General features: G+C 72.2%; 47 protein-coding genes. 31 read left to right on the plus strand and 16 right to left on the minus strand.

The genetic code is table 11. From position 1 onward, the window contains the following. The first annotated feature begins 407 nt into the window (after positions 1–407). From motA to dusA, 3 genes are all read left to right on the plus strand, one after another. Positions 408–1,271 carry a flagellar motor stator protein MotA gene (gene motA / locus MKK82_RS32945; RefSeq protein ID WP_238284753.1) on the plus strand — a complete coding sequence of 288 codons (864 nt, stop codon included), beginning with the start codon at positions 408–410 and terminating at the stop codon, positions 1,269–1,271. A gap of 22 nt (positions 1,272–1,293) precedes the next feature. After that, positions 1,294–2,166 (plus strand): flagellar motor protein MotB, encoded by an 873-nt coding sequence (locus MKK82_RS32950; RefSeq protein WP_238284754.1) that lies wholly within the window; start codon positions 1,294–1,296, stop codon positions 2,164–2,166. Between the two features lie 798 nt (positions 2,167–2,964). Next, positions 2,965–3,984, plus strand: coding sequence for a tRNA dihydrouridine(20/20a) synthase DusA (gene dusA / locus MKK82_RS32955; protein ID WP_283206416.1), 1,020 nt, complete (start codon positions 2,965–2,967; stop codon positions 3,982–3,984). Between the two features lie 10 nt (positions 3,985–3,994). Here the strand turns inward: dusA and MKK82_RS32960 are convergent, their stop codons facing one another. From MKK82_RS32960 to cobS, 3 genes are read right to left on the minus strand one after another with little or no spacing between them, the layout of a single operon-like run. Further along, on the minus strand, positions 3,995–4,687 hold the full coding sequence (locus tag MKK82_RS32960; RefSeq protein WP_238284755.1) for a TIGR02281 family clan AA aspartic protease: 693 nt from the start codon (positions 4,685–4,687) through the stop codon (positions 3,995–3,997). Then, entirely contained in the window at positions 4,684–4,896 is a 213-nt protein-coding gene (locus MKK82_RS32965) for a DUF1289 domain-containing protein (RefSeq protein ID WP_238284756.1), read from the minus strand. The genes MKK82_RS32960 and MKK82_RS32965 overlap by 4 nt, the downstream gene beginning before the upstream one ends. Before the next feature lie 52 nt (positions 4,897–4,948). Next, a complete protein-coding gene (gene cobS, locus MKK82_RS32970) occupies positions 4,949–5,773 on the minus strand; it encodes an adenosylcobinamide-GDP ribazoletransferase (protein ID WP_238284757.1) in 825 nt (274 codons plus the stop codon). Between the two features lie 118 nt (positions 5,774–5,891). On the opposite strand from cobS, the gene cobT reads away from it, so the two are divergent. Continuing rightward, positions 5,892–6,944 (plus strand): nicotinate-nucleotide--dimethylbenzimidazole phosphoribosyltransferase, encoded by a 1,053-nt coding sequence (gene cobT / locus MKK82_RS32975; RefSeq protein WP_238284758.1) that lies wholly within the window; start codon positions 5,892–5,894, stop codon positions 6,942–6,944. A 28-nt stretch (positions 6,945–6,972) separates the two neighbouring features. Here the strand turns inward: cobT and MKK82_RS32980 are convergent, their stop codons facing one another. Further along, positions 6,973–8,568, minus strand: coding sequence for an ABC transporter substrate-binding protein (locus MKK82_RS32980; protein ID WP_238284759.1), 1,596 nt, complete (start codon positions 8,566–8,568; stop codon positions 6,973–6,975). Positions 8,569–8,689: 121 nt separating this feature from the next. Between MKK82_RS32980 and MKK82_RS32985 the strand changes: the two genes are divergently transcribed. From MKK82_RS32985 to queC, 4 genes are all read left to right on the plus strand, one after another. Further along, positions 8,690–9,367, plus strand: a complete 678-nt coding sequence (locus tag MKK82_RS32985; protein WP_238284760.1) for a GntR family transcriptional regulator — start codon at positions 8,690–8,692, stop codon at positions 9,365–9,367. 103 nt (positions 9,368–9,470) lie between these two features. After that, entirely contained in the window at positions 9,471–10,424 is a 954-nt protein-coding gene (locus MKK82_RS32990; RefSeq protein WP_238284761.1) for a dihydrodipicolinate synthase family protein, read from the plus strand. Between the two features lie 101 nt (positions 10,425–10,525). Then, positions 10,526–10,882, plus strand: coding sequence for a 6-carboxytetrahydropterin synthase QueD (queD, locus tag MKK82_RS32995; RefSeq protein WP_238284762.1), 357 nt, complete (start codon positions 10,526–10,528; stop codon positions 10,880–10,882). Further along, positions 10,872–11,591 (plus strand): 7-cyano-7-deazaguanine synthase QueC, encoded by a 720-nt coding sequence (gene queC / locus MKK82_RS33000; protein WP_238284763.1) that lies wholly within the window; start codon positions 10,872–10,874, stop codon positions 11,589–11,591. The genes queD and queC overlap by 11 nt, the downstream gene beginning before the upstream one ends. On the opposite strand, the gene MKK82_RS33005 is transcribed toward queC, so the two are convergent. Next, positions 11,578–12,144, minus strand: coding sequence for a TetR/AcrR family transcriptional regulator (locus MKK82_RS33005; RefSeq protein WP_238284764.1), 567 nt, complete (start codon positions 12,142–12,144; stop codon positions 11,578–11,580). The genes queC and MKK82_RS33005 overlap by 14 nt on opposite strands. A gap of 126 nt (positions 12,145–12,270) precedes the next feature. Here MKK82_RS33005 and MKK82_RS33010 point away from each other — a divergent pair, with 126 nt between their 5' ends. From MKK82_RS33010 to MKK82_RS33030, 5 genes are all read left to right on the plus strand, one after another. Then, complete coding sequence (locus tag MKK82_RS33010; RefSeq protein WP_238284765.1) at positions 12,271–13,233, plus strand: quinoprotein relay system zinc metallohydrolase 2; 963 nt, start codon at positions 12,271–12,273, stop codon at positions 13,231–13,233. A 41-nt stretch (positions 13,234–13,274) separates the two neighbouring features. Then, on the plus strand, positions 13,275–14,114 hold the full coding sequence (locus MKK82_RS33015) for a quinoprotein dehydrogenase-associated SoxYZ-like carrier (protein WP_243988030.1): 840 nt from the start codon (positions 13,275–13,277) through the stop codon (positions 14,112–14,114). Positions 14,115–14,132: 18 nt separating this feature from the next. Next, entirely contained in the window at positions 14,133–14,714 is a 582-nt protein-coding gene (locus MKK82_RS33020; RefSeq protein ID WP_238284767.1) for a rhodanese-like domain-containing protein, read from the plus strand. A 130-nt stretch (positions 14,715–14,844) separates the two neighbouring features. After that, positions 14,845–15,663 (plus strand): 3-methyl-2-oxobutanoate hydroxymethyltransferase, encoded by an 819-nt coding sequence (gene panB / locus MKK82_RS33025; RefSeq protein WP_238284872.1) that lies wholly within the window; start codon positions 14,845–14,847, stop codon positions 15,661–15,663. A 277-nt stretch (positions 15,664–15,940) separates the two neighbouring features. Beyond that, the gene (locus tag MKK82_RS33030; RefSeq protein WP_238284768.1) at positions 15,941–17,080 is read left to right on the plus strand and encodes an HPP family protein; all 1,140 of its coding nucleotides are present in this window, start codon (positions 15,941–15,943) and stop codon (positions 17,078–17,080) included. Positions 17,081–17,383: 303 nt separating this feature from the next. Here MKK82_RS33030 and MKK82_RS33035 read toward each other — a convergent pair whose 3' ends face one another. Further along, complete coding sequence (locus MKK82_RS33035) at positions 17,384–18,379, minus strand: NUDIX hydrolase (protein WP_238284769.1); 996 nt, start codon at positions 18,377–18,379, stop codon at positions 17,384–17,386. Positions 18,380–18,581: 202 nt separating this feature from the next. Between MKK82_RS33035 and thiE the strand changes: the two genes are divergently transcribed. The 3 genes from thiE to MKK82_RS33050 all read left to right on the plus strand — a co-directional run bounded on the left by thiE (position 18,582) and on the right by MKK82_RS33050 (position 20,853). Then, positions 18,582–19,292: a thiamine phosphate synthase gene (gene thiE, locus MKK82_RS33040; protein ID WP_243988031.1), complete on the plus strand. Its 711-nt coding sequence runs from the start codon at positions 18,582–18,584 to the stop codon at positions 19,290–19,292. After that, the gene (gene thiD / locus MKK82_RS33045) at positions 19,289–20,104 is read left to right on the plus strand and encodes a bifunctional hydroxymethylpyrimidine kinase/phosphomethylpyrimidine kinase (protein ID WP_238284771.1); all 816 of its coding nucleotides are present in this window, start codon (positions 19,289–19,291) and stop codon (positions 20,102–20,104) included. Before thiE ends, thiD begins: the two co-directional genes overlap by 4 nt. 122 nt (positions 20,105–20,226) lie before the next feature. Then, positions 20,227–20,853: a helix-turn-helix domain-containing protein gene (locus tag MKK82_RS33050; RefSeq protein WP_238284772.1), complete on the plus strand. Its 627-nt coding sequence runs from the start codon at positions 20,227–20,229 to the stop codon at positions 20,851–20,853. Positions 20,854–20,860: 7 nt separating this feature from the next. Here MKK82_RS33050 and MKK82_RS33055 read toward each other — a convergent pair whose 3' ends face one another. The 5 genes from MKK82_RS33055 to MKK82_RS33075 all read right to left on the minus strand — a co-directional run bounded on the left by MKK82_RS33055 (position 20,861) and on the right by MKK82_RS33075 (position 26,025). Beyond that, positions 20,861–21,442, minus strand: a complete 582-nt coding sequence (locus tag MKK82_RS33055; RefSeq protein ID WP_238284773.1) for an ABC-type transport auxiliary lipoprotein family protein — start codon at positions 21,440–21,442, stop codon at positions 20,861–20,863. Between the two features lie 121 nt (positions 21,443–21,563). After that, positions 21,564–22,646, minus strand: coding sequence for an MlaD family protein (locus MKK82_RS33060; protein WP_238284774.1), 1,083 nt, complete (start codon positions 22,644–22,646; stop codon positions 21,564–21,566). A gap of 95 nt (positions 22,647–22,741) precedes the next feature. Further along, complete coding sequence (locus tag MKK82_RS33065) at positions 22,742–23,530, minus strand: ABC transporter ATP-binding protein (protein WP_238284775.1); 789 nt, start codon at positions 23,528–23,530, stop codon at positions 22,742–22,744. A gap of 130 nt (positions 23,531–23,660) precedes the next feature. Further along, positions 23,661–24,737, minus strand: a complete 1,077-nt coding sequence (locus tag MKK82_RS33070; protein WP_238284875.1) for an ABC transporter permease — start codon at positions 24,735–24,737, stop codon at positions 23,661–23,663. A gap of 115 nt (positions 24,738–24,852) precedes the next feature. After that, on the minus strand, positions 24,853–26,025 hold the full coding sequence (locus tag MKK82_RS33075; protein WP_238284776.1) for an MFS transporter: 1,173 nt from the start codon (positions 26,023–26,025) through the stop codon (positions 24,853–24,855). A 168-nt stretch (positions 26,026–26,193) separates the two neighbouring features. Between MKK82_RS33075 and MKK82_RS33080 the strand changes: the two genes are divergently transcribed. Beyond that, positions 26,194–27,195 carry a hypothetical protein gene (locus MKK82_RS33080; protein ID WP_238284777.1) on the plus strand — a complete coding sequence of 334 codons (1,002 nt, stop codon included), beginning with the start codon at positions 26,194–26,196 and terminating at the stop codon, positions 27,193–27,195. A gap of 108 nt (positions 27,196–27,303) precedes the next feature. Further along, positions 27,304–27,744, plus strand: a complete 441-nt coding sequence (locus tag MKK82_RS33085) for a DUF1489 family protein (protein WP_238284778.1) — start codon at positions 27,304–27,306, stop codon at positions 27,742–27,744. 182 nt (positions 27,745–27,926) lie between these two features. On the opposite strand, the gene MKK82_RS33090 is transcribed toward MKK82_RS33085, so the two are convergent. Continuing rightward, the gene (locus tag MKK82_RS33090) at positions 27,927–35,414 is read right to left on the minus strand and encodes a hypothetical protein (protein ID WP_279603397.1); all 7,488 of its coding nucleotides are present in this window, start codon (positions 35,412–35,414) and stop codon (positions 27,927–27,929) included. A 323-nt stretch (positions 35,415–35,737) separates the two neighbouring features. Between MKK82_RS33090 and MKK82_RS33095 the strand changes: the two genes are divergently transcribed. Further along, entirely contained in the window at positions 35,738–36,058 is a 321-nt protein-coding gene (locus tag MKK82_RS33095) for an Hpt domain-containing protein (protein WP_238284877.1), read from the plus strand. 147 nt (positions 36,059–36,205) lie between these two features. Further along, positions 36,206–36,526, plus strand: a complete 321-nt coding sequence (locus tag MKK82_RS33100) for a 2Fe-2S iron-sulfur cluster-binding protein (protein ID WP_010685602.1) — start codon at positions 36,206–36,208, stop codon at positions 36,524–36,526. Positions 36,527–36,667: 141 nt separating this feature from the next. Here the strand turns inward: MKK82_RS33100 and MKK82_RS33105 are convergent, their stop codons facing one another. After that, positions 36,668–37,843 carry a vWA domain-containing protein gene (locus MKK82_RS33105; protein ID WP_238284779.1) on the minus strand — a complete coding sequence of 392 codons (1,176 nt, stop codon included), beginning with the start codon at positions 37,841–37,843 and terminating at the stop codon, positions 36,668–36,670. 335 nt (positions 37,844–38,178) lie between these two features. Here MKK82_RS33105 and MKK82_RS33110 point away from each other — a divergent pair, with 335 nt between their 5' ends. Next, positions 38,179–38,586 (plus strand): hypothetical protein, encoded by a 408-nt coding sequence (locus tag MKK82_RS33110; RefSeq protein ID WP_238284780.1) that lies wholly within the window; start codon positions 38,179–38,181, stop codon positions 38,584–38,586. A gap of 16 nt (positions 38,587–38,602) precedes the next feature. Here MKK82_RS33110 and MKK82_RS33115 read toward each other — a convergent pair whose 3' ends face one another. Next, positions 38,603–40,447, minus strand: a complete 1,845-nt coding sequence (locus MKK82_RS33115) for a cation:proton antiporter (protein WP_238284781.1) — start codon at positions 40,445–40,447, stop codon at positions 38,603–38,605. Positions 40,448–40,760: 313 nt separating this feature from the next. Here MKK82_RS33115 and MKK82_RS33120 point away from each other — a divergent pair, with 313 nt between their 5' ends. The 4 genes from MKK82_RS33120 (at position 40,761) to MKK82_RS33135 (ending at position 44,548) form a co-directional block, all read left to right on the plus strand. Continuing rightward, on the plus strand, positions 40,761–42,020 hold the full coding sequence (locus MKK82_RS33120) for an ATPase (protein ID WP_238284782.1): 1,260 nt from the start codon (positions 40,761–40,763) through the stop codon (positions 42,018–42,020). Continuing rightward, positions 42,017–42,658 (plus strand): hypothetical protein, encoded by a 642-nt coding sequence (locus MKK82_RS33125; RefSeq protein WP_238284783.1) that lies wholly within the window; start codon positions 42,017–42,019, stop codon positions 42,656–42,658. The genes MKK82_RS33120 and MKK82_RS33125 overlap by 4 nt, the downstream gene beginning before the upstream one ends. A gap of 256 nt (positions 42,659–42,914) precedes the next feature. Beyond that, complete coding sequence (locus MKK82_RS33130) at positions 42,915–43,766, plus strand: AAA family ATPase (protein WP_238284878.1); 852 nt, start codon at positions 42,915–42,917, stop codon at positions 43,764–43,766. 257 nt (positions 43,767–44,023) lie between these two features. After that, on the plus strand, positions 44,024–44,548 hold the full coding sequence (locus tag MKK82_RS33135; protein ID WP_238284784.1) for a SixA phosphatase family protein: 525 nt from the start codon (positions 44,024–44,026) through the stop codon (positions 44,546–44,548). Positions 44,549–44,552: 4 nt separating this feature from the next. Here the strand turns inward: MKK82_RS33135 and MKK82_RS33140 are convergent, their stop codons facing one another. Beyond that, complete coding sequence (locus MKK82_RS33140) at positions 44,553–45,587, minus strand: alpha/beta fold hydrolase (RefSeq protein ID WP_238284785.1); 1,035 nt, start codon at positions 45,585–45,587, stop codon at positions 44,553–44,555. 194 nt (positions 45,588–45,781) lie between these two features. On the opposite strand from MKK82_RS33140, the gene MKK82_RS33145 reads away from it, so the two are divergent. Both MKK82_RS33145 and MKK82_RS33150 read left to right on the plus strand, forming a co-directional pair. After that, on the plus strand, positions 45,782–46,264 hold the full coding sequence (locus tag MKK82_RS33145) for an Hsp20 family protein (protein WP_238284786.1): 483 nt from the start codon (positions 45,782–45,784) through the stop codon (positions 46,262–46,264). A gap of 147 nt (positions 46,265–46,411) precedes the next feature. After that, entirely contained in the window at positions 46,412–47,413 is a 1,002-nt protein-coding gene (locus MKK82_RS33150; RefSeq protein ID WP_238284879.1) for a GNAT family N-acetyltransferase, read from the plus strand. Positions 47,414–47,582: 169 nt separating this feature from the next. On the opposite strand, the gene MKK82_RS33155 is transcribed toward MKK82_RS33150, so the two are convergent. Continuing rightward, positions 47,583–48,020 carry an RNA polymerase subunit sigma-70 gene (locus MKK82_RS33155; RefSeq protein WP_238284787.1) on the minus strand — a complete coding sequence of 146 codons (438 nt, stop codon included), beginning with the start codon at positions 48,018–48,020 and terminating at the stop codon, positions 47,583–47,585. Positions 48,021–48,225: 205 nt separating this feature from the next. Here MKK82_RS33155 and MKK82_RS33160 point away from each other — a divergent pair, with 205 nt between their 5' ends. The 4 genes from MKK82_RS33160 to MKK82_RS33175 all read left to right on the plus strand — a co-directional run bounded on the left by MKK82_RS33160 (position 48,226) and on the right by MKK82_RS33175 (position 56,104). Continuing rightward, positions 48,226–49,086, plus strand: a complete 861-nt coding sequence (locus tag MKK82_RS33160; RefSeq protein WP_238284788.1) for a Kdo hydroxylase family protein — start codon at positions 48,226–48,228, stop codon at positions 49,084–49,086. A 16-nt stretch (positions 49,087–49,102) separates the two neighbouring features. Then, positions 49,103–49,402 (plus strand): antibiotic biosynthesis monooxygenase family protein, encoded by a 300-nt coding sequence (locus MKK82_RS33165; protein ID WP_243988032.1) that lies wholly within the window; start codon positions 49,103–49,105, stop codon positions 49,400–49,402. 161 nt (positions 49,403–49,563) lie between these two features. After that, the gene (locus tag MKK82_RS33170; protein WP_243988033.1) at positions 49,564–54,852 is read left to right on the plus strand and encodes an alpha-2-macroglobulin family protein; all 5,289 of its coding nucleotides are present in this window, start codon (positions 49,564–49,566) and stop codon (positions 54,850–54,852) included. 127 nt (positions 54,853–54,979) lie between these two features. Next, positions 54,980–56,104 carry a mechanosensitive ion channel family protein gene (locus tag MKK82_RS33175; RefSeq protein ID WP_238284791.1) on the plus strand — a complete coding sequence of 375 codons (1,125 nt, stop codon included), beginning with the start codon at positions 54,980–54,982 and terminating at the stop codon, positions 56,102–56,104. The last annotated feature ends 9 nt before the right edge of the window (positions 56,105–56,113 follow it).

Here is a 56,113-nt window from a genome sequence, read left to right on the forward strand (position 1 = left end):
GGTCCGGGTTACGCGGTGGACCCGGTGATCTCCGGTGACGACGACCGGGCCGTGATACCCGTCGGCCCATCGTCCCGCGCGCCCGACGATAATCCCCACCTCGCCCCAAATGGTAACGTGTGGGGCGGAGCCGGTACAGCAAAGCTGTCCCGCAAGGGATCCGAGGCCGGGAGGCAGCGCGACGGGGTTCAGCACGGGAGCGACGACGAGGGGCCGGCGAGCCGGAAGAACCAGATGAGCGCTCCGGGTTTCTGCCGGTCCGTCCTCCTGCGGCAATCATCGGAGCAGACGCCGTCGACGCGCCCCGGCCGCGACTCTCAACTCGCCGTTAACCTTATTTAGTGATTTGCCAGTTCATTGGTAGCTTCGCGCGGGCTGTACCTGCCGCCGCGGAAGGATAGCAGATTATGCGGCTGATCGTCGGCACATTGATCGTCTTCGCCTGCGTCTTCGGCAGCTACGCGGCGATGGGTGGCCACCTGGAAGTTCTTTGGCAGCCGTTCGAGTTCGTCATCATCCTCGGTGCAGCGATCGGTGCCTTCATCATCGGCAACACCGGGCCGGTGCTCAAGGCCGTGCCCGCCATGTTGGCCACGCTGGTGAAGGGCCCCAAATACAACCAGCAATCTTATGTCGAACTGCTGGGGATGCAGTACTCATTGTTCAAGCTTGCGAAGCAGAAGGGTCTGATGGCGATCGAGCCGCACATCGAAGATCCGGGCCAGTCGACGCTGTTCAACGCCTTCCCGACCTTTGCGGCGAACCATCACGCGGTTGAGTTCGTCTGCGACTATATGCGGATGGTGACGCTGGGCGCCAACAATGTCCACGAGATCGACGCTCTCATGGATGAGGAACTGGAGACGCACCACCAGGAGCGGGAGCGTGTCGTCTCGGCCATGCAGTTGCTGGCCGACGGAACGCCGGCGCTCGGCATCGTCGCCGCCGTGCTTGGCGTGATCAAGACGATGGGGGCGATCAAAGAGCCGCCGGAGGTGCTGGGGCATCTGATCGGCGGCGCGCTCGTCGGCACCTTCTTCGGCGTCTTCGTCGCCTATGGCTTCTTCGGGCCCATGGCGCAGTCGCTCAAGAGCCTCTTCGAGGCAGAGTCCAAATACTACCTTTCACTCAAGGCGGGTCTCCTCGCCCACATCGGCGGCCAGCCGCCGGTGATGGCGGTCGAATTTGCCCGCAAATCCCTGATGAGCGACGTCCGCCCGACCTTCAACGAAGTGGAAGCGGCAACCGCCGCCCTGCCCGCCCAGCTCTGATCCAGCCACCAGCAGAAGCTCGATGACCAAGCCCGTCCAGCCGATCATCATCAAGAGGGTCAAGAAGGCCGCTCATGGACACCACGGCGGGGCCTGGAAGATCGCCTATGCGGATTTCGTGACCGCCATGATGGCGTTCTTCCTGCTGATGTGGCTGATCAGCATGACGACGCAGGAGCAGAAGGTCGGTTTGGCGGAATACTTCGCGCCGGCGGCTTTGAGCCCCGCAACCAGCGGCGCCGGCGGGATATTGTACGGCACCGCCCTCGACACGTCGGGCAACAAGGCGTCCACGCCCCGCGACGCGGCGAGGGGCGCTGCCGAGCAGGAGAACAAGGTGCGCCCGACCAGCCCGGGCCGCGCCAGCGATGTCGATGCCAGCCGCCCGGTGGCCGACGTGCAGGCCGACTACAGCGCCATAGCCAGCCTCCGGCAGGCGCTGCAGAAGATGCCCGACATTGCCGAGTTGTCGCGCAACATCGTGATCGAGCAGACCAAGGAGGGCGTGAACGTCTCCCTCGTGGACGAGGACGGCCGCTCCATGTTCCGCGAGGGCTCTGTCGACCCCTACGACCGCACCCGTCGCGTGCTGGAGGCGCTCGCGCCCGCCCTGCGCCGGCTGCCCAACCGGCTGTCCATAACCGGCTACACGGCCGCCGCGCGCCCGGGCTCTGCGCGGGTCGACGAACCCTGGACCCTCACCGCCGGGCGTGCGCTCGCCGTGCGCGAGATCCTCGGGGGTGCCGGTGTTCCCAAAGACAACTTCGCCTCCGTGGTGGGGCGCGCCGACACCGAGCCGGTTTTCCCCGACAATCCCTACCTCGCGCCGAACCGACGGGTGACGATCACCCTGCTCAACGCGAGCCCGCCAGTGCCGCCGAACCTTTTTCGCTGACGAGGCGGTGCCTCGCCGCCGGGGACCACAACGGCCCAATCGCCGTCGACGCCGCCCATCATCGTGGCGCGTCAGGCGCTGTGCGCAGGACCGCAAGCCGCCTCGTCGCTCCTGGCGCGCGTGGTTGAGGCGGAGCGGGCAGCCTACGGACGGGCCAAGCGTGTCCGCGCCGCGCCGCGCCGAGGCGGCCGGATCACGACGCGGCGACGCAAGCTGGTATCGCCAGCGCGCCGCACCTGGATGCATCAGGCCGCCGGACTCAGAGCCTTCGAGAAGGGCTCGGACCGGCGTGACCGGTTCAGCTCCGAATGTCGTCTTGCCCTGCTGCAAGAGTACCCTGCGGCAAGAGCAACAGGGCCTGCGTGTCGTACCCGCAGCCTGCCGGGTTATGAGCCTCGCCGACATGGGATGCGGAACTCACCATCTTGGCATTCGGCCGGCCTCGGCGTGGCCTCTCTGATCCCGACGCGGCGAGCGTCGGATCCTCGGGTTTCGCTTGGCCGAGGGTGCCGGGCGCGTGGCGTTCCTTCCCCCGCGTCCGGATCCAGGCCGCGGCCGCAGCGCGCCGGTCGAAGGTCCGGGTCTCGCGATGAATCGTCCCGTCCCTTTTGACGACGATCGAGGCGTGATACCCCGTCGATCCGTTTTGCCGCGCGCGTTCGACGATGGTCCCCCTCGCGCGCGCGCGCAACGGTACAGCAGGAAGCGGAGCCGGTACGGCGTTGCTGTACTTCCATCAATCCGAGGCCCGTTGAGTTCACCGAGGCCCGACGAGGTACAGCACGAGAGCGACGGCAAGTGACTGGCGGACCGAAAGAACCTGAGAACCTCAAGGGGTGGCGCTTCTCCGTCGCCCCGATGATGGACTGGACGGATCGGCACTGCCGAGCCTTTCATCGCGCCCTCTCGGCCCGCACCCGGCTGTACACCGAGATGGTGACCACGGGCGCGGTGCTGCATGGCCCGCGCGAACGCCTGCTCGGCTTCTCGGAGGTGGAGCACCCGGTGGCGGTCCAGCTCGGCGGGTCCGATCCGGCGGAGCTGGCCCAGGCCGCGCGGATCGCCGCCGCATTCGGCTACGATGAGGTCAACCTGAACGTCGGCTGCCCCTCGGATCGCGTGCAGGAGGGGCGCTTCGGCGCCTGCCTGATGCGCGAGCCGGCGCTGGTGGGCGACTGCGTGGCTGCCATGAAGGCGGCCGTCTCCGTGCCGGTGACGGTGAAGTGCCGGATCGGCGTCGATGACCAGGATCCCGAGGCGGCGCTGGACGCCCTCGCCGACGCGGTCGTGGCCGCGGGCGTCGACGGGCTGATCGTCCACGCCCGCAAGGCTTGGCTCCAGGGCTTGTCACCCAAGGAGAACCGCGACGTGCCGCCCCTCGATTACGGCCGGGCGGAAAGGTTGAAGCGGCGGCACCCGGGGCTGCCAGTCTCGGTCAACGGTGGGTTGCGCGATTTGGATGCCGTGCGGGCGCGGCTCGCCGGGGTGGACGGCGCGATGGTCGGCCGCGCCGCCTATAGCGAACCGGCGCTGCTCCTCGACGTGGATCCCGTGCTGTTCGGCGTGCCTGCGCCCGCCTCCGACGCCTTCGCGGCGGTGGCGGCGTTCGAGCCCTACGTGGCGGCCGTCCTCGCCCGGGGCGAGCGCCTGCACGCGGTCACCCGGCACATGCTCGGGCTGTTCAACGGCCGGCCCGGCGCCCGGGCCTATCGGCGCCATCTCTCGACGCACGGGATGGGACTGGATGCCGACCTCGCGACTCTGCATGCCGCGGTGGCGCTGGTCTCCCGCGCGGCGCCCGAGGCCCGGGCCGCCTGAGGTGCCAGCCTCAGGGGCGCCGCAGGATCAGGCGGTCGCCCCGGACCTCGTAGCCTGAGAGCCGCGTCAGGAAGGTCTGGCCGAGGAGGTTCGCGGAGAGCGCCCCGGGCTTGGCCACCATGGCGTTCACCCGGCGCTCGGTGATCGTGCCGACAGCGAGCGAATCGAGCTGGATCGGCGCCGCGTAGGTGATGCCGTTGGCGGTGGAGACGCGGGCGGTGAACGCGGACGGTGCCGGCGTGAGACCGAGGGTGGCGGCGTTCTCGGCGGTCAGCACCACGCTGCTTGCCCCGGTATCGAACAGGAAGGGCTGCACTCGGCCGTTGACCTCGGCCTCCACCCGGAAGTCGCCGTCCGCCCGCCGGGTGATAGTAACGGACCCGTCTCCGTCCGAGGTGGCTGTCCCGGGCCGCAGGTCACCGAGCACGCGGGCGCTCACGCCTTGGATCCGGTCCCGGTAGGTGTAGCCGATCACCAGCGTGAGGCCGATCAGCGCCCAGGCCAGGAGCGCCTGCAGGTTCGCGCCGAGCCGGGCCGTGAAGGACCGCCAGAACCCGGCCACCACCAGGAGCAGGATCGTGCCGGTCCAGGCGAGGTTGGCCAGCTGATCGGGCTCGATCACGCCGCCGATGCTGTCGCTGCCGTCGCTGAGGATCAGAGCGACGAGGACGAGGGCGATCGCGGCGAGCCCGAGATAGATCATGACGGCAGCGGTTCTTCGAGTGGCATGAGGCCGGCCTCGCGCATCCGGGCATCCAGCCCGGCCATGAGGGTGCGGCGCTGCGCCTCCGAGAGCGAGCCCCAGGCGGCGATCTCGTCTCGGGTCCGCCCGCAGCCGCAACACAGGCCGGTCGCCGCGTCGAGCACGCAGACCTTGGTACAGGGTGAGGAGGGCTTCGGAACGGGCGACATCGAAAAACCTTGGCCGGGGGATCGTGGCCGGGTCATGGCCTGGGACGCGTCCTCAACTCGCCACCGCCGCCACCAGGGCCAGCAGGGCGGCGATGTCGGCGACTTGCTGGCAGGCGCCGATCACATCCCCGGTCTGCCCGCCGATCTTCGCGCGCGCCAGCCAAGTCAGGACCAGCGCGGCGAGGCCCGCCCACAGGATCATCAGCGCGACGCCACCGAAGGGGAGGCCGAGGGGCAGGGCCGCCAGCGCCAGCGCCAGACCGAGGGCGCAGGCCGTGGCGAGGCTCGCCCGGTTCGGACGGCCCACCGCGGCGGACAGGCCACCCGGCCGCGCCGGCGGCAGCAGCACCATCGGCGCGAGGGCGGCGACCCGCGACAGCGCCGCGGCCAGGATCAGGCCGGTCAGGGCCGCGTAGCCGGTCCGGTCGAGGAGCGTCGCCAGGGCGCCGATCCGCAGGGCCAGCGCCAGCACCAGGGCCACGCCCCCGTAAGTGCCGATCCGGCTGTCGCGCATGATCTCCAGGCGGCGCTCCCGGGTCGCGCCGCCGCCGAAACCGTCCGCCACATCGGCGAGCCCGTCCTCGTGGAGCGCCCCGGTGGCCACCAACAGGGCCGCGACGGCGAGCGTCGCGGCCAGGAACGGTCCCAGGCCGATACGCCAGCCGCCTGCCAGCACCAGCGCGGCCGGGAGGGCCAGGATCAGGCCGGCCAGCGGCAGCATCCGCGGCAGGGTGGTGAAGTCGGGGCTGCGGTGCGGGTCCGGCTCGCCGGGCAGTTGCGGCACCGGCAGGCGGGAGTAGAAGCGCAGGCACCCGGCGAGGTCGTAGAGGGCGCCGCGCCCGGGCCAGTCGGCCTCCCCGCCGGTCTGCCTGTCCATCGCGGTCTCTCGCATCCGCCCGCCACCGCACATCGGTGGAGCGAGCCGGTGCAGTATAGTCGCTCCGATCCGGCCCCGTCTCCCCGACTGCGGGCGCCCACAGGAAATCATCGCCGCCATGACAGACCCGGTGACCGCCCCGATGACCCCTCCCGAACCCAGCCCCTTCGACGACATCCGCAACCTGCTGAAGGCGATGCCGGGTCCCGACGCGGAGGCGAAGGCGGCGGTCGCCGCCCGGGACGCCACCCTGACGAAGCCCGCCGGCTCCCTAGGGCGACTGGAAAGCCTCGTGACGTGGCTGGCGGCGTGGCAGGGCAAGGCGCCGCCGAGCTTCGACCGGCCGCTGGTCTGCGTCTTCGCCGGCAGCCACGGCGTCACGCGCCGCGGCGTCTCGGCCTTCCCGGACGCGGTCAACCGGCAGATGCTCGACAATTTCGCCGCCGGCGGCGGGGCGATCAATCAGATCTGCGCGGCCTACGGCCTCGGCTTCAAGGTGTTCGACCTCGCCCTCGACATGCCCACCGGCGACATCGCGGACGGGCCGGCCCTCGACGAGCGGGCCACCGTCGCGACCATGGCGTTCGGCATGGAGGCGGTGGCCGCCGGCACCGACTGCCTGGGCATCGGCGAGATGGGCATCGGCAACACCACGGTGGCGGCCGCCCTCTACGCCGCCCTGTTCGGCGGCGAGGCCGCCCAGTGGGTCGGGCGCGGCACCGGCGTGGACCGGGACGGCCTGTCCCGGAAGGTCGCGGCCGTGGAGGCGGCGCTCGCTCACCATGCCGGGCATCTCGACGACCCGCTCCAGGTGCTGGCGCGCCTCGGAGGCCGGGAGATCGCCGCCATGGCGGGGGCGATCCTGGCGGCCCGGCTGCAGCGCATCCCGGTGGTGATCGACGGCTACGTGGCGACCGCCGCGGCCGCCGTGCTGCACGCCGCCGATCCGAGCGCCCTCGACCATTGCCTGGCCGGCCACGTCTCGGCGGAGGGCGTCCACGCGGAGGTGCTGGAGCGGCTCGGCCTCGTGCCGCTGCTGGCGCTCGGCATGCGCCTCGGCGAGGCCTCGGGCGCCGGGATGGCGATGGGCCTGCTCAAGGGCGCGCTCGCCTGCCACACCGGCATGGCGACCTTCGCGCAGGCCGGCGTGTCCGAGAAGGGCGCGGGCTAGAGCGGCGGTCCCGTCCGGGCGCTGGAGATCAGCCGGTCTTCTCGATGTTCCAGAAGAACTGCACCGGCGCCATGACCATGCCCTTGAGCTTCGTGCTGACGGCCATCGGCTGCTGCACGAGGCCCGCGGGCGCGTAGGGTACGACCTCGAAGGCGCGCTCCTCGATGCGGGCGGCGAGAGCCTTCTGCTGGGCCTCGTCGCCGGTGGCGATCCACGCGCTGCGCAGCGTCTCCAGCGTCGGGTCGTCCGGCCAGCCGAACCACGCGGCCTGACCGTTGGCCCGGATCAGCGGGTGGAGGGCCGGGTTCAGCACGTCCGCCCCGGACCACAGCGTGTGGAACAGCGACCAGCCGCCGGCCTCGACCGGCCCGCGGTTGCCGCGGCGGGCGATGAAGCTGCCCCAGTCGGTGGAGACCAGATCGACGTTCATCCCGAGCTGCTTCAGCAGGTCCTGGGTCACCAGCGACTGATTGTAGGCGATCGGCTGGTCGGCCGGGGCCAGCAGCACCACGCGCTCGCCCTTGTAGCCGGCCTGGGCCAGCATCGCCTTGGCCTTGGCGAGGTCCCCCTGCAGAGCGGCGGCCCCGCCGGCGCCGGTCGACATCGGCGAGCCCGGCGTGAAAAAGGTCTTGGCCTCCCGGTAGTATTCGGGGCTGCCGACCACCGCCTGCATGTAGTCGTCCTGTTTCATGGCCATCATCACGGCCCGGCGGATCTCGGGATTGTTGAAGGGCGGCTGCGTGTGGTTGAACCGCATCAGCAGGATCAGCCCGAGCGGCACGTTGCGGATCTCGATCCCGGGCTTGCCCTTGAGGACGGGGATCAGGTCGATCGCGGGCTGCTCGTACCAGTCGACCGCCCCCTGGATCATCGCGCCCACCGCCGCCGAGGCCTCGGTGATGGCGAGCCACTCGATCCGGTCGACCTTGGCGACCTTGCCGCCGGCCGCCCAGGAGGGCGCCTCCTCGCGGGGACGGTAGCCGGCGTGGCGGGTGTAGATTGCGTTCTGGCCGGGGATCCATTCCCGCGCCTCGAAGCGCCAGGGCCCGGAGCCCATGGCGTCGGCGATCGGCTTGGAGGCGTCCTGCAGCGCGATGCGCTCCGGCATGATGAAGGGCACGTTGGAGGACAGCTTGCCGAGCGCCGCCGGGAGGAGGGGGAACGGCTTCTTCAACGCGATGGTGAAGGTCCGCGCGTCCTCCTGGCCGTACGCCTCCACGAAGCCCGCCAGGGTCTGGCCGAAGGCGTCCCGCTTGGACCAGCGCGCCACCGAGGCGATGCAGTCCTTGGCCTCGACGGGGGCGCCGTCGTGGAAGCTGAGGCCGTCGCGGAGGTGGAAGGTCCAGCGCAGGCCGTCGGGCGCGACCTGCCAGTCGCTGACCATCTGGGGCTGGATCCGGAAGTTCTCGTCGGTGGCGAACAACGTGTCGTAGACGAGATAGCCGTGGTTGCGGATGACGTAGCTCGTGGCGACGATGGGATCGAGGGACGGCAGGGGCGTCGACGGGATGAAGCGCAGCACGCTGCCGGCGCCGGGCTGGGCCCGGGCGAGGTACGGGCGGCCGATGCTGGCGGCGGCCGCGCAGGCGGTCCCGGCCAGAAGCTGGCGACGGTGAAGCGTCATCGCGGGCAACCCCTCTGCTATACAGGGCCCCCGAGGCCCGCTGGATTTTATACAATTTCAACACCGGGGCCTCCCCGTCAAGGGCCCCGACCACGACCGGGCCCGACGGTGGAGCGAGACGATGAAGAACCGGACCATCGCGGGTTCGATCGGATCCGAGATCCGGCGGCGCATCCTCGACGGGCGCTATCCGGCCGGGTCCCAGCTGCGCCAGGACGGCCTCGCGACGGAATTCGGCGCCAGCCGCATCCCGGTACGGGAAGCCCTGTTCCAGCTCGAAGCCGAGGGCCTGGTGCGAATCCACCCGCACCGCGGGGCGACGGTGGCGCCGCTCTCGCCGGCGGACGCGGCCGAGGCCCTCGAACTCAGGGGCACCCTGGAGCCCCGGCTCCTATCCCTGTCGGCCCCGCGCCTCACCGCCGAGGATTTCGCGCGGGCCGACGCTCTGCTGGAGGATTACGCCGCGGCATTGCGCGACGGCGCGACGGCGCGCTGGGGCGCCCTCAACACGGATCTGCACCTCCTCCTCTACGGCCAGGCCGAGCGCCCCCGAGCCCTCGCCCTCGTCGGCTCCCTCCTGGCCGAGTGCGACCGCTACACCCGCCTACAGCTGTCAACGGACAACGCCGAGTTGGAACGGGCCGACCGCGAGCACCGCGAGATCGTCCGGCTGTGCCGGAACGGCCACGTCTCGGCCGCCTGCGCCCTCCTGACCGACCATATCGACCACGTCGCCGCCGCGCTGATGGCCTTCCTCGGCGAGACTTCAGGGCTGACGAAATCGGCCGGGATTGTATAAAATCCTTGCCAGAATCGCACGTCGCAGCCATGGAGAGACACGCCGCCCGGCGCGACCTGCAAGGCCCGCCGGGACGATCCTCCTCCCAGCAGACGAGCCGGCGATGGCCTCCGACCGACACATCTTCTCCGGCACGATCCCCGCCCTGATGACGCCCTGCCGGCCGGATCGGACGCCCGATCTCGACGCCCTCGCGCGGAAGGGGAAGGACCTCGTCGCCGAAGGGATGTCGGCGGTCGTCTATTGCGGCTCGATGGGCGACTGGCCGCTCCTGAGCGACGAGGAGCGGATGGAAGGCGTCGAGCGGCTGCTCGCGGCCGGCGTCCCGGTCATCGTCGGGACCGGCGCGCAGAACCCGAAGCGGGCGGCGGCGCTCGCGGCCCACGCCAAGGCGGCCGGCGCCCACGGCCTGATGATCATCCCGCGGGTGCTGTCGCGCGGCAGCTCGGCGGCGGCGCAGGAGGCTCACTTCTCCGGCATCCTCGAGGCGGCCGTCGACCTGCCGTCGGTGATCTACAACAGCCCCTATTACGGTTTCGAGACCCGGGCGGAGCTGTTCTTCAGTCTGCGCGGCCGGTACCCGCACCTCGTCGGCTTCAAGGAGTTCGGGGGCGCGCAGTCGCTCACCTACGCGGCCGAGCACATCACCGGCCAGGCGCCGGACATCACCCTGATGGTCGGGGTGGATACCCAGGTGGTGCACGGCTACGTCAATTGCGGCGCCCGGGGCGCCATCACGGGCATCGGCAACGTCCTGCCGCGGGAGGTCCTCCACCTCGTGGCCCTCTGCGAGAAGGCGGCCGGCGGCGACGTCCCCGCCCGGCGGCGGGCGGAAGAACTCGACGCCGCCCTGGCGATCCTGTCGAGCTTCGACGAGGGGACCGACCTCGTCCTGTACTACAAGTACCTGATGGTGCTGGAGGGGAACCCGGAATACGCGCTTCACTTCAACGCCACCGACGCTCTGAGCGCCGGCCAGCGCCATTACGCGGAGAACCAGCTGCGCCTGTTCAAGGCGTGGTACGCGCGGTGGTCGAAGGAGGCCGCCGCGGCCTGATCCGCCGCCGCCGCGGCACGCAGGGCAGCCCGCCTTTGCGCGGGACGGCCCGTCGGCGCTATGGCGGGTGCGAGATCGGCCACATCCCGCGAATCCCGCCCATGAAGATCACCCAAGCCTTCACCTTCGAGGCGGCCCACCGGCTGCCGAACGTGCCCGAGACCCACCGCTGCCACCGGATGCACGGGCATTCCTACCGGGTCGAGCTGACGGTCGCCGGCCCGGTCGATCCCCACACCGGCTGGGTAATCGACTTCTACGACATCGAGTCGATCTTCGGCCCGCTGCTGGCGCGGCTCGACCATCACTGCCTCAACGAGATCGAGGGGCTGGAAAACCCGACCGCCGAGAACATCGCGGCCTGGATCTGGCAGCGCCTGCGGCCGGACCTGCCGGGCCTCGCGCGGGTGCGGATCGCCGAGACTCCGATGTCCTGGGCTGAGTACGATGGCGAGTGAGGCCGCGATCACCGGGGACCGCGCCGCGCTGGTGCTGTTCTCCGGGGGCCAGGATTCGGCCACCTGCCTCGCCTGGGCGCTCGACCGGTTCGAGCACGTCGAGACGCTCGGCTTCGATTACGGGCAGCGCCACCGGGTCGAGCTCGACCGCCGTGCGGCCCTGCGGGCGGGCACGACGAGTCTCAACCCCGCCTGGACCGGGCGGCTCGGCGAGGACCATACGGTCGCGCTCGACGCCCTGGGAAAAATCTCCGAGACGGCGCTGACCCGGGAGGCTGCGATCGGCTACGAGGCCTCGGGCCTGCCCAACACCTTCGTGCCCGGCCGGAACCTCGTGTTCCTGACCTTCGCGGCGGCGCTCGCCTACCGGCGAGGCCTCCGGCACGTGGTCGGCGGCATGTGCGAGACCGACTATTCCGGCTACCCGGATTGCCGCGACGACACGATCAAGGCCCTTCAGGTGGCGCTCAACCTCGGGATGGAGCGGCGCTTCGTGCTCCACACGCCGCTGATGTGGCTCGACAAGGCGCAGACCTGGAGCCTCACCGAGACTCTTGGCGGTCGGGCGCTGGTCGAGCTGATCGTCGAGGAGAGCCACACCTGCTACCTCGGCGAGCGCGGGCAGCGCCATCCCTGGGGTTACGGCTGCGGGACCTGCCCGGCCTGCCGGCTGCGAGCGGACGGTTACGCGCGCTTCACTGCGGCCTGAGCCCGTCCACCAGCACCGCCAGCGTTCCCCGGAAGGCGTCGGGGCTCGCGAACAGCCGTTCCATCAGCAGCGCCCCTTCCAGCGTCGCGATGACGTAGCGGGCGAGCGACGCCGGATCCGCGCCGCCGCGCACGCTGCCGTCCGCCTGACCCGCGCGCAGGATCGTCTCCAGCCACGCGAGGTGATCGGCGAAGAAGGCCGCGATATCCCGGCGCAGGCGCTCGGGCAGGACCTCGCCCTCGATGGCCAGCGCCGCGCACAGGCAGCCGAGACCCTGCTCGACGCCGCCGAGGTAGAGCCGGCCGTAGGCCGCGACCCGGCCCGGCCCGTCCGGGACATCGGCACGGATCGCCTCCAGGGCGGCGGCGTAGCGGGCCGCGTAGGCCGCCACCAGGGCGGCGCCGAGATCGACTTTCGTGGGGAAGTGGTGGTGGATGCTCGCCTTGCGGATGCCCACCGCCGCCGCGAGGTCAGCGTAGCTGAAGCCGGCATAGCCGCGTCCCCGGACCAGAGTCTCGGCCTGCATCAGCAGCTCGGCGCGGGTATCCCTCATCGCGGCGATCGTCGCTCCGGCTCACGGGAATGTGGGGCCGGCCGCGATCCCCACCGCGGCTCGCCCCTTGACGGAGTCGCAATCTACCTACTTAATGGTAGGCAATCAAGATCAGGAGGAAGCGGCATGACGGCAGACGCCGTCCATCCGAGGACGTTCGGCGCCGGCCCGTCGCGGCGGCACGCGCTCTTCGCGGGGCTCTGCCTGTGCTGCCTGCCGACGCTGGGCCGCGCCGCCGAGAGTTTCGCGATCGAGGAAGTCGGCCCCGGCATCTTCGTCCGTAAGGGCCTGATCGCCGACGCCACCGTCGACAACGACGACGCCATCGCCAATGTCGGCTTCATCGTCGGCAAGACCGGCGTGCTGGTGACGGAATCCGGCGGCAGCCTCGCCGACGGCCGGTGGCTGCGCGCCGAGATCGTCAAGCGCACGGACAAGCCGATCACCCACGTGGTGCTGACCCACGTCCACCCCGATCACGTCTTCGGGGCGGGGGCGTTCGTCCAGGACAAGCCGGTGTTCATCGGCCACGCCAAGCTCACCGAGGCGCTGTCGGCCCGGGGCGAGTTCTATCGCAAGCGGCTGATCGATCTACTGGGCGAGGACCGGACCGGGCCGGTGGTCTACCCGACGATGAGCGTGGCCGATACGGCCGAGATCGATCTCGGCGACCGCCGCCTGACCTTCACGGCCCACGGCCCGGCGCACACCACCTCGGACCTGTCGATGATCGATTCCGGCAGCGGCCTGCTGTTTCCCGCCGACCTGCTGTTCGTGAACCGGATCCCCTCCCTCGACGGCAGCCTCAGGGGCTGGCTCACGGAGATCGAGCGCCTCAAGACCCTGGGTGCGACCCGCGCGGTGCCGGGCCACGGCCCCGTGGCGGTGGACCTCGCCCCGGCGCTCGCCGACCTCTCCGGCTACCTGACCGTCCTGCGCGACGGCACCCGCGCGGCGATCGCCAAGGACGTCCCCATCGAGAAGGCGGTGACCAGCGTGGCCGCGGAACAGCGGGACGCCTGGGCGCTGTTCGACACCTATAACGGCCGCAACGTCACCGTGGCCTACCAGGAACTCGAGTGGGAATAGGTTTCAGGATCCCCATATCCAAAGCAACCGGGAGGCACGCCATGACCCACAGGATCGGAAAGACGCTCTCCACCCTCGGCCTCGGCGTCGTCCTCGCGACGGGCGCCGTCTCCGGCCCCCTCGTCGGGATGGCGCTGGCGGCCGGCGCCTCCGACACCGAGCATGAGCGGGCAGCCCGTTGGCAGGAGATCGCCAAGTCGATCTTCGGCGACCGGCAGATCGCGCAGACCGACAGCCTCGTGAAGATCGACGCGCCGGTCCGGGCGCTCGACGCCGCCCTGGTGCCGATCACCCTGACCATGCCGAAGGACGGTCAGATCAAGGCGGTCTCGCTGATCATCGACGACAACCCGGCGCCCTACGCGGCCAAGTTCGAGTTCGGCCCCGCCGCCGACCCGGCCGAGCTGAAGCTGCGCGTGCGGGTCAACAACTACACCGACATGCACGCCGTGGTGGAGACGCAGGACGGCAAGCTCTACGAGGCCAAGCAGTTCGTGAAGGCGTCCGGCGGCTGCTCCGCCCCGATGGGGATGAGCGACGAGGAGGCCATGAAGGGCATGGGCGACATGCGCCTGAAGTTCGCCGAGACCGCGCCCGGCAAGCCGGTGGAGGCCACGCTGATGGTCCGCCACCCGAATTTCTCGGGCATGCAGATGAACCAGGTGACCCGCGAGTACACGCCGGCGCGCTACATCGACAAGCTCACCGTCTCGGCGGGTGACCGGACCGTCTTCACCATGACGGGCGACATCTCGATCGCGTCGAACCCGGTGATCAACTTCGCCTTCAAGCCGGACGGCAAGCCGATCCAGGTGGCGGCCTCCGACAACCAGGGCGGCCGCTGGCAGCACAGCTTCAACCCGCCGAGCCCGACGAACTGAGCGATGCGGGACTCACGCATGATCGGCCGCATCGCGGCGGCCTGCGCGGCGCTCCTCTGCCTCGCGGCCGCGCCCGCGGATTCCCCGGTCAACGTGCCGGAGCCGGAGGGGCTCTACGCCGGGCCGCCGAAGGGCTATACGCCGTCGACCCTCAAGGGGGCCGAGGCGGTCGATGCGGACGCGGTTGCCGCGCTGATGGCGGGGCCGGACAAGCCGGTGCTGATCGACGTGGCGGCGCCCGACCGCAAGCCATCGAACTTCCCCGAAGGCCGCCTCTGGCTGCCGGTGCATCCGTCGATCCCCGGCGCTGTCTGGATGCCGGAGGCCGGGGCCGAGCCCCTGGCGCCGGAGCGCGAGGCCCTGTTCTACGCGCGGGTCGCGGCGCTGACCGGCGGCGACAAGGCGAAGCCCGTCGTGGTGTTCTGCCACGTGGAGTGCTGGGGCAGCTGGAATGCCGGCAAGCGGCTGGTGCAGAAAGGCTACACCGGCGTGCGCTGGTTCCCACAGGGTGTCGAGGGCTGGCAGGAACTGCACGAGACCGCGAATCTGAAAGTCGATCCGGACTGGGCGACGGGAGCCGAGCCGCAGGCGGGGCGCTGACCCGTCGTGTCGGGCCGTGTAAGAACAGCGCGATAAGGCAGGACGCGTGTCTCCCTCCCTTCGCGGGGAGGGTGGCCCTCAAGGAGGGGAGGGCATGCGCGTCCCGGATGAGCTGAGCGAGGATCAAGCCATGTCGCAGGTCGTGCAGTCCCGACGGCTCCGGGCGATCGATATCGGCAAGCGCAAGGCCGAGGGGCGCAAGATCACCGCGCTCACGGCCTACCACGCCCACACGGCCGGCATCGTCGATCCCTATTGCGACTTCATCCTCGTGGGCGATTCCCTCGGCATGGTCATGCACGGGATGGAATCGACGATCCCCGTGACCCTGGAGATGATGATCCTCCAGGCGCAGGCGGTGATCCGCGGCACCGAGAAGGCGCTGGTCGTGGTGGACATGCCGTTCGGCTCCTACGAGGCGAGCCGCGAGCAGGCCTTCCTCAACGCGTCCCGGGTGCTGAAGGAGACCGGTGCCGGCGCGATCAAGATGGAGGGCGGCGCCCATTTCGCCGAGACGGTGGCGTTCTTGGTCCAGCGCGGCGTGCCGGTGATGGGCCATATCGGCCTCACCCCGCAGGCGGTGAACACGATGGGCGGGTTCAAGGTGCAGGGCCGGCTGCCCGACGACGAGCGCCGTCTCCTGGAGGACGCGCGGGCGATCTCCGAGGCGGGGGCCTTCGCCATCGTGCTGGAGGGCATCGTCGAGCCGGTGGCCCGCGCCATCGCGACCTCACCCCGGGTCACGGCCGCCACGATCGGCATCGGCGCCTCGGCGGTCTGCGACGGGCAGATCCTGGTCCTGGAGGACATGCTCGGCCTCTCCGAACGGACGCCGAAATTCGTCCGCCAGTTCGGGAGCCTGCGCACCCATATCGAGGAGGCCGTGAAGGCCTACGCGGAGGAAGTGCGGGCCGGGCGTTTCCCCGCCGAGGACCACACCTACGGGTAAGCCGGCCCGGATGCGCCCGTTCACCGATCCTCCGACCTGAGCCGCCGCGGGAGGGCTCGGCCCATCGGCCTTCCCCCGCAGAGCCCTCAATGGCCATCGCGGCCTCCGAGGGCGGGCCGGCGCCGGCAGCCGCTGCCTCGCGGATGGGCATTGCGCCTAAGCCGGTTGCAATTCCCGCCCCGGTCCGTAATCGTTCCGCTGGTATACCAGATTGCCGAGTCGGCGCGCGTGATGGCGTGCGCGGCCGGCGGGTCGAGCGAGCGAGGGACGCGCGGGGATGTCCAACACGGTTGGCCCGGACGAACAGACCGGCAAAGTCTCCGGCTTTCAGCTGTTCAGGCCGATCCTTGCGGGGGCGACCCTGCGGGAGCGCCTGATCGGCTGCCTCGGCGCGCTCGTCGGCATCACGCTCACCGGCCTGATCTGCGGCTGGTTCTTCGGGCAGGGCCCCCACATTCCCCTCATCGTAGCGCCCATGGGCGCCTCGGCGGTCCTGCTGTTCGCGGTCCCCGCGAGTCCGCTGGCGCAGCCCTGGTCGATCATCGGCGGCAACACGATCTCGGCCTTCATGGGCGTGCTGGCCGCCCACTTCATCACGAACCCCGTCGTGGCGATCGGCGTCGGCGTGTCGCTGGCCATCGCGGCGATGTCGCTCACGCGGTCGCTCCACCCGCCCGGGGGCGCGGCCGCCCTGACGGCGCTGATCGGCGGTCCGGCCGTCACCTCGGCCGGGTTCCTGTTCCCGCTGTTTCCCGTCTGCCTCAACTCGGTGATCCTGGTCGCCCTCGGGATCGCGTTTCACAAGGTCGCGCGGCGCAACTATCCTCACGTGACGGCCAGGGCACCGGTCAACACGCACGGGACGGCCGACCTGCCCCCCTCCATCCGCGTCGGCTTCAGGCCCGAGGATGTCGACGCGGCGCTGCTCGAGCTGCACGAGACCATGGACATCGACCGCGACGACCTCAACCAGCTCCTGCGGCAGGTCGAGGCCCACGCGCTCCTGCGCACGCAGGGCACGCTCACCTGCGGCGAGGTCATGTCGCGCGACGTGGTGACGGTCGGGTTGAACGGCAGCGCCGCGCGCGCGCGGGAGCTGCTGCTCGCCCACAACATCCGCACCCTGCCGGTGGTGGACGGGGAGGGGCGGCTCGCCGGCACGCTCGGCCTGCGGGAATTGACCCTGCGGGGCGACGGCGCCGTCGCGCAGGCGATGTCCGAGGCCCGGACCGCCGCGCCGGGCGAACCGGTGATCAGGCTGATCGGCTCCCTGACCGACGGCCACGCGCACGCGGTCGTGGTCACGGGCGAGGACCGGCGCATCCTGGGGATCATCACCCAGACCGATCTCCTCGCGACCCTGACGCGCCTGCTCTCGGCCAAGGCCTTCGCGATGCCCGAGCCGGTCGCGCCGTGAGCGGCCGCCCCGGCGACGGGCCCGGCGGCTGGCCCGGGAGTTGCTCAGGATCCCGTGTTCCCGGCGACGCCGGATCCGCGGGATTGAGCCGATGCAAGATGGGCCGCTTCTCCTCCAGGCGCTGCACGCCGCCCTGATGGTGTCGAGCATGATGCTGACATGGCAGGTTTATCGCCTCCACAGGCCGTAGCCGCCACGGGCCCGCGTCCCCTGATTCGGGCCGACCGCGCGCGGTCGGCCCGACCGGCGATGGCCGGGCGGACGTCCCGGCCGCGGCCATGACCCCGCGGTTCCGGGCGGGAGTCAGCCCAGCCGTCGGGACGGAAGCCGCAGGCCCGGCGCCGGACGCTCCAGCAGCACCTCCCGGCGGAATCGCACGAGCCGGGCCGGCCGGCCGGCGGCGCCGCTGGTGACGCTCTCGGTCTCCTCAACCAGCCCCTGCTGCGCCACGAGACGCCGGAAATTCTGCTTGTGCAGCTGCGTGCCCGACAGCGCCTCGACGGTGCGCTGGAGCTGGAGAAGGGTGAATTCCGGCGGCATCAGCTCGAACACCACCGGGCGGTACTTGATCTTGCCGCGCAGGCGCCCGATCGCCGTGGCGAGCACCCGCCGGTGGTCGAAGGCCATGGGCACGCCGGTGGGATCGTTCGGCAGCGCGGGCCCGGGGTTGCCTCTCGCCTCCGGGATCAGGCCGGCCTCGAACAGCAACTCGTAGCGCTCCAGCACCCGCTCCTCGTTCCACGTGCCGCCGTTCATGCCGAAGGTCAGGCCGAGGCGGTCGAGGCGGCGGGTCCGGACGGCGCAATCCTCGGGCTCCGCGGCCCAGGCGGCGAGCCGCGCCTCGATGGCGTCGAGCTGGCGCGGGCGCCCCTGGCGGAAATCCTCGTAGGGCAGGTAGCGGTACCAGTTCTGCCACGCGGCCTCGGCGAGGCCGGCGGGCCGCTCCTCGCGGACGAGGGCCAGGTAGGCGACGGACAGCGAGTGCACCCCCGATTTCTCGGCGGTTCCGGAGCGGTCGCGATCGCCGAAGGTGTAGAGCTGCTCCACGTAGCCGAGGCGCTGGTGCGTCTGCCGCTCCACCCAGGCGCGCAGGCCGCGCTCCAGGGTCGCGTGCTCGGGCACGAGCGGACCGGCCGGCAGGCCGTCCACGCGGCCCGGCGCCTGATCGGGGACGCGGATCGTGAGGGCGCGCGGCTCCCCCTTGGTCGCGGCGACGATCACCGCGACGAGGCCCACGGAGGAGCGCTCCGGCAGGGCCTGCGCCCCGCGCGCACCCGTCTGCACCGCGGCAACACTCATCGTCCCTGACCGCCTCTCCCCTCGGATGCGCCTTAGCCGATCCCGCCTATAGGCGTGCTGGATCGGCGCACGTCAACGCCGCCGTATGACGCCGCTCCCCGGGATGCCGCCCGGAACGCTTGCCAACGCCGATGGGGCTATCCAAACAGGGACGCCCGAGGGCCGGCGCGGGGCCGGACGGGGCGGGGAATGTGCGACAGCGATGCCAGCCAGCGCGAGCGCCGCATCGCCCGGGAGCCGGGCGGTGGACCTGCGGCTCTACGGCCTCCTCGACGTGGGCGTCTGCGGTGCGGACGGGACGCGGCTGGCGCAGCTCGCCGCCGAGGCGGTGGCGGGCGGCTGCACCCTGCTCCAGTACCGCGAGAAGGACGTCCCCGACGCCCGCGCCGCGCTGGCGCGGATCCGGGCGATCCGTGAGGCCGTGCGCGGCCGGGTCCCGGTGCTCGTCAACGACCGCGTCGACCTCGCCCTCGCGGCGGCGGCGGACGGCGTGCATCTCGGCCAGGGCGATCTGCACCCCGCCGACGCGCGCCGCCTCCTGGGAGAGGGCGCGATCATCGGCCTCACCCTGAAGAAACCGGCCCAGGCCGACGAGCTGTACCGGTTGCCCGTCGACTACGCCTGCATCGGCGGCGTGTTCGCCACCACCAGCAAGGACAATCCCGACCCGCCGGTGGGCCTCGAAGGCTTTGCCAGCATCGCCTTCCGCGCCCGCCTGGCACGCGGTGCGGGCCTGCCGCTCGGCGCCATCGCGGGGATCGGCCTGGAGAACGCGGCCGCGGTGATCGCCGCCGGGGCGGACGGCATCGCGGTGATCACCGCCCTGTTCGGCGCGGAACCGGTGCGCCAGCGCGCCCGCGAACTGCGCGCCCGGATCGACGCCGCGCTCGCCGAGCGGGCGGGTGCACGATGAGCGGCACCGCCCCCATCGCGGTGACGATCGCGGGCTCGGATTCCGGCGGCGGCGCCGGCATCCAGGCGGATCTCAAGACCTTCTCGGCGCTGGGCGTCTACGGCGCCAGCGTGATCACGGCGCTGACCGCGCAGAATACGACCGGCGTCCAGGCCATCCACGACGTGCCGCCCGATTTCGTGGCCCGGCAGATCGACAGCGTGTTCTCGGATCTCGCCGTGAACGCCCTGAAGATCGGCATGCTGTCGCGGGCCGCGGTGATCGCGGCGGTCGCGGACGGCCTGGAGCGTCACGCCGCCGCGATCCCGATCGTCCTCGACCCCGTGATGGTGGCCACCAGCGGCGACCGGCTGATCGCCGACGACGCGGTGGCGGCGCTCCGGGAGCGGCTGCTGCCGCGGGCCGACCTGATCACCCCCAACCTGCCGGAGGCGGCGGTGCTGCTCGGCGAGGCCGTGGCCGGGGACGCGGCGACGGCGGTGGCCCAGGCCCGCCGGCTCGTGGCTCTCGGCGCCCGGGCGGTGCTGATCAAGGGCGGCCACGGAACGGGGCGCGAGAGCATCGATCACCTCGTCACGGCGGACGGGACCCTGCGGACCCTGTCGGCGCCGCGGATCGCGACGCGCAACACCCACGGCACCGGCTGCACCCTCTCGGCCGCGGTGGCGGCGGGGCTCGCCCACGGCCTGACGCTCCCGGAGGCTGTCGCGGACGCCAAGACCTACCTGACCGCCGCCCTCGCGGCGGCCGACCGCCTCGCGGTCGGGGCGGGCCACGGCCCCGTCCACCACTTCCACGCCGCGTGGCCGTAGGGGAGGCGGATCGGAGCTTTCGGTGCTTCGGCCCTGCCCGTGCCTTGCAACCGGACAGCGATTGCGTTTGAAGAAGCGCACGATCGTTCGGATAACGGAACGGCGCAGGCGGACCGGTGACGATGCAGGATCAGGCGGAACGGCCCGACCGGGGGCGCGGGCGCGACCTGCTGACCGGGGCGCAGGCGCTCTCCGGACAGCTCGGCAAGACCATCCAGCGGCTGCGCAAGGCCTACAACCTCTCGCTCTCGGAACTCGCCGAGCAGTCGGGCGTGGCCAAATCGATCATCAGCCAGATCGAGCGCAACGAGACCAACCCGACGCTCGCGACGATCTGGCGGCTCTCGCAGGCGCTGGACGTGTCCATCGAACGGGTTCTGGCCGCGGGCGACGAGGAACCGTTCATCGAGAAGACCTCCCGGGCGGACACGCCGATCCTCGTCTCGGAGGACGGCAAGGTGCGGCTGGCGATCATCGGCTGGCTCAAGACGATCGAGTGGCTGCAATGGTACGAGGTCGCGGCCGATCCCGGCGGCGTCCTCGACTCGGACCCGCACCAGCGCGGCTCGGTGGAGTCGCTCTCGGTCGCCGAGGGGGCGTTCGAGGTCGAGGTCGGCGGCATCGTGCAGCGGGCGCGGGCCGGCGAGACCCTGCGCTATCGCTGCGACCGCCCCCACCTCGTGCGCTGCACCGAGGGTCCGGCGCGGGCGACCATGGTGGTGATCATGAAGGCCGCCGTGATGGAGTGAGCCGGGCTCATCGCCCGGTGTTCACCCAGCGCACCACGTCCGCCAGCACGATGGAAAGCGCCTGATCGAGGGCGCGGGCGCCGTTGCCGGAATCGACCTTGGCCACCGGCACACGGGCCGTGAAGATCCGCGCCGCGGTCACCTTGCCGGTCCCGTCCGTCACGAGCTTCAGCGACAGGTCGACCACGGCCTCGCCGGTCCCGGCCTGGACGTCGAAGGCGCGGATCTCGCTGATCAGCTGGTAATCGGCCACGACCTTGTCGCCGGGCCGGCTCACGGAGCGCAGGCGGCCGGAATTCTCCAGGCTCTGGATGATGCGCGTCTGGATCAGCCGCGGCAGCCGGTCGGCCCACTGGCCGCCGCCCAGGAACGAGAGGGCGCCGCCGGGCTCGCGCACGATGATCCGGTCGGCCTCGAAGGGCTGGATGCTGACCGGCTCCGAGACCGCGATTGACCGGCCCGCCGCGATCGGGCGGCCGGAGGGCGGCAGGGCCGCAAGGTCGAAGGTGAGGGGCGCCGCGCCGCCGCCGCACCCGCCCAGGAGGGCGGCGAGCAGCACAGCGGCAGCGATGTGGGACGAGCGGACCATGCGCACAACCTGAGAGACCCCGCCGACGGGCGGCAGAGCTGTAAAAGCCATGCGGTTAAAACTACCCCGCCCCTGTATCGGTGTCGTGCGCCGGAACACATCGACTGTGCCGCGGGCGATTTCAGCGTCCGCCGTTGTATTCCGGCAACGACGGCTTGCCGCCAAAGATCACCTGGCTCGGGTCGCGCTCCAGGCTGCGCACCGTGCGGTTGAGCGTGCTCAGCGTCCGCTGGCCGTCCCCCGACAGGGCCTCGACCTCCCGGCGGCCGGAGCCGCTCAGGCGGCCGAAATTGGCCGAGATGCTGGCGGTGCGCTTGTCGAGGTTCTCCGACATGGTCCGGAAGGCCTTGCCGGCGTCCCGCACGGAGATCGCGGCGGCGCGGATTTCCGTGAACGTGCTGGACCCCTCCTGGCCGGAGGCCGACCCCAGGAAGCCCTGGGCGCCGTTGAGCACCGCGTCGATCTTGTCGGCCGAGGCGTTGAGCTTGGCGGCGAGCGAGCGGGCATCGTGCACCGCCCCCTCGATGTCGGGGCTGGACTTGGACAGGGCCGCCGAGAAGCGGTCGGCGTTGTCGATCACGTGGCCGAGCTTCGCGCCGTCCACCGCCTTGACCAGCGCCGCGATGTTCGGGCCGGCATCGGCGAGCGTCTTCGAGAAGGTGTCGACGTTGGCGAGGGACCGGCTGATCGCGCCCTCGTTGGCGGAGACGACCCGGTCGAGGCGGGCCAGCATGTCGTCGGCCCGCTGCGCCACCTGGCGGGCGAGCGCCATCATGTCCTGCATGTCGGAGGAATCGGCGAAGATCGTCGGCGGCTCGCCGTTGGCCAGGGGGGTGAGCACCGGCGCGTCGGCGTTGCCGCCCGACAGGGAGATCACCGAGACGCCGGTGAGCATCGCCGAGTCGAGGCGGGCGCGGGTGTCGGCCCGGAGCGGGGTCGCGGGCTCGACCTTGATCTGGGCGAGCACCCGGCGCGGATCCTGCGGGGCGAGGCGGATGTCGGTGACCTCGCCGACCTTGATGCCGTTGAAGTTCACGCTCGAGCCGCGAGAGAGGCCGCCCACCGAGCCCGAGAAGACGATGCGGACGGTCTGGCTGACTTGCCGCGAGGCCCCCCCGGAGAGCCACAGCACGGTACCGAAGCCCGCCAGGATGACGGCGATGGTGAAGGCCCCGATGAGGGCGTAGTTCGCGCGGGTTTCCATGCGCTCAACCTGCTCTTCTGCCCGGCGGAGATCCGGCCGGGCCTCTGGCCCCGGCTCCCCGAGGGGGGCGGGGCAGGATCTGGGTGGGACGGCGCTCACGCATGGGCTGCGGCGCCGCCCGTGGCGATGGTCCGGGCGCGCTTGCCGTGGAAGTAGGAGCGCAGCCAGGGATGGTCGCTCGCCAGCATCTCGTCGATCGTGCCGGCCGCGATGATCTGGCCGTCGCCGAGCGCCGCGATGCGGTCGCAGGCGGTGTAGAGGCTGTCGAGGTCGTGGGTGACCATGAAGACGGTCAGGCCCAGCGTCTCCTTGAGGGTCGAGACGAGGTCGTCGAACTCGCCCGCGCCGATCGGGTCGAGGCCCGAGGTCGGCTCGTCGAGGAACAGGATCTCGGGATCGAGGGCCAGGGAGCGGGCGAGCGCCGCGCGCTTGATCATGCCGCCCGACAATTCCGAGGGCAGCTTGTCGGCGGCGTCGGGCTTGAGGCCGACCATCTCGATCTTCAGGCGGGCGAACTCGTCGAGCAGGCGCTCGGACAGGTTCAGGTGCTCGCGCATCGGCACCTGGATGTTCTGCTTGACGGTGAGCGCCGAGAACAGGGCGCCCTGCTGGAACAGCACGCCCCAGCGCTGCTCCATCCGGCGCCGCTCGGCGTAGGTCAGCGCGTCGACGTCGCGGCCGAACACCTCGATCCTGCCCGCACGCTTCGGATTCAACCCCAGGATCGTCCGGGTGAGCACCGACTTGCCCTGACCCGAGGGCCCGACGAAGCCCAGGATCTCGCCGGCGCGAATGTCGAGGCTCAGGCCCTTGAGGATGTTGCGGTCGCGGAAGCCGACCACGAGGTCGCGCACGCGGATGATCGGCTCCTCGTGTTCGCTCACCGTCCCCCCCCGATCCGTGTGCGCGTCGCGGCGCGACCCAGGCGCGCGCCGCGCCCGGAGGTCACCCGCTGCCCTGGGTCGCTTCGCGGCGCTCGCGATGACGGAATGGGTGGCATCGACGGGATGGGTCTCAAAAATCGATGGCGGCGAAGAAGACCGCGAACAGGCCGTCGAGGACGATGACCATGAAGATGGACTTCACCACCGAGGCGGTGACGTGGCGGCCGAGGGACTCCGCCGAGCCCTCCACGGCGAAGCCCTCGATCGTGGCGATCACCCCGATGGTCAGCGCCATGAACGGCGCCTTGATCAGGCCGACCATCACGTGGTGGACGCCGACCGCCGCTTGGAGCCGGGCCAGGAACTGGTCGAGGGTCAGCCCGCCGTAGAGCATCGCGGTAAGGCCGCCACCGGCCAGGGCCGAGAGATCGCCGATCAGCGTCAGCATCGGCAGGCCGAACATCAGGGCGAGCACGCGGGGCACGATCAGGATCTCGACCGGGTCGAGGCCCATGACGCGCAGCGCGTCGACCTCCTCGCGCATGCGCATGGATCCGATCTCGGCGGTGATCGCCGAGCCGGAGCGTCCAGCCACCATGATGGAGGTCAGCAGGACGCCCATCTCGCGCAGGATCAGCAGCCCGATCAGGTTGACCACGAAGGTCTGGGCGCCGAAGCGCTGGAGCTGGAAGATACCCTGCTGGGCGACGATGCCGCCCACCAGGAACGAGATCAGCACGATGATCGGCGTGCCGTTGAGGGCCACCTGCTGGACCTGGTTGATCAGCGCGGTGCCCCGGAAGGTGCCGGGCCGCAGGGCGACGCGGCCGCAGGCGGCGATCAGCTCCCCGAGGAACGCCAGGGCGGTGACGAATTCGTGCCCGCCGCGCACGGTCTGGCGCCCGGTGGCATCCAGCAGGCCGACGATCGGACCGTGACGCCGGGCCGGCGCCGCCTCGGGCTCGCGCAGGCGCACTTCGCCCAGCAACGTCCGGTGCTCCGGCCGCGCCGCGAGATAGGTGAGGGCGCCGCCCGCCTGCCCGATCTCGGTGCGGGTCCGCTCCAGCACCCAGGCGCCGAGCGTGTCGAGGCGCTCGATTCCCGACAGGTCGACCGCCACCGGACCGCTCCGGCCGGCCGCCGCGATGCGGGCGGCCGCGGCCTCGACGGCCGGCGCCTGGTCGGCGGTCCAGCGTCCGTCAAGCATCAGCCGGCCGTCGTCCGGCCGCTCCCGCACAGATGCGCCGAGAACGATGTTCTCGCTCAGCAAAAGACCTCACTCCTCGATCGAGGCACCACTCTGCCGGGCGGTTATGTCGACATTACGGTTGATGAACCGTGTCCGGCGTCACGCCCGCCCGGCGCGAGGCGAGGGCGAGCCCGAGCCCGGCGGCGGCCAGCGGCGCCATCAGCAGGAAGGCGAGGGGGCCGCCGGACCGGTAGGCGAAGCCGCTCACCAGGGTGGCGACCACCGCGACGCTGGCGTTGACGGCGCTGAGCGTGCCCTGCGCCCGGCCCCGCGCCCCGTCGGGAGCGTAGGCCGAGACCGCCGCCATGGCCCCGAGCTGGGTCGCACCGAACGTCAGGCCGTGGAGGGCCTGCAACGGCACCAGGGCGGCGAGGCGGTCGCCGAGGAGGAACATGCCGACCGCCCGCAGGATCGCCGCGGATGCGCCGAGGCCGAGCAGTCGCACCGGGCTGCGCCACGCGGGGGGCAGGGCGGGCACGGACGCGAACAGCACGATCTCGGCGAGCACGCCGGTCGCCCAGAGCGCGCCGACCCAGGCCGCCGTGATGCCGTGCTCCGTCCAGAAGATGCTGCCGAATCCGTAGAGGGCGCCGTGGCTCGCCTGGATGGCGGCGGCCGCGCCGATGCAGAGCCACAGCTTGAGCGGAAGGCGCGGGCGTCCCGCGCCGTCCGCCGCCTGCGGCACGGCCGCCACGGACCGGCTGCGCCACGCCACGAGCGCCGCGACCAGGGCGAGGCCGGTGAGCAGCACCGGCACCGCGAGGTGGCCCCCCAGCGCCGACAGCAGGACGCCGCCGACGAGGTTGGCCATCAGGAACGCGACCGAGCCCGCCATCCGGATCCGGGAATAGGCGAGGCGGGAATCCCGGCGCACGGCCGCGAGCGTCAGGTAGTCGATGCAGGGCACGAGCGGCGCGCCGGCGGCCGCGTTGAGCACGATCAGCACGGCGAGCAGGGGCCATCCGACCCCGGCGGCGCCGGGCATCAGCGCGTAGGTCAGGCTCAGCGCGAGGCTGCCCAGCAGGATGAGCCGGCGCGGGCCGAGGCCGCGGTCGAGCAGGCTCATCAGCGGCGCCGTGGCGGCGATCCGGGTCGCGATCGGCAGGGCGAGCAGCACGCCGATCAGCCCGGCGTCGATCCCCAACGTGTCGAGCCAGAGAGGCATGAACGGCATCGCGATGCCGATCTCGGTGAAGACGACGGCGTAGAGCAGCGACAGGCGCGCCGGGCCGGACGGGCGAAGCAAGGCGGGGCTCGGGGCGGCAGTTCGGAGGGGGCCCGGATCGGGCCCGGATCGGGGCCCGCCCGTAAGCGCCCGTTAAAGGCATCCTGTCAAATTGCGCGCTTCCGGGCCGGATCCTGCGCCGGCCGTCGCCCGCCGCCCGCCGCCCGCCTTCCGCGTCCAGGGAAGCTCATGACCGGACCTGTCACCCCGAGCCCCGCTGCGTCGGCCGAGTACGACGCCATCGCGGCGGCGCTCGCCGCCACGGAGCGCGGTCGCTGGTTCCTGGCCGAGCATGTCCGCCGCAACCGCGGCGCCGACACCGAGACGCTGCTCGGCGCGATCGCCCGGCTGGAGCGGACCGTCACCGAGGATCGCGGCCACGAGGCGTTCGGGCACCTGCGCGGCAACCTCGTCGACATGGCCGACGCCATCAGCCGCACCAAGGCCGAGATCGCGGCGATCAGCGCCACCGATACCCAGCAGACCCGCCTGACCCAGGCGTCGCTCGCCCTCGACGCAATCGTGCGCGAGACCGAGCAGGCAACCTCCGACATCCTCGGCTCGGCCGAGGCCATCCAGGAGGCGGCCTGGACCCTGCGCGAGCGGGGCGGCGACGCGCCGGCCTGCGACGCCCTCGACCGGCACGCCACCGCGATCTACACGGCGTGCTCGTTCCAGGACCTCACCGCGCAGCGCACGGCCCGGATCGTCTACACGCTCCGCTACCTGGAGGACCGGCTCTCGGCGATGATCGCCATCTGGGGCGCCGAGGCCGAGCGGATCCCGTCGCCGTCCGGCCCCCGGACAGCCGGCCCGGAGGCGGAGCCGTCCGACCTCTGCCAGAGCGACATCGATCGGTACATCAGCATGGATGTCCCGGCCGTGACGGCGGCAGCCCTCGTGGCCCGGCCCGGAAGCCCGCCGCTCCACGAAGATCTCGCGTTCCTGCCGGTCACGGGCGGGACGGACGCGCCGCTGCCGTCGTCCGACGTCGCCTGGATCGCGGCGGCCGCATCCATCGCGACTTCCGAACCGGATGCGGAGACCGCCGCCGGGGACGCCCCGGAGCCCGACTGGGCCGACATCGTCGCGGCGGTGCCCGAACTGGAGGTTCCGGGGGAGGAGCCTGTCTTGAGCTTCGCTGCGCTTGACGCGCTCCCGCCGGAGGAGCGGCTGGCACTCTTCGCCTGAGAGGCGCATCGGGACGCGGACCCTGCTATCAGGGCGCCGCATGGCATCCCATGGTTTCCCGTGGCGTCCCATGCTGTCCCGTGTCGTCAGTCGCGAGAATCCGCGTCCGTGGCCCTGCACCTGATCAAGCTCTGCGTCGGCCCCGCCTCCATCGCCGACCTTGAAGCGCGGCAGGCGCGGTTCCTCGCCGATGCGCTCCGGGACGGCCGGCCGGCGGCGCCGTTCCACGTCACCCGGACCCTGCCCAAGCGCCACCGGGAGATCGCCGGGCAGGGCTCGATCTACTGGGTGATCCGGGGAACCCTGTCCTGTCGGCAGGCGATCACGGCCATCGAGCCGCTGACCGGGGAGGACGGCATTCCGCGCTGCCGGCTGGTCTTCGACCCGCGCCTCGTCCCGGTGGCGCCCCGTCCGTACCGTCCCTTCCAGGGCTGGCGCTACCTCACGGCGGGCGACGCGCCGACCGACCTCGGCGCCGGGGCCTCGGGCGATCTCGCCGAGATGCCCGAGGCCCTGCGGCGCGAGCTGGTCGGCCTCGGCCTGCTGTGACCGGAGGGTCCGACGCGCGCCCTCACCCGGAGCCGCCGGACGTCGCGGGATCCCCCCGAACCCTCCTTCGAGACCCGCCGACGCGGGCAATCCCGCACCAGGGCGAGGGCCGGAGAACTGCTCCCTGAGCGCGCCCGCACCGCAGCCCGCCGGAGCCGGCCTCGACCCCGGCGGGACGCGTCTTACGCCCCGTCGAAGCGTCCGCTGGCATGGGCCAGCATGGTGTAGACCTTGCCGGTCTCCGAGGTGAGATAGGCGTCGGTCCGCTTGGCGTCGCTGTCGTTCTTGACCACGTCGCCGAGCAGGCGCTCGAACTCGCTGACGTAGCGGTCGACGCTGCGGCGGAACTCCGTGTCGGTCCGGTAGCGGCGCTGGATCTCCGCGAAGGTCGCGCGGCCCTGCGGCGTGTAGATCCGCGGGTCGAACAGGTTGGGCTCGCCGCGGCGGTACCGCTCCCACAGGTCGACCGCGGTGCGATGCTCGATCATCTTGGCGATGTCGGTCGAGATCGTGTCGAGGGCGATCCGTCCGGTCTCGGCGGCCGCCACCGCGGGCCGGCGGGCCGGCTGTGCGGGCGCCGCCGGCGCGGCGGCCGGCGCGTCGGCCGCCGGAACCTCCTCGTCGTCGTCCAGGGAGGCGCGGGTCAGGAGATCCGACAGCCAGCCGCGCTTGTCGCCGGCCTGTGCGGGCCGGGCCGGAGCGGCCGGGCGTGGCGCCTCGATCCGGGCCGGAGCGGCCGCGGCGGGCCGCGGTGCCGCCGCGGCGGTCGGAAGCGCCGGAGCGGAAGCCGCCGGAGCCGCCGGCGCCAGGGAGGCGGCGGGGACCGGAGCGGCCGGGGCCGGTGCGGAGCGGCTGCCGCCCTCGGCGACCCGCCGCTGGGTCTGCGCCTGCGGCTGGGCGACGTCCACGGCGCGGCCGGAGCGGGAGACCAGGGACGAGAGCTCGTTGAGCGCCTTGATCTGGTCGGCCACCACCCGGCGCATCTCGCCCGTGGCATCCTGGGTCTCGCGCGGCAGGTCGAGGACGCCCTTGGCAAGTTCGGCGCGGGTGGCGTCGAGTTCACCGCGGATCGAGCCCGCCATCTCGCGCAGTGCCGAGAAGGAGTCGCCGAAGCTGGCCTGGGCCTCCTGGAAGCCGCTGCGCATCTCGCGGGCCGCCTCCTCGATGGCCTGCCGCACGCCCTGGGCGGCCTTCTCGCCCTCGGCGCTGGCGCTGTCCTTCAGGTCGGCGAAGGCGCTCGTCACCGAGGCGCCGGCGCCCTGGGCCGACTGGGCCAGGGACTCGCCGACGCTCCGGGCACGGTCCTCGGCGGCGCGCAGGGTCTGCTCGATCGTGCGCTCCAGGGCCTTGCCGTTCTGCTCCAGGGCGGTCGCCCGCGCCTCGAAGGCGGCGAGCGCGCCCGTCAGGGCCGTTTCGCGGCCCGTCAGGGTCGACCCCAGACGCTCCTCGATGGCGGCGAGCGAGGCGGCCGCCCGGTCGAGGGCGGCGACGTGCGCGGCCGTCTGCTCCCCGAGGGAGCGACCCCGCGTATCGAGGGTCTCGGCGAGGCGGGACGCCTCTTGGAGGGCCCCGTCGGCGGCGCCGCGCAGGGATTCGACCTGCGCCGACACGCCGGCGCTGGCCCGGCCGGTCTCGGAGGCGATGCGTTCCAGCGCCTCCTGGATCTGCTCGATCCGGCCGGCGAGGCCCCGCTCGACCGCGCCGAGATTCGTGTCGGCGCCGGCCACGAGGTCGCTGAGGGCCGTGTTGGCGGTCTCGATCCTCTGGAGGAGGGCGCCGAGTTCCCGGCCCATGCGGTCGTTGGTCTCGAACAGCTCCGAGAGGGTGCGGCCGGCGCCGTCCTCGACGGCGGCGCGCAGCAGCTCGGCCGAGGCCCGCGACTGCACCGCCAGCTCCTCGGTCCGCTCCCGCAGGGTCTCGGCCAGCGGAACACCCGTCTCGGCAAGCGTCCGCTCGATCGCGTCGGCCCGGTCTGCCAGGGCGCGGGACAGGTCGAGCATCGGACCGTCGATGGCCTCGCGCAGGCGGACCACATGACCCTCCACGCTGTCGCCGGCCGCGCGGCCGCTGCCCTCGATGCTGGCGAGCAGGGCGCCGCCCTTCTCCTCGATGGCGCGCACCAGGGTCTCGGCGCTCTCCGCGAGGCGGCGGGACAGGGCCTCGCCGCGGGCATCCACCAGGGCGCCCAGCGCGGTGGCGCGCCGCTCGAACCCGGTCCCGAGCGCCTCTGTGCGCGCGTCGATCAGGCCGGCGAGCGCCGCCTCGCGGCGGCTGAGCGTCTCGGCGAGCGCCGCGTTGTGGGCGTCGACCTGCTCGGCATGGGCCCGCGCGCGCTCGTCCAGGGCGGCCACGAGGCTCGCGGTGCGCTCGTCCATGAGGCCCGCGAAGGCCTCGTGGCGGTCGTCGAAGGCCGTGGCCAGCGTATCCGCGCGCTGAGCGACCAGCGTCGCGAACAGCCGCATCCGGCTGTCGATGCGCTGGGTGAAGGCGTCGGCCCGGGCATCGACGCCGCGGGCCAGGGCCTCGCTCTGCGCCTCCACGGCCTGCGCGAGCGCCGTCGTGCGACCCTCCACGACGCCGTCGAGGTCGCGCAGCCGGGCGTCGAAGGCCTCGACCAGGGCTCCGGTGCGGCCTTCGGCAGCCGCCATCAGGGCCTGGCTGCGGTCTTCGAGCAGCCCCTCGATCGACGCGCGCGCCTCTTCGAAGGTGCCGCGCAGGGCCTCGATCCGCGCGTCGACCCGCTCGGACACGTCGCGGCCGGTCCCCTCGACGATCGCCCCGAGGCGACCCTGCACCCGCTCGAACAGCACCTGCAATTCGGCCGTCCGCTCCCTGAGCGTCTCGGCGAGTTGGGTCTCGCGCGTCTCCAGCAGGCCCGCGATGGCCGGATTGACCTGCTCGATGGTCGCCTGCAGCGCCTGGGTCCGGTGCTCGATCGTTCCGGCGATCTGGCGGCCGCGGCCCTCCACGAGGCGGTCGATCTCCTCCTGAGCCCGCTCGAACACGGCCTGCAGCGCGACGGTCCGCTCCTGCATGGCCTCGGTCAGCCGGGCTTCCCGCGTCTCCAGCAGGCCCGCGATGGCGGGGTTCGCCTGCTCGATGGTGGTCTGAAGGGCCTGCGTGTGGTGCTCGATCGTCCCGGCGATCTGGCGGCCGCGGCCCTCCACGAGGCGGTCGATCTCGCCCTGTGCGCGCTCGAACAGGGTCTGGAGGTCGGCCACGCGTGCCCCCAGCAGCTCCGACATCTGGGCCGGCGCGGCATCGAGGGTGGTGCGCAGCCCCTCGGTCTGGGCCGCGATGGCGTCGGCGACTTCCTGGCCGCGGCCATCCACGAGGTCGCGCAGGCCCGCCTGGGCCTCCTCGAACAGGGTCTGCAGGCGCTGCGTGCGCGCGTCGAGGGTCGCGGCGAGCTGGCGCTCGCGGGTCTCCACCAGCGCCGAGACGGCGGCGGGCGCCTCCTCCAGCACCCCGCGCAGGGCCTGGATCCGGGTGTCGATGGCGGCGGCGAAGCGGCCGCCGCCGCCCTCGACCACCGCGTCGAGGGCGGCCTGGGCCTCCTCGAACAGGGTGCGCAGGGCCTGCCCGCGGGCGGCGAGCGTCTCGGCGAGACGGTTGCCCCGGCCCTCGACCAGGGTCTCCAGGCTGCCCAGCCGCTCGTCGAACAGGCTGCCGAGTTGCCGGGTCCGGTCCTCCAGCGCGCCGGTCGCGGTGCCGAACGCGCCGTCCAGGGCGGCGACCAGCGCCTGGCCGCGGCCATCCAGCGCCTCGTTGATCGGGCCCATGCGGCCGTCCATCGTGGCGGCCAGGGTGCCGGCGTGGTCGTCCAGCATCACGCGGATCTGGTTGGTCCGGTCGTCCAGCAGGCTGTGGACCGAGCGCACGCCGTCGTCGAGCAGGCCGCTGATGTCGGCGGTCCGGCTCGACAGGGTGTGACCCAGGCGGCCCTCGCCGGCCTCCAGCATCCGCTCGGCATCCGCGATGGTCTGCTGCAGCTTGGCGAGCACGCTCTCGCCGCGCTGGTCGATCAGTTGCGCGAGCGACGTGCCGCCGCTGTCGAACAGGCGGCCCAGCTCGGTGATGCGGCCGCCGATCGCCCCGAACACGGAGCGGCCCTTCTCGTCGAGCTCGCCCGACAGGGACGCGATGCGCTCGTCGATGAGGCGGGCGAGATGGTCGGCACGCTCCGCGAAAGCGGCGCGCACGGCCTCGGTGCGGGCTTCCAGCGCCGCGTCGGCGCTCTGGGCGCGCTCGTCCACCAGCCGGACGATCGCCTCGCCGCGGGTCGACAGCGCCGTCTCCAGGCCGCGGGTCGAGTCCTCGATGGACGTGGTGAGCGCGCGGACGCGCTCGGCCATGGCGCCGTCGAGGCCGCCGGTCCGGTCGGAGATCATCGCGACGAGGTCGCGCGTCCGGCCGGCCAGTTCCTCGTCGACCGCGCGGGTGCGCGCCTCGATGAGGCGGATCGCCTCGAAGGCCTGCACGCCGAAGCTCTCGTCGACCAAGCGGGCGCGCTCGTCCAGCGCCTCGGCGATCGCCTGGAGGCGGCCGATCACGCCGACGTCGAACTGGCCCGCGCTCTCGGCGATCCGGTGGGCGATCTCGCCCGTGTGCCGGGCGATATCCTCTCCGAGGCCGGTGGTGCGGCCCTCCAGCATCTCGATCAGGCCGCGGTGGCCCTCGGCCATGATGCGCGCCATCTCGTCGGTCCGGGCGCGCAGCACGTCATCCACCGCTGAGGCGCGGGTGCCGAGATGGGCGTCGATCTCGGCGACGAGGCCGGCCACGGCCGCGCCGATCTCGGCGGTCCGCCGGACGGAGCGCTCCTCCAGGCCGCCGAGGTGGGTCTCGATCATGCTGCCGGCCTCGCGGGCCTGGGCCGAGATCGTCTCGGCGACGGCCTGACCCTTGCCGGTGATGAGGCGGTCCATCTCCTCCAGCCGGGTGCCCACGGTTTCGCCGAAGGCCGCGGTGTCGCGGCCGATGCGGTCCGCGAGGATGTCGCCGCGGGCGATGGTCTCCTGCAGGGCGGTGAGGCGGCTGCCCAGGGTCTCGTCGATCGCCCGGACCCGTCCGTCCGCGGTCTCGGCGAAGCTCGCTCCGGTCTGGCTGAGGGTGTCGGCGATGCGGGCCCCCTGGCTCGCCACCGCCAGCACGATGTCGCGGCCTGTGCCGCTGATGCGGGCCTGGGTCTCGTCGGCGTGGCTCGCCAGGAGTTCGGCGACGCTGCGGCCATGGGCGCCGAAGGCCGTCTCCATCTCGCCGATCCTCGCGGCGAGGTCGGCCGAGATCGCGCGGGCGGCCTCGGCGAGGCTGCCGGTGGCGTCGCCGGTCCGCGCGGCGAGTTCCCGGTTGAGGTCGTCGAGGGCGGCGCGGACGGCGGCGACCGCCTCCGTGCCGCGCGCGCCCAGCTCCGTACCGGCCCGGTCGGCGGCGTCGCGGAACCGCGTCGTCAGGCTGGCGGTCTCCGCCTCGACGGCGCCGGTCACCTCGGCGGAGGCGTTGCGCAGGGTCTCCAGGGCGGCGGTGAGGCGGGCGGTCGCGTCGCGCGTCCGGCCCTCGGCGGCCTCGCCCGCCTGATCGGCGGCGGCGCGCAGCGCCTCGGCCGCCTCACCGGTCCGCGCCGCCAGGGCGGCGGCGGACTCCGAGACCCGACGCTCGAAGACCTGCACGGCCTCGAGGGTCCGGGCCTCGACCGCGCCGGTGGCATCCTCGGCCGAACCGCGCAGGGCGGTGGCGACTTCCTCGGTCCCGCGCCGGAGCGCGGCGACCGCGCCGGCGGTGCGGCCGTCGATCTCGCCCGACAGGTTCTCGACGGCCCCCCGCAGGCTGCCGACCGCGGCGGCAGCCCCGGCCTCGAAGCCCTGGCCCAGCACCGTGAAGGCGGCCTCCAGGCTCGCCGCGGCCGTGCCGGTGTGATGCGTGATCCCGCTGCCGGCGCGCTCGGCCGCCGCGGCGACGCGGCGCTCCAGATCCGCGGCCCGCACCGTGACGGTCTCGTCGAGCCGTGCCGCGATGCCGTCCATGCGCTCGGCGAGGGCGCCGCCGCGATCCGACAGCGCCTCGGCGATCCGCTCGGCCGTGCCGATCAGGTCGTCGCGCACCGCGCCCGCGCGGGTCGTCAGGGTGTCGCCGGCGCCGCTCGCGGCGAGCGCCAGGGCGGCCTGGGCGTCGCGCCCGCGGCCCTCGATCATCTCGGCCACCGACAGGCCCGCGCTCTCGATCTCGGCGCGGAGCGCGGTGCCGCGGCCGGCGATGTCCTGGGTCAGCGCCGTGCCGGTCTCGGCGAAGCGGGCGGTGATCTCGGCGCCCATGGCGCCGAAGCGCTCGGTCAGGTCAGAGCCGCGCGACAGGAAGACGGTCTCCAGGCCGCCCACCGAGCGCTCGAAGCTCTCGCGCACCGCGCCGGCCTGCTGCTCCAGGGCCTCGCCCACGCGCGTGCCGGTCTCCGCGAGACTCCGGGCCAGCGCGCCGGTGTTCTCGGCGAGGCGGTCGGTGAGGGCGGTGCCGGCGGCCTCGAAGGCGCCCGTCACCTCGCCGGCCCGGGTCCCGAAGGTGCGGGTCAGCGTCTCGCCGACCTCCTGGAGGGTCCCCCGCACGTCCTGGCTCGTCGCCGTCAGGTTGTCGATGAGATCGCTGCCGCGGGCGGTCATCAGGCCGACCACCCGGTCGCCGGCCTCGCCCAAGGAGGCGGTGATCGCGGCGCCGCGGATCTCCAGCGCGCCGGTAACGCGCTCGCCCGCGCCGGTCACCGCGGAAACGATCCGGTCGGAGGCGCCCTCCAGCTCCTGGCTCAGGCTCTGGTGCGAGCCGGTGATCGCGGTCCGAACCCGGTCGGCGTTGGTGACGATGGCCTCCCGCTGCGCCACCAGCTCGTCCACGAGGGACCGGATGCGGATCTCGTTGTCGGAATAGGCGCGCTCCAGGGTGGCGATCTCGCCGCGCACCAGGGTCTCCAGTTCACCCGCGCGGGCGAGCGCCCGCTCGACGCCGTCGCCCACCGCCGCCACCTCGCGGCGCACGGTCTGCGACATGGTCAGGACGGCATCGGTGGAGAAGCTCTCGGGTTCGGCCAGCCGCACCGCGACCTCGCCGACCGCGCGGGCGACGAGGCGCATCTCCTGGGCGCGCACGGCCAGCATGGCGGCGATCACGAACAGCACCACCGGCCCGAGCAAGGCGGCGGCGCCGATGCTCGCCTGCAGGGCGCTGAGCCCCGCCACGACGCCACGCAGGTCGCCGTCGGACTTGGTCCAGGCGACCAGCACGAGGGCCCCGATCCAGGCCGCACCGGCGGCGAGGGCGAACAGGTAGGGCTTGGGCGAGGAGCGCACCCGCAGGGTCTGCTGCAGGATGCCGATGTTGCGTCGGTCGTCGTTGGCCACGAGCGAACGGTCGGGCGGCAGGAGGCCGCCCTCGCGGCGGGGACGATCCAGGCCGGGGGGCGGCAGGTCCGAGACGAGGGGCGCGTCGAGGTCGAGGCGCGGCGGCATGGTGCGGCCGGCCGGGTCGAGGCCCCCGTCGAGCAGCGGATCGGCATCGCCGACGTCGGGCAGGCGCGGCTCGGCGCGGCTGTCGGTGCCGTTCGGCGTCAGGGCGTCGAGGTTCAGCGCCTGCTCGATCGCAGAGAGCGCGGCCTCGGCCGGGTCCTTCAGCTTCTTCTCGGTCGCCATTCAACGCCTCGTTACACGGGTTCACCGGCACCTGGGGAGGCTGATGCCGGAGACGCAACGCCCCGTTTACCATCCAAGATTAGACGCGGGCAGCGATTGCCGATACCCGAGCCCCCGGCCGGCCCCAGAAAACGTTAACCGAATGGTTACCGCGCCTGCCGCTCACCGCCTCCGCCATCCTGCCGCACGGGACGGGTCCGGCGCGATCCCCGCCCCGCGAATCGGGGGGTGAATTGTGTGGATCAGCCCCGCCATCCACGAAGAACACGCATCCCGGGAGCCAGGACATGAGCCAGGACAGGAGCCGGGGCACGAGCCGGGGCATGCAGGCCATCGACCGCGCGGCGCTCGACGTCCAGACGGGGGGCGACGCCGAACTCGCCCGCGAAGTGCTGGATCTGTTCGCCGGCCAGTGCCGGTCGATCCTGCCCAGGCTCGCCGATGCCGCCGCCGCGCCGGAGCGGCGCGCCGACCTCGCCCACACCTTGAAGGGCTCGGCCGCGGGCGTCGGCGCGGAGCGGGTTCGCGCCCTGGCGGACGCCGCCGAGGCGCGCCTGCGCGCGGATGACGGGCCGGTCCCGCTCGACGACCTCGCCGCCGCGGTCGCGGCGGCGCTCGCGGAGATCGGGACCGCGCAGCCCTGACGAGCCATCCGGGCACCGCCCGCGATGCGGCGATCGAACCGGGAGGGGCGACAACCGCCGCGCTTGCATTCCGCGATCTCTGCCGCCAATCAGGCGCACGCCGCCCGTCGGAGAGATTGCGCTCGACGCGAGCCCGGAGCCCCCAGCATGCCCAAGATCACCTACGTCGACCACGCCGGGACGGAGAGGACCGTCGAAGGCAGCGTCGGCGCGACCGTGATGGAGACGGCTCTGCGCAACAACGTGCCGGGCATCGACGCGGAGTGCGGCGGCGCCTGCGCCTGCGCGACCTGCCACGTCTACGTCGCCGACGCGTGGATCGAGGTGGTGGGCAAGGCCGCCGACATGGAGCAGGACATGCTCGATTTCGCCAGCGACGTGCGCGAGAACTCCCGCCTGTCCTGCCAGATCAAGATCACGCCGGCGCTCGACGGGCTGGTGGTGACGACGCCCTCCCAGCAGGGCTGACAGGGCGTCCGATCGCGGGCCGGCGACGGACGGTTCGCCGGATCATCCATCCTCCCGCGTCCCGAGGGGCCGGAGCGCAGCGGGAACCTCGGGGCGAGGGTGCGGGTCGGATGAGCCCCCCGAGCCGGGGCCTGTCACGGCTCACCGCACGAGCGCCCGCGCCGCCGCGTCGAGCCCGTCCAGGGTGAGCGGGAACATCCGGCCGGCGACCAGCCGCTGCATCATGCCGATCGACTGGGTGTAGCCCCAGTGCGTCTCGGGCACCGGGTTCAGCCACGCGACCTTCGGGAAATGGTCGAGGAGCCGCTGCATCCAGACGGCACCCGCCTCCTCGTTCCAGTGCTCCACGGAGCCGCCCGGCGTGGCGATCTCGTAGGGGCTCATCGAGGCGTCGCCCACGAAGACGACGCGGTAGTCGCTGCCGTAGGTGCGGATCACGTCGAGCAGCGGCGTCTTCGCCTCGTGGCGCCGCCGGTTCTCGGTCCAGACCGCCTCGTAGGGGCAGTTGTGGAAGTAGTAGTGCGCGAGGTGCTTGAACTCGGAGCGCGCCGCCGAGAACAGCGCCTCGGCCTGCGCGATGTGCCAGTCCATCGAGCCGCCCACATCGAGGAAGAGCAGTACCTTGACAGCGTTGCGCCGCTCCGGCCGCAGCCGCACGTCGATGTAGCCCTGGCGGGCGCTCTCGCGGATCGTGCCGTCGAGATCGAGCTCCTCGGCCGCCCCCGTCCGGGCGAAGCGGCGCAGGCGCCGGAGCGCGAGACGCATGGTGCGGGCGCCGATCTCCCGGTCGTCGTCGAGGTCCTTGAACTCCCGCTTGTCCCAGACCTTCACCGCCCGGAAGTTGCGGTTCCCGTCCTGGCCGATGCGGATGCCCTCGGGATTGTAGCCGTAGGCGCCGAAGGGCGAGGTCCCGCCGGTGCCGATCCATTTCGAGCCGCCCTGATGGCGCCCCTTCTGCTCGGCGAGCCGCTGCTTCAGGGTCTCGAACAGCTTGTCCCAGCCCAGCGCCTTCAGCTCCGCCCGCTCGGCCTCGGTCAGGTATTTCTCCGCGAGCTTGCGCAGCCACTCCTCGGGGATCGCGGCGGGCTCCACCGCAGGGCCGAGGGTTTCCAGCCCCTTGAACACCGTGCCGAACACCCGGTCGAACCGGTCGAGATGCGCCTCGTCCTTCACGAGCGCGGTGCGCGCCAGGAAATAGAACGCCTCGACGTCGTGCCCGGCCAGCCCCCGGTCGAGGCCGCCGAGGAGGGTCAGGTACTCCTTCAGGGAGACGGGAACCTTGGCGTCCCGGAGGGCCGTGAAGAACTGCAGCAGCATCCCGGGAGAACGCGCCAGCGGAGCGCCCGGGTCAAGTCTGGGCGAATCGCCCGCCCGCGGATCGCGCCGGGCAGGACTATCCGGCCCCGGTCCCGAATCTTCGCCGGTGGTCGACAGGATTCAGGCCCGAGAAAGCGGCCGATCCGGTGCCCGGAGCGAGACTCCGCATGTGCACGGGACTCGTAACCTGGGCATAAGTCATCGAATCTGTTGATATGTGCCGGGCCAAGCCTCGCACAGTCACTCATTCGGTCATGGGAATCGCTCAACTCGAAGCATCGAGTGTGTGCGGACGCGGCGACGCGGGCCGGACAGGGCAAGCGAGGAGACCTGCGATGGCGGTCATCCTGCGGAATCTGACGGATTTCAAGCGGTTTCTCGGGAAGCCGGGGGCGACGATTCAGTTGGTGCGCAACACCTTCATGGACCGTCAGCCGGAGGCGACCCGCGGGGCCTACCGCGACAAGGGCATGTACGCGCCGCGCGCCGTGCAGGCCCTGTCGCGCAAGGCGGCCGTCTTCACCCTGCGGGGCTATCCCGGGACGGTCTGGCTTTACTGGGACAAGGGCGCCCGCGGCTGGCGCTTCACCGGGGACACCGTGACGGTGCCGCTCGTGACGGGCCTGGGGCCGGCGGACGAACTGGTCTACCGGTGCAGCTTCGCCGATGGCTTCGAGCGGGCCCCGCGCAGCCGCGTCGCGCGGCGGCCCAAGCTCGCCGAGGCGTACCCCGTCCCGGCGTGACGGAACGGGAGGCGGCTCAGGCCTCCTGGCCGGCGGCCTCCTGACGCTCGGGCTCCCGCTTGGCGGCCGGCTTGCCGAGGGCCTTGCCCACGGTACGGCGGGCCCGGAAGATCGGCTTCGCCTCGTTCTCGCGCTTCTTCAGCAGGGTCCGGTACTCCTCCCGCCGCTCGTGGATCGACGCGATGACGAGCCCCATCGGCACGCCGACATCGACCAGCACGGCCTCCGAGAGCTGCAGCGAGGCCTCGATCGTTTCCGGCACCGCGTCGTCGACGCCGAGTTCATAGAGCGCGGAGGCATGGCGGGCGTCGCGGGCCCGGGCCACGATGGTCAGGTCCGGCCGCTCGGCGCGGGCCGCCGCCACCGCCGCCTCGACGGCGCGCGGGTTGTCGAGGGTGACCACCAGGGCCCGGGCCGTGGCGATGTCGCAGCGGCGCAGGATTTCGGTGTTGCCGCTGTCGCCGAAGTAGACCGGCGCCCCGGAGCGCCGCTGCTCGGCGACCCGGGCGGCGTCGGAGTCGAGGGCGAGATACGGGATCTTGTGCCGCTCCAGCATCTCGCCGACCTGCCGGCCGACGCGGCCGAAGCCCGCCACGATCACCCGGTTCTCCACCCGCTCGGGCATCGGCTCCGCCTTGGTGGCGGCCTGGGCGCCGGCGGTCGCGCGCTGCTTGAGCCGCCGCCCGACCGCGGCCAGGGCCGGGATCATGATCATCGTGACGGTGGTCACCACGAGCGCGGCCGCCCCAACCTCCTCCGGCACCAGCCCGGTGGCCATGGCGCCTCCGATCAGGACGTAGGCGAACTCGCCGCCCGGGCCGAGCAGCAGCGCCGTCTCGAGCGCCACCGGCCGGGGGATCTTGAGGACCGGGGCCGCCATCATCACCACGGCGGCCTTGATCAGGACCAGTGCCAGGGACAGGCCCAGGATGGCGCCCGGCGTCGCCATGAGCTGCGCCGGGTCGAGGTTCATGCCCACCGAGACGAAGAACACGCCGAGCAGCAGGCCCTTGAACGGGTCGATCGTCGCCTCGATCGCCCGGCGATACTCGGTCTCGGCCAGGAGCAGGCCGGCCACGAAGGCGCCGAGCGTCATCGACAGGCCGCTCGCCGCCGCGGTCAGCGCCGTGCCGACAATGACCAGCAGGCAGGCGGCCATGAACAGCTCGGTGGAGCGCGTGCGCGCCACGAGCTGGAACAGCGGGCGCAGGGCGAGGCGGCCCGCGACCACGATCAGCACCAGCGCGACGGCGGCCTGGCCGAGCGCCAGGGCCAGGGCCCAGCCCTTGTCGCCGCCGTCGTCGCGGCCGAGCACCGCGATGGCGAACAGCGCCGGGGCCACCGCCAGATCCTGGAACAGCAGGACCGCGAAGCTCGTCCGCCCGGTGGGCGCGTTGAGCCGCCGCTGCTCGGCCAGCACCGGCAGCACCACGGCGGTCGACGACAGGGCGAGCCCGATGCCGACGATGGCGGCGCCGGTGAGCGGCACGTTGAGCCCGTACAGGATCGCTCCGAGGATCAGCGCGGAGCAGCCCACCTGCAGGGAGCCGAGGCCGAAGACGAGCCGGCGCAGGACCCGCAGGCGCTCCCAGGACAGCTCGATCCCGATCATGAACATCAGGAAGATCACGCCGAACTCGGCGAGGTGCGAGATCTCGGTGCGGTTGCCGATGGTGAACAGGTGGACGGAGGGGTAGGTATCGGCCAGCCGACCGAGGCCGAAGGGTCCGAGCAGGGCACCGGCGCCGATGAAGCCGAGCACCGGCGAGATCCGGAGGCGGTGGAACAGCGGCACCACGATGCCCGCCGTGACGAGAAACAGGATCGCTTCCTTGTAGGAGCCGGCGTGGACCTCTGGCATCGGCGGCGGATCGAACCTCGTCTTTCGCGGCGGCGGGGATGCCGATCACGGCTGCGCGATGATGGGTCGGCGCGGCGCTGCGGGCAACCGGTTTCCGCCCGGGATCGAGCCCGGGCAGGTGCGTTGCGACACAAGCCGGATACATCAACCGGGTGAGACATTTCGGTCACCGGCGCGCAGGATGCGGCCGGACATCCAGAGGATGCGTGCGGTGGACGCGTGCAACGCGGCTCAAAATCGGCACAATGCGCGCATACACGCCTGAGTTAACCGGGGGTTAAGCTCGGCCGGGCTGTGCCCGAGACTGGACCCGATGGATGCGACGAGGCCGATGATCTCCATCAAATCGATATTCTCCGGCCCCGCAGCGCCTCCGAACCGTGACCGCAAGCGCGAGCAGCGCGAGTGGAAGCTCGAATCGGACCGCTGGCAACACCAGCGCCACGTCGACAAGGGCTACCGCATCAAGTGGGGCTACGTGGGGATCGCATACCTCGTCGAGTTCATGGTGATCGGCGCCTCGCTCTGGGGCGCGTGGCTGTTCGCGGGCGTCTACAGCGACGGCGACTGGCACGCCTTCTACTTCATGCTGCTGGCGCCGCTGGTCTACGCGGCGGTGGAGCTGTGCCGGGTGCCGCTCGGCATCCTGGCCCGCACCCAGCGCTCGTACTTCGTGCGCGCGCTCGCGGTGCTGGGCATCATCTTCGCGGCCGGCGTGACCACCAAATCGGTGTCGCAGCTCGGCGAGATGATGTTCCATCCCCGCCTGATGGAGGCCGCGCGGACCAAGACCGCCCTGAAGGACGCGCAGGCCGACCGCGCCACGATCGGCGACCGCATCAAGGCGGCGGACGAGCGGGTGGCCCAGTACACGGCCGAGCTCGACCAGATCGAGAAGCGCGCCGCCGACAACGCCCAGCAGCTCGCCGGCCTCCCGGCACAGCGCTGCGAGCGGGTCTTCGGCACCAACAGCAAGGGCCGCAAGTACCAGAACCTGAAATGCGTGGCCGATCCCCGCGTCGCCGCCCTGTCGGGCGGTGTCACCAAGGCCTCGTCGGACCGTGCCGCGATGATCAAGGACCTTGAGGAGGCCCGCAAGGCCCGCGCGGCCCTCGATCCCGGCGCCGCCGACCGGCGCGTGGCCGATGCCGAGCAGGGCTACCGCAACGCGGTCAACCGCTCCCAGCTCCACTCCTTCACCGCCATGGTCTACGGCGTCGACCCGATCGACGTGACCGAGAGCCAGGTCCATGCCTTCCTGCGGATCTTCGTGTTCCTGCCGGCGGTCTGCGCCGCCTTCGCGTCGACGATCCTGGCGCTGTGCGCGGTCTCGACCCGCCGGACCTTCATGGACGAGGACGATCTCGGCGCCGCCGTGAATCCGGAGGCCGCCCCCTACATGCTGGATGCGATCGCCGACGCCCTGCGCTCGAATCCCGAGCCAATCCTGCCGCGGGCCGCCAATGCGTCGGGCGCGGTGATCCCGATGAACCGTCCGGCCCAGGGCCAGCAGGCGCTGCCCAACCAGACCCTGCCGAGCCAGACCCTACCTGCCGCGGGAGCGGGCGCATGAACTACGTCGCGGGCGGAACTCCTGAGAACATCGCCCTCGCCCAGCAGGTGAATTCGCGCCTGCGGGCGGATTCGAGCTACGTCGCCGCCCGCGCTTTCCTGTTCCGGGCGCTGGGCTTCGGCGCCTTCGCGTGCCTCGCCGGCATCGGCGTGGGCGCGGCGGCCTATGGCTGGGCGACGCTCAACCAGTTCGACACCGCCGCGGAGAAGATCGCCGCCGCCATGCAGGCGGCGCTGTCGGACGTGACCCTGAAGACCAAGGGCGAGGTCACGCTGACCGACAACGTGTTGAAGCTCGAGGGTCTGCCCAAGGCCCCCGCGACGCCGACGCCCACCAGGGCGCAACTCGGCAGCGATGCCGCACCGGCCTCCAAGGCGGTGGTGAACACCACCTTCACGGTGTTCAAGCAGGTGCCCTATCTCGACGGGCAGATCGTGACCGGCTGGAACTTCAAGGACAGCGCCGACCAGCCCTACCAGCAATACTGCTACTTCTCCCGCCGGACGGCCGAGGCGAAGGGGCAGGTCGAGATCAAGATCGACCTCGCCATGGACGGCAAGACCCTGCCGCAGCCGCAGAAATCCGACGTGAATCTGGAGATCCTGGCCCGGAACTGCGTCTGGCACGAGAAGGGCTGATCAGGCCCCGGGATGAGCCCGAACATCCGCTCCTGGCCCTCATCCTGAGGTGCGGACGCGAAGCGGCCGCCTGAAGGAGCCCCCCGAACGCGCCGCGATCCCCGAGACCCACCCCAAAGGCTCGCTCATGCGGACACCGCGGGATGCGGGTGGAGGCCGGGCGAGACGCCGTCGGCGAAGCCGCGCGGCAGAGCGCTTGCGGCACGGCAGGATAGCGCGTTACCCGTTGCGTCCGGCCCACCTCTCCGAGACCGCGATGCGCTTTTCCGGCACCGAGACCTACGTCGCGACCCCCGACCTGACCGCGGCCGTCAACGCCGCCGTCGTCCTCGAACGCCCGCTCCTGGTGAAGGGCGAGCCCGGCACCGGCAAGACCGTGCTGGCCGAGGAGATCGCCAAGGGCCTGAACGCGCCGCTGCTCGTCTGGAACATCAAGTCGACAACGAAGGCGCAGCAGGGGCTGTACGAGTACGATGCGGTCTCGCGCCTGCGCGACTCGCAGCTCGGCGACCCGCGGGTCTCGGAGATCGGCAACTACATCCGGCGCGGCAAGCTCTGGGAAGCGTTCACCGCGCCCGAGCGCCCGGTCCTACTCATCGACGAGATCGACAAGGCCGACATCGAGTTTCCCAACGACCTGCTGACCGAACTCGACCGGATGGAGTTCCACGTCTACGAGACCGGCGAGACCGTGAAGGCCGTGCGGCGGCCGATCGTGATCATCACGTCGAACAACGAGAAGGAGCTGCCGGACGCGTTCCTCCGCCGCTGCTTCTTCCACTACATCAAGTTCCCCGACGCCGAGACACTGCAGCGCATCGTCGATGTGCACTACCCGGGCATCAAGCACCGCCTCGTCGAGGAGGCCCTGCGGACCTTCCTGGCGATGCGCGAGGTGCCGGGACTGAAGAAGAAGCCCTCGACCTCGGAACTGCTCGACTGGCTGAAGCTCCTCGTCTCCGAGGACATCGCCCCCGAGACCCTGCGCGAGCAGGACGGCCGGAAGCTGATCCCGCCGCTCCATGGGGCGCTGCTCAAGAACGAGCAGGATGTGAGCCTGTTCGAGAAGCTCGCCTTCATGATGCGTCGGGAGCAGCGGGGCGGCTGAGGCCGGGGCCGCCGGCGCGGCCTGGACCACCCGCACCCTCGTCCGGCGGTGGGGACGCGCAGCGCTCGCACCTCCGGATGAGGCGCGCAACGGGCCGCGCGGATCGTGGAGCAACGGGGCCGGCCCGAGGCTGCCGGCAGGCCGAGGTTCCCGCGCGGCACGCTTTCGGTTAACCGGACGGGAGGGGCTTTTGCGATGCCGGTCCGGCGACGCCGGGTCCCCGCTCCCGAGAACGGCCCGGTCCAGAGGTTCGCTCCATGCGCAGGCTGATCCTGTTGCGGCACGCCAAATCGGATCGTTCGCCGGGCGTCGCCGACCGCGACCGCCCGCTCAACCCCCGCGGGCGGCGGACCGCGCCGGTTGTGGGCGCCCATCTCGCGGAGGCGGGGCTGCGCCCCGATCTCGCCCTCGTCTCCACGGCAGTCCGGACGCGGGAGACCTGGGACGCGATGGCAGCCGCGCTGGGCAATCCCGAGACGCGCTGGCAGCCGGAGATCTACGAGGCGCCGGCCCACCGGATCCTCGGGGTGATCAAGGCCGCGCCCGATGGGGCCGCCGTCGTGATCGTCGTCGGCCACAATCCGGGTCTCGGCGACCTCGCGGCAGCTCTGGCGGGGGAGGGACCGCGCGCGGCCCGCGACCGTCTGGCCCTGGAATTCCCCACCGCCGCCTACGCGGTGATCGACTTCGACACCGCCCATTGGTCGGATGTGGCGCCGGGCCGGGGACGCCTGGAGCGGTTCGCGCGCCCGCGGGACATCAACCCGGATCTCGGGGGCTGACGGCTCACGCCACCGGCACCGCGGCGGCGTGAGACTCGACCTCCGCGTGCGAGGGCAGGGGCGAGCCCGGCGCGAAGGCCTCGAAGGCCGCCCAGAAATCCTGCCGGATGGCGTCGCGCTCGGTCAGGATCTCGTGCCGGGAATCCGGCAGGACGAGAATGTGGCCGGCCTTGAGCCGGGCCGCGAAGCGCTCGGTGTCGGCGGTGCCGCAGACCGGGTCGGCGCCCGCCGCCAGGAGCAGCGTCGGCAGGGTGATGCGCGGCGCCGCCCTCGGGTCGCGCAGGCGCGCCATGGCGCGGAACGCTTCGGCGAGCCACGCGATCGTCGGGTCGCCCACCGCACCGGCGCCGACCTGCCGGGCCGCCGCGGCGTTCCGGGCGTAGCGGACGGGATCGCGCGAGAGCCGGTTGCCGGCATAGGGATTGGTGGCGATCGAGACCGGCTTGCCGAAGGGGATGTAGCGGCTCCCGAGTCCCAGCCGCTGCAAGCCCCGCGAGAGCAGGGCGGCGCCGGCCGGCCAGCGGATCATCCGGATCGACAGCATCGGCGCCAGCGCCACGAGGCGCCGGAACGGCAGCCAGCCGTCGAGCGCCCCGAGGAGGGCCACGCAGCCCCCCATCGAGTGCGCGAGGCCGATATGCGGCTCCGGCATCAGCGGCACCAGCACGGTCTCGGCCACGGCCTTGAGGTCGAGCCGGTAATCGTCGAAGCGGGCGACGTGGCCCTTGTGGGGATCGTCGACCCGGCGGTCCGACTCCCCCTGGCCGCGCCAATCGAAGGCGACCACCGCGAAGCCCCGTGCCCGCAACTCCTGGATGGTCTCGTAGTACTTCTCGATGAATTCCGCCCGGCCCTGGAGCAGGCAGACCGTGCCGCGGCAGGTCCGCGCCGTCGTCTGCCAATAGGCCGCCCGCAGGGTGCAGTCGTCGCGCGTGCCCACCGCGATCAGCGTGCCGTTCGGCGGCGCCGGGTTGCCGGGCGTGCCGCGCAGGGTCAGGAGCGGTGGCTCCCGCCCGGTCTCACCGTCGAACCGTCCCACAGGGTTCACCTCAAGCGCGTCCGTACGCGGACGGACCCTACCGAAAAAATCTCAGGCCTCGCCATCGTCCGGGGTCTTGAAGCGTGTTTTTCCCCCTCCGATATCTCGCCTGTGCCGGCCATCAGGCGGCACGAAAGACGGGTCCGGCCCATCGGGCGGACCGGAATTGCATGTTGCTCACACGAGGATATGTCATGCGTCAGTTCGATCTCGCGCCCCTCTACCGTTCCACCGTCGGCTTTGACCGGTTGTTCTCCGCGCTCGACCAGTTCGCGAGCGCCGAGGCTGCGCCCACCTACCCGCCCTACAACATCGAGCGGACCGGCGAGAACGCCTACCGCATTACCGTCGCGGTCGCCGGCTTCACCGAGTCCGACCTGTCGATCGATGTTCGGGAGAACGCGCTGTCCCTGAGGGGCGAGCGCAAGGCCGAGGGCAAGGCTGAATTCCTGCATCAGGGCATCGCGGCCCGCACCTTCGAGCGCCGTTTCCAGCTCGCCGACCACGTACAGGTGACGGGCGCGGCCCTCGAGAACGGCCTTCTCCATATCGACCTCGTCCGCGAGGTACCGGAGGCGAAGAAGCCGCGCCGCATCCAGATCGCCACGGCGGGTCGCGCCAGCGCCCCGGTGATCGAGGGCGACGTCCGCACGGACACGGTCCCGCAGGCCGCCTGATCCATCTCGGCTTGAACTTCAGAATGTTGCAGCGCCCCGGCCCCGGCCGGGGCGCTTTCCTGCGTCGGCTGTCATAATGGCGTGTGCGCTTCGTGCTCTGTGTCGGATTCGACGGTGCACGGACGCGCACCCGGAGTGAACCCGACCATGGTCGCCAATCTCGCCCGCGGGGCCTACAGCGCACTCGGAGCCGGCTGGCACAGGGGCGTGCAGTGGGGCGTCGGCGCGCCGATCGCGAAGCTGCGCCGCCGGCAGATGCATCCGCAGGAAATCCAGGGCGGCCCGACCGGAATCGCCGAGATCCTCTCCGCCGAGCGCGCGATTCGCCTGCCGGACCCGTTCGAGGGGCGCAGCCTCGGCCGCATCGGCAACCTGGAGGTGAGGCTGGCGACTAGGAGATCCGAGATCCGCCGGGCGCAGCGCCTGCGCTTCAAGGTGTTCTACGAGGAGATGTCGGCGGTCCCGACCGGGCTCGCGTCCCTGTCGCGGCGCGACGCCGACAGCTACGACGCGCTCTGCGATCATCTCCTCGTCCTCGACCACGCCGCGCCGGGGCGGAAGCAGCCCTTCGTCGAGCCCCGGCCGAAGGTGGTGGGCACCTACCGGCTGCTTCGCGGCGAGGTGGCCGAGCGCCATGCCGGCTTCTACTCCGAGGGTGAGTACGATCTGGCACCGCTGCTGGCGGCGCAGGGCCATCGGCGGCTGCTGGAGCTCGGCCGCTCCTGCGTGCTGAAGCCCTACCGCGGCAAGCGCACCGTCGAGCTGCTCTGGCAGGGCATCTACGCCTACGTCCTGCACCACCGGATCGACGCGCTGATCGGCTGCGCGAGCCTGGAGGGCACCGATCCGGAGCGGCTGGCGCTGCCGCTGGCCTTCCTGCACCACCATGCCCGCGCGCCGGAGGGCTGGCGGGCCCGGGCGCTGCCGGAGCGGTCGGTGGCAATGGACCGGCTGCCGAAGGAGGCGGTCGATCCCAAGGCCGCGCTGCAGGCCCTGCCGCCCCTGGTCAAAGGCTATCTCCGCCTCGGCGCCACCTTCGGCGACGGTGCCGTCATCGATCGCCAGTTCGGCACGACGGACGTCTTCGTGACGCTGCCGGTGGAGGTGATCGGCGCGCGCTACCGGGGACATTTCGCACCGGCGCGATGAGGGTCGGGTCGCTCCGAAAGGTCGATCCGACCTGGCCTATCGACCTGAGATGACCGCGTCAGCGGGCGGCGCGATCCCCCGACGGTTCCTTCGAGGCGGGTTCGCCGCATCGCAGACCGGGGACGAACCGTAGAGGGGAGGTTTCCCCGAGGACCTGCCGCACAGTCCCCTACAGATCGCCCAGGGCCAGCTGGCCCTGGTTGCGCGCCTTCGGCGGCGCGGCCTTGCGCTCCTTGGCCCGCGCCGCCGCGGCCGGCTTCTTCGGCTTCGGGTCGCCGCGCATCCGGGCCACCGCCTTGTCGCGGGCGACCGCCTCCGGGGCGGTGGGGTCGTCGCTCAGCCACTTGCCGCGCTTGATCACCTCGTTCACGCGGCCCTGGTTGACCCCGACCTTGAAGGCGATCTCCTGCTGGGTCATCCCGGTCGTGGCGTGCAGGTCCAGGATCGACCGGGCGAGTTCCGGGGTCATCTTCTGGCCGGTCAGGCGCCGGGCGGGTTTGACCGTCCGGGTCGCGCGGTCGCGCTCGCGCAGGCGCTCCAGCAGCGCCAGCGCCATGTTCATGCCGTGCTCGCGCAGGGCCTCCTCGAATTCCTTCAACGTCGCCATCGGCGCCATCCTCCGCCGGGCACTCAGGCCGGTTACGCACGGAGAACGTGCCGGGAACGCAACCGTTGCGCAAGCGCTGGGGACGGGCCTCCGCGCCGGTGTCGGTGGACGCGGGATGTCATCCACCGGAAAAGCCGCCCCTGGCCTGCCCGCGGCCACTCGGCTACAGGGGCCCACCCGCCATGGCAGGCCCGGCCCGCACCCGATGATCAGCCCGATCCGCAGAATCGTCGCCGGCGAGACCCACGGTTCCCTGGCCCGGGAGCTCGAGGCCGGGGCGGTGCTGCTGTTCCCGGACCTGCCCTTCCCGTTCAGCGCGTTCGAACGCCGGTTCACCGAGCGGCCCTTCGCGGACGGCAAGGCCAAGAACGTCAACATCCGCGGCGCGGCGGCCGCGCTGCGCGGTGCGGCGGGGACGCCGGAGGAGCAGGAGGCCCTGCGCCAGATCCTGATCCGCTACCGTACCTTCGCGCGCGACCTCATCGGAACCTACCTGCCGGACTACGCGGACCGCGTGAGCCTGGCCGGCACGTCCTATCGCCCCTTCGACGTGGACCGGCGCAAGCTCAGCTGGCGGCGCGACGACACCCGGCTGCACGTCGACGCCTTTCCGTCGAACCCGATCGGCGAGAAGCGGATCCTGCGGGTGTTCCGCAACATCAACCCCGCGGGCGAGCCGCGCCGCTGGCGGGTCGGCGAGGATTTCGGGTCGATGGCGGAGAAATTCCTGCCGCGTCTGCCGGGCTACTCGCCCCTCTCGGCGCGCCTGCTCTCGGCCCTGCGCATCACCAAGGCCCGGCGCTCGGAATACGACCACCTGATGCTGCACCTGCACGACGCCCTCAAGCAGGACGCGGCCTATCAGGCGTCGGCCCCCCAGGCCGACGTGGAGTTCCGCCCCGGCGAGACCTGGGTGACCTTCTCGGACCTCGTGATGCACGGGGCCATGGGCGGCCGCTACATGCTGGAGCAGACCGCCTACCTGCCCGTCGCCGCCCAGGCCGACCCGGCCCTGAGCCCGCAGCGCATCCTGGCGGCCAAGCTCGGCCGCGCCCTTCGCACCTGAGACAGGAACGTCACCGATGATCCTCGAAATCGCGCAGATCGAGATCAAGCCCGGCATGGAGGCCGAGTTCGAGTCGGGCATCACCGAGGCCTCAGTGATCTTCAACCAGGCCAAGGGCTGCCGGGCCTTCGAGGTGCGGCGCTCCATCGAGCATCCGCAGCGCTACCGCCTCCTGATCCACTGGGACACGCTGGAGGCCCACACCAAGGACTTCACCGGCTCGCAGCCCTGGCAGGATTACCGCGCCCTGGTCGCCCACTGCTTCGCCGGACCGGTGGCCGTCGAGCACGCCGAGCAGGTGCTGAAGGCGTTCTGAGCCTCGACGCGAGGGAACGCGGAGCCGCCTCGCGCCGCGAGGCGGCCCCCAACGAGGCTCCAACGGCCCGAAGCGTTGCGAGCCTAACCGCCGGTGCTAGGCTCCCGCGCCATGGGACCCGAGGCGAATCATCGGGTTCGCGGCTGGCGAGGAACAGGCTGATGGCGCGGCTCGGACGGCTCGCGGGTGTCTTGGTGCTCCTCGGAGGGATCGCGGGCGGTCCGGTCCTCGCCCAGACCCCGCCGGCGGCCCGTACGACGTCCCGGCCGGCGGCGGCCGCCGCGCCGTTCGCCAGGAGCTTCGTCCGGACCGACCTCGCCAGCGCTTCGGTCCGCCTGGAGGCGGCTCTCAAAGCAGAGGCCGGGGGCGCGCTCCGACCGGCGGGCCAGTCCCGCGCTGCCGGTCAGGCCCTTCTCGCCGCCGACAAGCCGGATGAGGCCGTCGCCCCCCTCGCCGCCGCGGTGGCGGCAGACCCGGCCGACCCGCGCAACTGGCAGGCCTATGCCCGCGGGGCGGCGGCGGCCCTGGGCGCGCTCGAGGACAACGACTACCAGGGCCGGGCGCGCCTGCGCGGGCGGGTGACGGCCGCCGCCTACCGCACCTACGAGCGCGCCGGCACGGCCGCCGACGCGGCGGCGGCGCTGGCGGCGCTGGGCGCCGCGGAGGCCGAGCAGGAATCCTGGCGGCCGGCGCTGGACGCCTACGCGGCGAGCCTCGCCCTGGCCGATGCCGGTCCGGTCCGGGCGGCCTACGAGACCCTGCGGGCCGAGCACGGCTTCCGGATCCTCGACTACAAGGTCGATTCCGACGCGGCCGCCCCGCGGGCCTGCTTCACCTTCTCGGAGGCGATCAAGCCCAAGACCGACTACGCGCCCTTCGTGGCTGTCTCGGGCAGCAGCGCGGCCGCCGTGACCGGGGAGGGCTCCCAGGTCTGCGTCGACGGGCTCAAGCACGGCGGCCGCTACGCCATCGTGCTCCGCCAGGGCCTGCCCGCGGCCGTCGGCGAGAGCCTGCTCAAGGCCGCCGATTACGAAATCTACGTCCGCGACCGCGCTCCCCAGGTGCGCTTCACCGGGCGCAACTACGTCCTGCCCCGGACCGGCCAGGCGGGCGTGCCCCTCGTCTCGGTGAACGCGGCGAAGCTCGACGTCGAGGTGCTGCGCATCGGCGACCGCGGCCTGCTGCCGACCCTGCGCTCCGAGGACTTTTTGGGCCAGCTCAGCGGCTCGACCGCCCGGACGATCGCCTCCGAGAAGGGCCAGCGCGTCTGGAAGGGCACCCTCGACACCGCCAAGGCGGAGGTGAACCAGGAGGCGGTCACCGCCTTCCCGGTCCTGCAGGCGGTGGGCAAGCTTGAGCCCGGGCTCTACGTGATGCTGGCCCGCCCCTCCGGCACGGCCGCCAGCGACGAGGAGTACGACACCCAGGCGACCCAGTGGTTCGTGGTCTCCGACCTGGGGCTCACCGCCACCAAGGGCCGGGACGGGGTCAACGTGGTCCTGCGTTCGCTCGCCTCCGCGCAGGTGATGGCGGGCGCCGAGATCCGGCTGATCGCCCGCAACAACGAGGTGCTGGGCGCAAGGACCACGGACGCGCAGGGGCACGTCGCCTTCGATCCGGGGCTCGCCCGCGGGGAGGGCGGTCTGGCGCCGAGCCTCGTGGTGGCGCAAGCCGGCGGCGATTACGGCTTCCTCGACCTGAACCTCGGCGCCTTCGACCTCACCGACCGCGGCGTGAAGGGACGGCCGGAGACCGGCGGCCTCGACGCCTACCTGTTCCCGGAGCGCGGGGTCTACCGCACGGGCGAGACCGTCCAGCTCACGGCCCTGCTGCGCGATCCCCGCGGCGCCGCCGTGCCGGACCTGCCGCTGACCCTGGTGGTCAAGCGGCCGGACGGCGTCGAGTACCGGCGCGTCTCGGTGCCCGACCAGGGGCTCGGCGGCCGGGCGTTGCCGCTGCCGCTCCTGTCGGGGGCGATGCACGGCACGTGGCGGGTCTCCGCCTACACGGACCCGAAGGCGCCCGCGATCGGTGAGACCAGCTTCCTCGTGGAGGATTACGTCCCCGAGCGGCTGGAGGTGACCCTCAAGGCCCGGCAGACGGCCCTGAACCGGGGCGAGGCCGCGCAGATCGACGTCGCCGCCCGCTACCTCTACGGCGCCCCGGGCGCCGATCTCGACGTGTCGGGCAGCGTGACCGTGCAGGCGGCCGCGACGAGCGGCATCAAGGGGCTTGAGGCCTATGCCATCGGTCTCGACGACGAGGCGGTCGAGCCGGCCACCCAGGAACTGCAGGACCATGCCACCACGAACGGGCAGGGCGGCGCCACCGTCACGGTGCCGGTGCCCCTGGTCGCGGCCCCGCGGGCGCTGGAGGCGAAGATCACCCTGGCGGTCGGCGAGCCCGGCGGCCGGGCGCTGTCGCGCAGCCTGACCCTGCCGATCCTCCCGTCGAGCCCGGTCCTCGCCCTGCGCAAGGGCTTCGCCGATCTGAAGGAGGGCGGGATCGCGGGCTTCGACGTGGTGCTGGCGAACCCCGACGGGGCGCTCCTCGCCCGGCCGGGCGTGACCTGGACCCTGTCGCGGATCGACTCCTCCTACCAGTGGTACCGGGCGGACGGGCGCTGGTCGTTCGAGTCGGTCAAGTCCCCCCGGCGCATCGCCAGCGGCACCGTCGACCTCACGGCCGCCGGCCCGGGCCGGATCGAGGCGCCGGTGGGCCTCGGCCGCTATCGGCTGGAGGTCTCGGCCGCGGGCGCCCCGGAGGCGACCGCGAGCCTCGGCTTCGAGGTGGGCTGGGGCGGCTCCGAGACCGCGGAGGCGCCCGACCTCCTCGACCTGACCCTCGACAAGGCCGCCTACGCGGCCGGCGACACCCTGCGGGCCAAGCTCAGTCCGACGTTCAAGGGTCAGGCCAGCCTGATGATCGTCAGCGACCGCGTGCACCAGACCCTGGAGGTCAGCGTGCCGGAGGGCGGCACCACGGTCAGCATCCCGGTGAAGGCCGAGTGGGGCGCCGGCGCCTACCTGGTGGCCACCGCCTACCGGCCCCTCGACCAGGCGGCCAAGCGCCTTCCGGGCCGGGCGCTGGGTCTGGCGTGGTTCTCGGTGGACCGGGAGCGGCGCAGCCTCGGGGTCGCCCTGAAGGCGCCGGAGCGGGCGCGCCCGCGCCAAGACCTGACCCTGCCGGTCCAGCTCGCGGGCCTGAAATCCGGCGCACCGGCGCGGATCACCGTCGCGCTCGTCGATGTCGGCATCCTCAACCTGACCCGCTACGCGGCGCCGGACCCGACGCAGTACTTCCTCGGCCAGCGGGCGCTCGGGCCGGAGGTCCGCGACCTCTACGGCTACCTGATCGACGGCATGCAGGGCTCGGCCGGGGCGATCCGCTCCGGCGGCGATGCGGGCGGGGGCGAACTCGCCGATTCCCCGCCGACCCAGGCGCCGCTCGCCCTCTATTCCGGGGTCGTCACCGTGGGGCCGGACGGCGCGGCCAGCGTGACCTTCCCGATCCCGGCCTTCAACGGCACCGGCCGCGTCATGGTCACCGCCTGGAGCGGCGACCGGGTGGGGCAGGCGCAGGCCGACGTGATCATCCGCGATCCGGTCGTGCTCAGCGCCACGCTGCCGCGCTTCCTCGACACCGGCGACCGCTCGCGTCTGTTCGTGGCCCTCGACAATGTCGAGGGGCCGGCGGGCGAGTACACGCTCGACCTGAGCCCGACCGGCCCGGTCGTGGTCGGTGCCAGCGCGCTGCGGCAGACGCTGCGGCTGGAGGCCGGCGCCAAGGGCCAGTTCGCGATCCCGCTCACCGCCGCCGGACCGGGCACGGCCCGCCTCGACCTCGCCCTGTCGGGGCCCGGCCTCCCAGCCGCCCTGAACCAGAGCTTCGCCCTGGGGATCTCGCCGGGGACCGGCGCCCTGCTGCGCCGCTCGGTGCGCAGCCTCGCCCCCGGGGCGAACCTGACGCTGACCTCGGACCTCCTCGCCGACCTGCAGCCGGGGACCGGCAGCGTCTCGCTCTCGGCCACGCCCCTGCCGGGGGTCGACGTGGCGGCCCTGCTCCGGGCGCTCGACCGCTACCCCTACGGCTGCTCGGAGCAGGTGGTGAGCCGGGCGATGCCGCTGCTCTACGTCAACAAGCTCGCGGCCCTGCAGAAGCTTGCCCTCGACGCGGGCGCGGACGAAAGGGTGCGCGAGTCGATCGAGCGCCTGCTCGCCCGCCAGGATTCGAGCGGCGATTTCGGCCTGTGGTCGGCGCAGGGCTCGAGCGACCTCTGGCTCGACGCCTACGTGACCGACTTCCTGACCCGCGCCCGCGAGCGCAACTTCGCGGTGCCGCAGAAGGCCTTCGCCCAGGCGCTGGACTACCTGCGCAACGCGGTGGCCAACGCCACCGAGGTGCGCAACGGCGGCGCGGACCTCGCCTACGCGGCCTACGTGCTCGCCCGGAACGGCCGGCCGGTGATGGGCGACCTGCGCTACCTCGCCGACACCAAGATCGGCGACTTCTCCTCCGCCCTCGGGCGCGCGCAGCTCGCCGCCGCCCTGGCGCTGCTCGGTGACCGCGGCCGGGCCGCCAAGACGATGGACTCGGCGCTCACCGTGCTGCGCGCCGAGCGCGACAAGGGCCTGTACCGCGCCGATTACGGCTCCCGCCTGCGCGACGGGGCCGGGCTGATCACGCTCGCCGCCGAGAGCGGGCTGGCGCAGGGGGCCCTCGGCCCCGCCGCTTCCGTGCTCGGCGAGGAGCAGCAATCCGAGCGGGCGACGAGCACGCAGGAGAATGCCTGGATGGTGCTCGCCGCCGAGAGCCTGTCGAACGAGGCGGGCGCCCTGTCGTTCACCCTGGACGGCGTGCCGCAGACCGGCCTGCTGGCTCGGGCCTACCGGGAGGCGGCCCTGGCCGACCGGGGCGTCGAGCTCACCAATACCGGCCGCAGCCCCGTGCAGGTGGCCGTGAGCGTCAACGGCAGCCCCCTGGTGCCGGAGCCGGCAGCGCAGCAGGGCTACACGATCGAGCGCAGCTTCCGCCGCCTCGACGGCAGCGTCGTCGACCCGGCGGGCGGCCTGCGCCAGAACGACCGGCTCGTGGTGGTGCTCAAGGTCACGGAGGCCAAGGCGGAGGCGGCGCGGCTCCTGCTGGTGGATCCGCTGCCGGCGGGGCTGGAGATCGACAACCCGAAGCTGCTGGACGCCGACGCGCTCCAGGGACTCGCCTTCGCCAAGTCCGACGTGCAGCCGGTCCACACCGAGTTCCGGGACGACCGGTTCGTGGCGGCCTACGACCGCGAACCGAGCCAGTCGGCCTTCTTCACCGTGGCCTACACGGTGCGGGCGGTCTCCCCCGGGACCTACGTCCATCCGGGCGCCACCGTGGAGGACATGTACCGGCCGGCGCGGTTCGGACGGACCGCCGCGGGCAGCGTGACGGTCGGAGCGGCCAAGTAGGGGCTGGCGACCGCAACCCGCCGGGCCGGGCCGCTGCGTTGCGGCAGGCACATGGTGCGCTGCGGAACCCCCGCGATCGCCCGCCCATTCCCACGGGTCCCCTTCGGAACCCGTGGAGCGATGCCCGATGCCGGACCTCGACGCGCTCGCCGGCTCCGCAGCCCGCGCGCTGGCCTACCTGCCGTGGTGGGCCGAGAGCCTGATCCTCATCGTCGCCTGCTGCGCGGTGGTGATGCCCCTGCACGGGGTCGTCTACCGGGCGATGAAGCGGGCGGTCTCGGCCAAGAGCCTGTTCTGGCGCTCGCTCGTGTCGCGCACGCGCGGCCCGAGCCGCCTCGGCCTCATCGTGGTGGCGATCAGCCTCGCCTCGACCACGGTGCACCTGTCCTGGGAGGTGCGGATCGCCCTCAACCAGATCCTGCTGGTCGCCTTCGTGACGCTGACCGGCTGGTGCTGCGCCACGGCGCTCCACATCGCGACCGTGATTTACCTGCGGCGGTTCAAGCTCGACGCCGAGGACAATCTCCTGGCGCGCAAGCACTTCACGCAGATGCGCATCCTGGAGCGGGCCGGCGTGACGCTGGTGGCCCTCGTCACCCTCTCGGTGGCGTTGATGACCTTCGAGCCGGTGCGCCAGTACGGCGTCAGCCTGCTGGCCTCGGCGGGCGCGGCGGGCCTCGTCCTCGGGTTGGCCATGCAGCCGGTCCTGTCGAACCTCGTGGCGGGCATCCAGATCGCCATCACGCAGCCGATCCGGATCGAGGACGCGATCATCGTCGAGAACGAGTGGGGCTGGGTGGAGGAGATCACCGCCACCTACGTGGTGGTCCGCCTCTGGGACTGGCGTCGGCTGGTCCTGCCGCTGACCTACTTCATCCAGAAGCCGTTCCAGAATTGGACCCGCGACGGCGCCTCGCTGATCGGCAGCGTGTTCGTCTACGTCGACCACCGGGCGCCCGTGGCGGCGATGCGCGAGAGGCTCGTCGAGATCGCCAGGGCCTCGCCCCTGTGGGACGGACGGGTGGTCAACCTCCAGGTCTCGGACGCCAAGGAATCGACCATCGAGATCCGGATGCTGGTGAGCGCCCGCAACGCGCCCCAGGCCTGGGACCTGCGCTGCGCGGTCCGCGAGGCGATGATCACGTGGCTCCAGGCCGAGCACCCGGAGGCGCTGCCGCGCCACCGCACGGAATGGGTCGGGGCGGGGGAGCCCCCGCTGCGGAGGGCCGAGGAGCGGCGGTTCGCGGCGTGATCCCCCGTC

It is taken from the genome of Methylobacterium sp. E-046 (assembly GCF_022829625.1).
GTDB lineage: Bacteria > Pseudomonadota > Alphaproteobacteria > Rhizobiales > Beijerinckiaceae > Methylobacterium > Methylobacterium longum.

Bases quoted from the DNA above. Each gene is read 5' to 3' on its own strand.
- MKK82_RS33100 (WP_010685602.1), top strand. From the start codon at position 36,206: ATGCCCAAGATCACCTACGTCGACCACGCCGGGACGGAGAGGACCGTC.
- MKK82_RS33070 (WP_238284875.1), bottom strand. From the start codon at position 24,737: ATGCTTGACGGACGCTGGACCGCCGACCAGGCGCCGGCCGTCGAGGCC.
- thiD (WP_238284771.1), top strand. From the start codon at position 19,289: ATGAGCGGCACCGCCCCCATCGCGGTGACGATCGCGGGCTCGGATTCC.
- MKK82_RS33095 (WP_238284877.1), top strand. From the start codon at position 35,738: ATGCAGGCCATCGACCGCGCGGCGCTCGACGTCCAGACGGGGGGCGAC.
- MKK82_RS32965 (WP_238284756.1), bottom strand. From the start codon at position 4,896: ATGTCGCCCGTTCCGAAGCCCTCCTCACCCTGTACCAAGGTCTGCGTG.
- MKK82_RS33145 (WP_238284786.1), top strand. From the start codon at position 45,782: ATGCGTCAGTTCGATCTCGCGCCCCTCTACCGTTCCACCGTCGGCTTT.
- thiE (WP_243988031.1), top strand. From the start codon at position 18,582: ATGCCAGCCAGCGCGAGCGCCGCATCGCCCGGGAGCCGGGCGGTGGAC.
- MKK82_RS33010 (WP_238284765.1), top strand. From the start codon at position 12,271: ATGACGGCAGACGCCGTCCATCCGAGGACGTTCGGCGCCGGCCCGTCG.
- MKK82_RS33115 (WP_238284781.1), bottom strand. From the start codon at position 40,447: ATGCCAGAGGTCCACGCCGGCTCCTACAAGGAAGCGATCCTGTTTCTC.
- MKK82_RS33050 (WP_238284772.1), top strand. From the start codon at position 20,227: ATGCAGGATCAGGCGGAACGGCCCGACCGGGGGCGCGGGCGCGACCTG.
- MKK82_RS33090 (WP_279603397.1), bottom strand. From the start codon at position 35,414: ATGGCGACCGAGAAGAAGCTGAAGGACCCGGCCGAGGCCGCGCTCTCT.
- MKK82_RS33015 (WP_243988030.1), top strand. From the start codon at position 13,275: ATGACCCACAGGATCGGAAAGACGCTCTCCACCCTCGGCCTCGGCGTC.
- MKK82_RS33165 (WP_243988032.1), top strand. From the start codon at position 49,103: ATGATCCTCGAAATCGCGCAGATCGAGATCAAGCCCGGCATGGAGGCC.
- MKK82_RS33155 (WP_238284787.1), bottom strand. From the start codon at position 48,020: ATGGCGACGTTGAAGGAATTCGAGGAGGCCCTGCGCGAGCACGGCATG.
- MKK82_RS32950 (WP_238284754.1), top strand. From the start codon at position 1,294: ATGACCAAGCCCGTCCAGCCGATCATCATCAAGAGGGTCAAGAAGGCC.
- MKK82_RS32990 (WP_238284761.1), top strand. From the start codon at position 9,471: ATGGCCTCCGACCGACACATCTTCTCCGGCACGATCCCCGCCCTGATG.
- MKK82_RS32960 (WP_238284755.1), bottom strand. From the start codon at position 4,687: ATGATCTATCTCGGGCTCGCCGCGATCGCCCTCGTCCTCGTCGCTCTG.
- MKK82_RS33060 (WP_238284774.1), bottom strand. From the start codon at position 22,646: ATGGAAACCCGCGCGAACTACGCCCTCATCGGGGCCTTCACCATCGCC.
- MKK82_RS33055 (WP_238284773.1), bottom strand. From the start codon at position 21,442: ATGGTCCGCTCGTCCCACATCGCTGCCGCTGTGCTGCTCGCCGCCCTC.
- panB (WP_238284872.1), top strand. From the start codon at position 14,845: ATGTCGCAGGTCGTGCAGTCCCGACGGCTCCGGGCGATCGATATCGGC.
- MKK82_RS33035 (WP_238284769.1), bottom strand. From the start codon at position 18,379: ATGAGTGTTGCCGCGGTGCAGACGGGTGCGCGCGGGGCGCAGGCCCTG.
- MKK82_RS33030 (WP_238284768.1), top strand. From the start codon at position 15,941: ATGTCCAACACGGTTGGCCCGGACGAACAGACCGGCAAAGTCTCCGGC.
- cobS (WP_238284757.1), bottom strand. From the start codon at position 5,773: ATGGACAGGCAGACCGGCGGGGAGGCCGACTGGCCCGGGCGCGGCGCC.
- MKK82_RS33150 (WP_238284879.1), top strand. From the start codon at position 46,412: ATGGTCGCCAATCTCGCCCGCGGGGCCTACAGCGCACTCGGAGCCGGC.
- MKK82_RS33120 (WP_238284782.1), top strand. From the start codon at position 40,761: ATGGATGCGACGAGGCCGATGATCTCCATCAAATCGATATTCTCCGGC.
- MKK82_RS32980 (WP_238284759.1), bottom strand. From the start codon at position 8,568: ATGACGCTTCACCGTCGCCAGCTTCTGGCCGGGACCGCCTGCGCGGCC.
- MKK82_RS33110 (WP_238284780.1), top strand. From the start codon at position 38,179: ATGGCGGTCATCCTGCGGAATCTGACGGATTTCAAGCGGTTTCTCGGG.
- MKK82_RS33080 (WP_238284777.1), top strand. From the start codon at position 26,194: ATGACCGGACCTGTCACCCCGAGCCCCGCTGCGTCGGCCGAGTACGAC.
- queC (WP_238284763.1), top strand. From the start codon at position 10,872: ATGGCGAGTGAGGCCGCGATCACCGGGGACCGCGCCGCGCTGGTGCTG.
- motA (WP_238284753.1), top strand. From the start codon at position 408: ATGCGGCTGATCGTCGGCACATTGATCGTCTTCGCCTGCGTCTTCGGC.
- MKK82_RS33170 (WP_243988033.1), top strand. From the start codon at position 49,564: ATGGCGCGGCTCGGACGGCTCGCGGGTGTCTTGGTGCTCCTCGGAGGG.
- MKK82_RS33005 (WP_238284764.1), bottom strand. From the start codon at position 12,144: ATGAGGGATACCCGCGCCGAGCTGCTGATGCAGGCCGAGACTCTGGTC.
- MKK82_RS33160 (WP_238284788.1), top strand. From the start codon at position 48,226: ATGATCAGCCCGATCCGCAGAATCGTCGCCGGCGAGACCCACGGTTCC.
- MKK82_RS33175 (WP_238284791.1), top strand. From the start codon at position 54,980: ATGCCGGACCTCGACGCGCTCGCCGGCTCCGCAGCCCGCGCGCTGGCC.
- MKK82_RS33125 (WP_238284783.1), top strand. From the start codon at position 42,017: ATGAACTACGTCGCGGGCGGAACTCCTGAGAACATCGCCCTCGCCCAG.
- MKK82_RS33020 (WP_238284767.1), top strand. From the start codon at position 14,133: ATGATCGGCCGCATCGCGGCGGCCTGCGCGGCGCTCCTCTGCCTCGCG.
- queD (WP_238284762.1), top strand. From the start codon at position 10,526: ATGAAGATCACCCAAGCCTTCACCTTCGAGGCGGCCCACCGGCTGCCG.
- MKK82_RS32985 (WP_238284760.1), top strand. From the start codon at position 8,690: ATGAAGAACCGGACCATCGCGGGTTCGATCGGATCCGAGATCCGGCGG.
- MKK82_RS33135 (WP_238284784.1), top strand. From the start codon at position 44,024: ATGCGCAGGCTGATCCTGTTGCGGCACGCCAAATCGGATCGTTCGCCG.
- cobT (WP_238284758.1), top strand. From the start codon at position 5,892: ATGACAGACCCGGTGACCGCCCCGATGACCCCTCCCGAACCCAGCCCC.
- MKK82_RS33105 (WP_238284779.1), bottom strand. From the start codon at position 37,843: ATGCTGCTGCAGTTCTTCACGGCCCTCCGGGACGCCAAGGTTCCCGTC.
- MKK82_RS33130 (WP_238284878.1), top strand. From the start codon at position 42,915: ATGCGCTTTTCCGGCACCGAGACCTACGTCGCGACCCCCGACCTGACC.